The 57,671-nt window shown below is 67.4% G+C and carries 45 protein-coding genes (2 of these 45 running past the window's edge); 25 read left to right on the top strand and 20 right to left on the bottom strand.

Translation table 11 applies throughout. The features are described 5' to 3' along the window. Both P9849_RS01490 and P9849_RS01485 read right to left on the bottom strand, forming a co-directional pair. Positions 1-93 carry the beginning of a GNAT family N-acetyltransferase gene (locus P9849_RS01490; RefSeq protein WP_107004038.1) on the bottom strand. Its footprint begins 216 nt before the window's first position, so 93 of the gene's 309 nt are visible here — the first part of the coding sequence; its start codon is at positions 91-93; the stop codon falls past the left edge of the window. A 131-nt stretch (positions 94-224) separates the two neighbouring features. After that, complete coding sequence (locus tag P9849_RS01485) at positions 225-1,592, bottom strand: FAD-binding oxidoreductase (RefSeq protein ID WP_278267979.1); 1,368 nt, start codon at positions 1,590-1,592, stop codon at positions 225-227. Between the two features lie 277 nt (positions 1,593-1,869). Between P9849_RS01485 and P9849_RS01480 the strand changes: the two genes are divergently transcribed. Together P9849_RS01480 and P9849_RS01475 are read left to right on the top strand one after the other, a co-directional pair. Then, positions 1,870-3,273 (top strand): choice-of-anchor A family protein, encoded by a 1,404-nt coding sequence (locus P9849_RS01480; RefSeq protein WP_278267978.1) that lies wholly within the window; start codon positions 1,870-1,872, stop codon positions 3,271-3,273. An 87-nt stretch (positions 3,274-3,360) separates the two neighbouring features. Next, positions 3,361-3,516 (top strand): hypothetical protein, encoded by a 156-nt coding sequence (locus tag P9849_RS01475; RefSeq protein WP_278267977.1) that lies wholly within the window; start codon positions 3,361-3,363, stop codon positions 3,514-3,516. Between the two features lie 98 nt (positions 3,517-3,614). On the opposite strand, the gene P9849_RS01470 is transcribed toward P9849_RS01475, so the two are convergent. Beyond that, positions 3,615-4,928, bottom strand: a complete 1,314-nt coding sequence (locus tag P9849_RS01470; protein ID WP_278267976.1) for an MFS transporter — start codon at positions 4,926-4,928, stop codon at positions 3,615-3,617. 28 nt (positions 4,929-4,956) lie between these two features. Continuing rightward, complete coding sequence (locus tag P9849_RS01465) at positions 4,957-6,261, bottom strand: M20 family metallopeptidase (RefSeq protein WP_278267975.1); 1,305 nt, start codon at positions 6,259-6,261, stop codon at positions 4,957-4,959. Positions 6,262-6,358: 97 nt separating this feature from the next. Here P9849_RS01465 and P9849_RS01460 point away from each other — a divergent pair, with 97 nt between their 5' ends. The 5 genes from P9849_RS01460 to P9849_RS01440 all read left to right on the top strand — a co-directional run bounded on the left by P9849_RS01460 (position 6,359) and on the right by P9849_RS01440 (position 13,444). Beyond that, positions 6,359-7,459, top strand: coding sequence for an Lrp/AsnC family transcriptional regulator (locus P9849_RS01460; RefSeq protein ID WP_278267974.1), 1,101 nt, complete (start codon positions 6,359-6,361; stop codon positions 7,457-7,459). Between the two features lie 270 nt (positions 7,460-7,729). Further along, entirely contained in the window at positions 7,730-9,268 is a 1,539-nt protein-coding gene (locus P9849_RS01455; protein WP_278267973.1) for an alkaline phosphatase family protein, read from the top strand. Positions 9,269-9,477: 209 nt separating this feature from the next. Then, a complete protein-coding gene (locus P9849_RS01450; RefSeq protein ID WP_278267972.1) occupies positions 9,478-10,083 on the top strand; it encodes a hypothetical protein in 606 nt (201 codons plus the stop codon). A 107-nt stretch (positions 10,084-10,190) separates the two neighbouring features. Beyond that, entirely contained in the window at positions 10,191-12,785 is a 2,595-nt protein-coding gene (locus tag P9849_RS01445; RefSeq protein WP_278267971.1) for a glycoside hydrolase family 3 C-terminal domain-containing protein, read from the top strand. Next, positions 12,782-13,444, top strand: a complete 663-nt coding sequence (locus tag P9849_RS01440) for a TetR/AcrR family transcriptional regulator (RefSeq protein ID WP_278267970.1) — start codon at positions 12,782-12,784, stop codon at positions 13,442-13,444. The genes P9849_RS01445 and P9849_RS01440 overlap by 4 nt, the downstream gene beginning before the upstream one ends. Before the next feature lie 124 nt (positions 13,445-13,568). Here the strand turns inward: P9849_RS01440 and P9849_RS01435 are convergent, their stop codons facing one another. From P9849_RS01435 to P9849_RS01410, 6 genes are all read right to left on the bottom strand, one after another. Next, a complete protein-coding gene (locus P9849_RS01435; protein WP_278267969.1) occupies positions 13,569-14,981 on the bottom strand; it encodes an FAD-dependent oxidoreductase in 1,413 nt (470 codons plus the stop codon). Between the two features lie 106 nt (positions 14,982-15,087). Further along, positions 15,088-16,698, bottom strand: a complete 1,611-nt coding sequence (locus P9849_RS01430) for an ABC transporter ATP-binding protein (RefSeq protein WP_278267968.1) — start codon at positions 16,696-16,698, stop codon at positions 15,088-15,090. Further along, positions 16,695-17,552: an ABC transporter permease gene (locus P9849_RS01425; protein ID WP_278267967.1), complete on the bottom strand. Its 858-nt coding sequence runs from the start codon at positions 17,550-17,552 to the stop codon at positions 16,695-16,697. Before P9849_RS01425 ends, P9849_RS01430 begins: the two co-directional genes overlap by 4 nt. Further along, complete coding sequence (locus P9849_RS01420; RefSeq protein ID WP_278267966.1) at positions 17,549-18,625, bottom strand: ABC transporter permease; 1,077 nt, start codon at positions 18,623-18,625, stop codon at positions 17,549-17,551. The genes P9849_RS01425 and P9849_RS01420 overlap by 4 nt, the downstream gene beginning before the upstream one ends. Positions 18,626-18,627: 2 nt before the next feature. Beyond that, positions 18,628-20,370 (bottom strand): ABC transporter substrate-binding protein, encoded by a 1,743-nt coding sequence (locus P9849_RS01415; protein ID WP_278267965.1) that lies wholly within the window; start codon positions 20,368-20,370, stop codon positions 18,628-18,630. Then, a complete protein-coding gene (locus tag P9849_RS01410) occupies positions 20,367-22,043 on the bottom strand; it encodes an amidohydrolase (protein ID WP_278267964.1) in 1,677 nt (558 codons plus the stop codon). Before P9849_RS01410 ends, P9849_RS01415 begins: the two co-directional genes overlap by 4 nt. Positions 22,044-22,220: 177 nt before the next feature. Here P9849_RS01410 and P9849_RS01405 point away from each other — a divergent pair, with 177 nt between their 5' ends. Next, positions 22,221-22,904 carry a TetR/AcrR family transcriptional regulator gene (locus P9849_RS01405; protein WP_278267963.1) on the top strand — a complete coding sequence of 228 codons (684 nt, stop codon included), beginning with the start codon at positions 22,221-22,223 and terminating at the stop codon, positions 22,902-22,904. Between the two features lie 70 nt (positions 22,905-22,974). Further along, complete coding sequence (locus P9849_RS01400; protein WP_278267962.1) at positions 22,975-24,453, top strand: gamma-aminobutyraldehyde dehydrogenase; 1,479 nt, start codon at positions 22,975-22,977, stop codon at positions 24,451-24,453. Positions 24,454-24,592: 139 nt separating this feature from the next. On the opposite strand, the gene P9849_RS01395 is transcribed toward P9849_RS01400, so the two are convergent. Genes P9849_RS01395 through P9849_RS01385 form a run of 3 tightly spaced genes read right to left on the bottom strand, consistent with a single transcriptional unit; the run spans position 24,593 to position 27,271 of the window. Continuing rightward, positions 24,593-25,300: a hypothetical protein gene (locus P9849_RS01395; protein ID WP_278267961.1), complete on the bottom strand. Its 708-nt coding sequence runs from the start codon at positions 25,298-25,300 to the stop codon at positions 24,593-24,595. Then, positions 25,297-25,821 carry a MarR family transcriptional regulator gene (locus tag P9849_RS01390; RefSeq protein WP_278267960.1) on the bottom strand — a complete coding sequence of 175 codons (525 nt, stop codon included), beginning with the start codon at positions 25,819-25,821 and terminating at the stop codon, positions 25,297-25,299. The genes P9849_RS01395 and P9849_RS01390 overlap by 4 nt, the downstream gene beginning before the upstream one ends. Positions 25,822-25,831: 10 nt before the next feature. Beyond that, a complete protein-coding gene (locus P9849_RS01385; protein WP_278267959.1) occupies positions 25,832-27,271 on the bottom strand; it encodes a deoxyribodipyrimidine photo-lyase in 1,440 nt (479 codons plus the stop codon). 80 nt (positions 27,272-27,351) lie between these two features. Here P9849_RS01385 and P9849_RS01380 point away from each other — a divergent pair, with 80 nt between their 5' ends. From P9849_RS01380 to panD, 3 genes are all read left to right on the top strand, one after another. Beyond that, the gene (locus P9849_RS01380) at positions 27,352-28,917 is read left to right on the top strand and encodes an SDR family oxidoreductase (RefSeq protein ID WP_278267958.1); all 1,566 of its coding nucleotides are present in this window, start codon (positions 27,352-27,354) and stop codon (positions 28,915-28,917) included. A 188-nt stretch (positions 28,918-29,105) separates the two neighbouring features. After that, entirely contained in the window at positions 29,106-29,861 is a 756-nt protein-coding gene (locus P9849_RS01375) for a TIM barrel protein (RefSeq protein WP_278267957.1), read from the top strand. A gap of 32 nt (positions 29,862-29,893) precedes the next feature. Then, entirely contained in the window at positions 29,894-30,304 is a 411-nt protein-coding gene (gene panD / locus P9849_RS01370) for an aspartate 1-decarboxylase (protein WP_278267956.1), read from the top strand. Positions 30,305-30,611: 307 nt separating this feature from the next. Here panD and P9849_RS01365 read toward each other — a convergent pair whose 3' ends face one another. Continuing rightward, positions 30,612-34,733, bottom strand: coding sequence for an SdrD B-like domain-containing protein (locus P9849_RS01365; protein WP_278267955.1), 4,122 nt, complete (start codon positions 34,731-34,733; stop codon positions 30,612-30,614). A 302-nt stretch (positions 34,734-35,035) separates the two neighbouring features. Here P9849_RS01365 and P9849_RS01360 point away from each other — a divergent pair, with 302 nt between their 5' ends. Further along, positions 35,036-35,695 carry a FadR/GntR family transcriptional regulator gene (locus P9849_RS01360; protein ID WP_278267954.1) on the top strand — a complete coding sequence of 220 codons (660 nt, stop codon included), beginning with the start codon at positions 35,036-35,038 and terminating at the stop codon, positions 35,693-35,695. A 72-nt stretch (positions 35,696-35,767) separates the two neighbouring features. Continuing rightward, positions 35,768-36,451, top strand: coding sequence for a GntR family transcriptional regulator (locus tag P9849_RS01355; protein ID WP_278267953.1), 684 nt, complete (start codon positions 35,768-35,770; stop codon positions 36,449-36,451). Between the two features lie 204 nt (positions 36,452-36,655). Here P9849_RS01355 and P9849_RS01350 read toward each other — a convergent pair whose 3' ends face one another. Then, entirely contained in the window at positions 36,656-40,630 is a 3,975-nt protein-coding gene (locus P9849_RS01350) for a hypothetical protein (protein ID WP_278267952.1), read from the bottom strand. Positions 40,631-40,991: 361 nt separating this feature from the next. Here P9849_RS01350 and P9849_RS01345 point away from each other — a divergent pair, with 361 nt between their 5' ends. The 6 genes from P9849_RS01345 to P9849_RS01320 all read left to right on the top strand — a co-directional run bounded on the left by P9849_RS01345 (position 40,992) and on the right by P9849_RS01320 (position 45,675). Continuing rightward, positions 40,992-41,198: a hypothetical protein gene (locus P9849_RS01345; RefSeq protein ID WP_278267951.1), complete on the top strand. Its 207-nt coding sequence runs from the start codon at positions 40,992-40,994 to the stop codon at positions 41,196-41,198. Positions 41,199-41,236: 38 nt separating this feature from the next. Beyond that, positions 41,237-41,689, top strand: coding sequence for a hypothetical protein (locus P9849_RS01340; RefSeq protein ID WP_278267950.1), 453 nt, complete (start codon positions 41,237-41,239; stop codon positions 41,687-41,689). A 201-nt stretch (positions 41,690-41,890) separates the two neighbouring features. Beyond that, positions 41,891-42,892: an ABC transporter substrate-binding protein gene (locus tag P9849_RS01335; RefSeq protein ID WP_278267949.1), complete on the top strand. Its 1,002-nt coding sequence runs from the start codon at positions 41,891-41,893 to the stop codon at positions 42,890-42,892. A gap of 46 nt (positions 42,893-42,938) precedes the next feature. Further along, a complete protein-coding gene (locus P9849_RS01330; protein WP_278267948.1) occupies positions 42,939-43,910 on the top strand; it encodes an iron chelate uptake ABC transporter family permease subunit in 972 nt (323 codons plus the stop codon). Continuing rightward, positions 43,907-44,920, top strand: coding sequence for an iron chelate uptake ABC transporter family permease subunit (locus P9849_RS01325; RefSeq protein ID WP_278267947.1), 1,014 nt, complete (start codon positions 43,907-43,909; stop codon positions 44,918-44,920). Before P9849_RS01330 ends, P9849_RS01325 begins: the two co-directional genes overlap by 4 nt. Then, positions 44,917-45,675 (top strand): ATP-binding cassette domain-containing protein, encoded by a 759-nt coding sequence (locus tag P9849_RS01320; protein ID WP_278267946.1) that lies wholly within the window; start codon positions 44,917-44,919, stop codon positions 45,673-45,675. The genes P9849_RS01325 and P9849_RS01320 overlap by 4 nt, the downstream gene beginning before the upstream one ends. A gap of 47 nt (positions 45,676-45,722) precedes the next feature. Here P9849_RS01320 and P9849_RS01315 read toward each other — a convergent pair whose 3' ends face one another. From P9849_RS01315 to P9849_RS01305, 3 genes are all read right to left on the bottom strand, one after another. Continuing rightward, positions 45,723-47,027 (bottom strand): MFS transporter, encoded by a 1,305-nt coding sequence (locus P9849_RS01315; RefSeq protein ID WP_278267945.1) that lies wholly within the window; start codon positions 47,025-47,027, stop codon positions 45,723-45,725. A 91-nt stretch (positions 47,028-47,118) separates the two neighbouring features. Then, positions 47,119-48,192: a heparan-alpha-glucosaminide N-acetyltransferase domain-containing protein gene (locus P9849_RS01310; protein WP_278267944.1), complete on the bottom strand. Its 1,074-nt coding sequence runs from the start codon at positions 48,190-48,192 to the stop codon at positions 47,119-47,121. Positions 48,193-48,569: 377 nt separating this feature from the next. Further along, a complete protein-coding gene (locus P9849_RS01305) occupies positions 48,570-48,827 on the bottom strand; it encodes a hypothetical protein (RefSeq protein ID WP_278267943.1) in 258 nt (85 codons plus the stop codon). A 672-nt stretch (positions 48,828-49,499) separates the two neighbouring features. On the opposite strand from P9849_RS01305, the gene P9849_RS01300 reads away from it, so the two are divergent. Then, a complete protein-coding gene (locus P9849_RS01300; RefSeq protein ID WP_278267942.1) occupies positions 49,500-50,249 on the top strand; it encodes a hypothetical protein in 750 nt (249 codons plus the stop codon). A 182-nt stretch (positions 50,250-50,431) separates the two neighbouring features. On the opposite strand, the gene P9849_RS01295 is transcribed toward P9849_RS01300, so the two are convergent. Continuing rightward, the gene (locus P9849_RS01295; protein WP_278267941.1) at positions 50,432-50,878 is read right to left on the bottom strand and encodes a VOC family protein; all 447 of its coding nucleotides are present in this window, start codon (positions 50,876-50,878) and stop codon (positions 50,432-50,434) included. Between the two features lie 364 nt (positions 50,879-51,242). Next, positions 51,243-52,799, bottom strand: coding sequence for a sigma-70 family RNA polymerase sigma factor (locus P9849_RS01290; RefSeq protein WP_278267940.1), 1,557 nt, complete (start codon positions 52,797-52,799; stop codon positions 51,243-51,245). A gap of 602 nt (positions 52,800-53,401) precedes the next feature. On the opposite strand from P9849_RS01290, the gene P9849_RS01285 reads away from it, so the two are divergent. The 4 genes from P9849_RS01285 to P9849_RS01270 all read left to right on the top strand — a co-directional run. Beyond that, entirely contained in the window at positions 53,402-54,694 is a 1,293-nt protein-coding gene (locus P9849_RS01285) for an Ig-like domain-containing protein (protein ID WP_278267939.1), read from the top strand. Positions 54,695-54,984: 290 nt separating this feature from the next. Next, positions 54,985-55,782 (top strand): glycosyltransferase, encoded by a 798-nt coding sequence (locus tag P9849_RS01280; RefSeq protein WP_278267938.1) that lies wholly within the window; start codon positions 54,985-54,987, stop codon positions 55,780-55,782. Positions 55,783-55,832: 50 nt separating this feature from the next. Further along, the gene (locus P9849_RS01275; protein WP_278267937.1) at positions 55,833-57,227 is read left to right on the top strand and encodes a glycosyltransferase family 4 protein; all 1,395 of its coding nucleotides are present in this window, start codon (positions 55,833-55,835) and stop codon (positions 57,225-57,227) included. A gap of 7 nt (positions 57,228-57,234) precedes the next feature. Further along, positions 57,235-57,671: the start of a glycosyltransferase family 39 protein gene (locus P9849_RS01270; protein WP_278267936.1), read on the top strand. It continues 2,626 nt past the right edge of the window; only the first 437 of its 3,063 coding nucleotides appear in the window; it begins with the start codon at positions 57,235-57,237; the stop codon falls past the right edge of the window.

The raw sequence follows: 57,671 nt of genomic DNA, 5'->3' as shown, positions 1-57,671 counted from the left end.
CGCGAGCTTGTCCCCGACGAACACCTCGTAGCGATGCAGCTCGGGGTTGTTGCGGGTGGTCACGTCGGCGTTGAAGGTGTCGTCCTGACTCATGGGTCCAGCCTCGCACCCCGTCGCCGGGGTGGCAAGGAATCACCCATCGACTGCTCCACAGGATGCCGGAATCGCGGGATTCCGGCGCGGAATGACCTCGTGTGGAGCAGTCGATCGGGAGGAGGAGTGGCTCAGATGGCCTTGCCGGGGTTGAGGACGCCGTGAGGGTCGAAGACGTCCTTGATGCCGCGCTGGAGTTCGCGGACCCGCTCGGACTGCTCCCAGCCGAGCCAGCGGAGCTTGAAACTGCCGATCCCGTGCTCGCCCGTGATGGTGCCGCCCATCGCGAGGGCCACACGCACGGAATCATCCAGGGCCCGGTCCAGATCGGCCACGGCGGCGTCCTCCTCGCCGGGCTGCGGTTCGGCCCAGAACGTCGGGTGCAGATTGCCGTCGCCGGCATGGGCCACGAGTTTCATCCCCACCCGGTACTCGGCGGCGATCCGCTCCAGCTCGGCCGCGTAGTCCACCAGGAGCGACCGCGGCACCGCGACGTCCTCACCGACGCGCAAACGGTCCTCGGCCCCGGACCCGCGGTTGTTGCGCCGGATCAGCACGAAGCGCTCGGCGTCCGAGTCGCCGTCGTCGGCCAGGGCGCCGCCCGCCTCCCGCAGGACCTCGCGCACGACGGCGGCCTCCGCGTCCGCACCGAAACCGTCGGTCTGCACGAGGAGCAGCGCGCTGCCGCGGCTGGCGAAGGTCGTGCCGTTGAGGGCGTCGGCGTCCTCGATCGAGGCACGGTCCATCAATTCCATGATGGCGGGCTGGACGCGGGCCCGGCCGACCGCCAGGACACCCGCCGCAGCGGACGGGAGATCCGGGAAGAAGGCGGCGATCGTCACGACCTTGACCGGCAGATGCCGCAGCCGGACGGTCGCGCCCACCACGATGCCGAGCGTCCCCTCGGAACCGACCAGGAGGGCGACCAGGTCATAGCCGGCCACCCCCTTGAAGGTGGCGTGCCCCAGGCGGACCAGCTCGCCGTCGGCCAGCACGACGTCGAGCGCCAGCACCGAGTCGCGCGTCACCCCGTACTTGGCGCAGCGCAGCCCGCCGGCGTTCGTGCCGATGTTCCCGCCGATCGTGGCGAACGTGAAGCTGGCCGGATCCGGCGCGTACATGAGGCCGTGCTCCGCGGCGGCGGCATTGAGGTCGGCGTTCACCACCCCCGGCTCGACGACGGCGACCTCGTCCTCGGCGCGGACGTCCAGGATGCGGTTCATCCGTTCCAGGCTGACGATCACGCTGTCCTTGACCGCATGCGCCCCGCCGGACAGACCAGACCCGGCACCACGCGGCACCACCCGCACCCCGGCCGCGGCGCAGGCACGGACCGTGGTCTGGACATCGTCGGCGGAGCCGGCGAAGACCACTGCGAGGGCGGGTGCCTCCGGACGATCCGGGGCCCGGTCCTGACTGTATTCCCGCACCAGGACGGGATCCGTGGCGACCTTGTCCGGTCCGAGCTGCTGAGTGAGGGTGGCGACGATCTCCTGCATGGACCTAAGCCTAGGCCGCGACGTGCCCTGAGAACCCGCCGGAGCACGCCCGGTGATCGGAGCCGTCGCCGGGGGCCGCCTGATTCGCAGCACGTCTGTGACTGGAATGAATTCCAGAGTGCCCTCTAGATTCAGCGAGGCGCTCGATCCGGGGCAAGGTTTCTCCAGCCATTCCCCGAAGTTCCCGAGCGTCAGGCCCATCACTTGGTCGTGCATTGCTCCAGTCACACGTCGTTGCTCAGGCCGTGACAAGGGCTGCCTGAAACAGAAGGAATCCATGAACCGGAAACACCTGAGCGCCGTGTGCGCCGCCGCGCTGCTTTCGTCCACCACCCTCGCCCTCGCAGCCGTGCCGAATGCGCTGGCCGCCGCCCAGTCGGCCTCGTGCGCTCCCCGTGACGGCATGCCGGGCATCGTCAACGAACCGGGCTTCACCGACAACAACGTCGCCCTGTTCGCCGGCGGCGACTACACCGTGACCGGCTCCGCCGCAGAAGCGGAAGGCCTGCTGGTCATCAAAGGCGACGCCCGCTTCCACAAGATTCCCGGCGGGATCTTCAATGTCGGCAGGGTGGGCGCGGGCTCCGGGATCGTCCCCACCCCGGGCGAGACCATGCTCGCCGTCGGCGGTGGCATGCTGATCGACTCAGGAACCACCGTGGACGTGGGGCATGGCCTGACCGACGGCCCGAAGTACGGCGGAGCGGTTCACGTGGGCGGGGTCCTCGACGAACAGGGAACGCTCACCACCAATGGCGGCGAGGTGGCGACCGAGATGGGTGCCGGCCAGGCGCTCTCACCGTTCGCCACCTTCGATCAGACCATGATCAAGGAATCCGCCGATCTCGCGGCCCTCACTCCTACGGGGAAGGCCGTGAACAACAACGGCACGATCACGTTCACCAGCACCGCCCCGAGCCACGGCAACGTCCAGGTCTTCACCCTCACCACCGCCGATCTCAAGGACGCCTCCGTCTTCGTCTTCGACAAATCGATCCCCGCCGACGCGTCGATCGCGGTCAACGTCACCGGCACGGATGCCGTCTCCATCGATCCCCTCGCCGTCGGATACAAGGGTGAACAGGCGGACCTGTACTCCTCGAAGTACTTCGGGGAGGCCTCCTCAAGGATCCTCTACAACTTCACCCAGGCCCCCTCGCTCACCCTCGGTGGTGGCGGCAACTTCCTGGGCTCCATCCTGGCGCCCGCGGCGTCCGCGGATCTGACAGCAAGCACCAACGGGCGTCTCTATGTCGGCCACGACATCACCACTCACGGCACGGGGAACGAAAGCCACAACTACCCCTGGACCGGGGCTCCCGTCTTCGACTGCACTCCGGAGACACCGGTCCCGCCGACAACGCCGCCCGCCACGCCCAGCACTCCTTCAGTCCCGCTTCAGCCGGCCACACCGGTGACCCCGGCCACCGCGACGACCGCGCCGGCCACCCCGCCGACGACGCCGCCCGCCACGCCGGGCACGCCGGTGACCCCTGCGTCCACTCCCGCCGCTCCACAGGCCACGAGCACCCACACCACGGTTCCCGTCGCCGGTCACACCAGCACCGGCGAGCTCGCGTCAACGGGCCTGAACCTGTCCGCTTTCGTGCCTGCGACCGGCGGGTTCCTCCTCGTCGCCGGTGTCGTGATCGCCTTCCATGCCCGCCGTCGGCGGCACTGACCTCACCCCCTCAACCCCGTGTGACAGCCTCCGGGGTACGGTGGTCCCAGCGCATCACCCCCGATGGGCCGGAGAGAAAGGATCCTCATGTTCGGAAGCAAGAAGCGCGAAGAAGAACACGCAGACGAAGTGGCGGAGGTCTCCCGGCGCGAAGCCGAACTGGCCGAGGACGCGACCGAGACGGACGATTCGTTCTCCGACACGGACGAAGCCCTCGAAGCCGAGGAAGAACCCAACCCCTGAGTCGCGGCGGGGCGGGTGCGCACGCACCCGCCCCGCTATCGGCCCCGGTCGCGCTCTCGGCAGAGCGTCGGCCACTCAGGACTGCCAGCCGCCCGGCGTCAGCTGCTCAGGTCCTTGCCTCTGGTCTCAGGAAGCCGCAGCACCACCAGGATCGAGATGATGCTCAGGACCACGGCGTAGAGGTTGAACATCCACGGCTGCTTCACCACATCGGTGAACAGGGTCTGGAGGTACGGCGCGGTGCCGCCGAACGCCGCCACCGCGAGGGCGTACGGGATCCCGACGCCGGCCGTGCGGACCTTCGCCGGGAACAGCTCCGCGTACACCGCGGGGGCGATCGCCGCCCCGGCGGCGATGAAGACGAGCATCACGGCCATCGAGACGAACAGCTGCCACACCGAGTCCCGGAGCAGCCAGGTCATGGGGAAATGCAGCGCCGCGCACCCCACACCGCCGATGATGAGGACCGGTTTGCGGCCGATCCTGTCGCTCAGACGGCCCCAGAACGGCAGGGCGATCAGGAAGACGACATTGGCGGCGAACCCGGCCCAGAGCGCCTGCCCCGGATCCAGTTTGAGGCTCGTGGCCGCATAGGTCGGCGCGACGATCGCCCACACGTAGTAAATGACCGTCAGTCCGAGCGTCATGCCGATCACCTGGGCCGCCTGCTTCCGGTGTGCCACGATGTCCCGCATCAGAGCTCCGAACCCCTGCTCCCGCGTCGCGCTCCCGGTCTTCAGCTCCTCGAACGCCTCTGTCTCAGGCATCCGCGCCCGCATCACCAGTCCGTACAGGCCCATGAGGGCGCCGAGGATGAACGGCAGCCGCCAGCCCCACGCCGCCATCTCGGCCTTCGGCAGCAGCGCCGCCAGGATCGCGCCGAGCAGCGCGCCGAGCATGTTCCCCAGGGTGCCGGAGAAGTAGATGAGCGTGGCCCAGAAGCCGCGCTTCTCCCGCGGGGCCATCTCGGCGAGATACGTCTGCGACGACGGCAGCTCGCCGCCGTGCGCCAGGCCCTGGATCAGGCGGGCCACCAGGAGCAGCAGGGACGCGAACGCGCCGACCGCGGCGAAGGTCGGGGCGATGCCGATCAGCAGGCTGCCGACCGCCGCCATCGCGACCGTCATGGTCATGGCGTTCTTGCGGCCGAAGCGGTCACCGACCCATCCGAAGACGAACCCTCCGAAGGGCCGCGCCACGAAGCCCACGGCGAAGATCGCGAGCGTCGAGAGGATGGCCGAGGTGGGATCCGCGGGGTTGAAGAGCTGCTTCGAGAAGTACGGGGCGAAGGTCGCGTAGATCGCCCAGTCGTACCATTCGGCGGCGTTTCCGATGCCGGTGCTGATGAGGGTGCGACGCGCGGAGGGTTTGGCGGCGTCGACGGCGGGGGCTGAGGGGGTGCTGGCGGTCATGACGGTCTCCTGAGGTTCCTGGGGCGGGTCAGCGGACGGCCGGCTGGGCTGAACCTGGCTGAGCGGCGGCCGGTTGCGACGCGGCGGTCTGGCCTGCTCCGAGGAGCGCGGTGCGGGACAGCGCGAGCTGGGCATAGACCGCCGCGCCGTCGGCGAGCACCGCGTCGTCGAAGGTCGCGTAGGGCGAGTGGTTGAAAGCGCTCGTCCGGGGATCGACGCCCTCCGGCACCGCGCTGAGCCCGACGAAGCTGCCGGGCACCTCCGCGAGCACGCGCGAGAAGTCCTCGGAGCCGCTGAGGGGCTGGGCCAGCCGGGAGTGCCGTCCGTCGAAGAGCTCCGCGATGGTGGATTCCGCGAACTCGGTCTCGGCGGTGTCCGTGACGGTGAGCGGGTACTCGGGGAGGTAGGTGACCTCCACGTCCAGACCATGGGCGTGGGCGATGCCCTGGAGGAGACGCGGGATCGCGGTCTGCATGCGCTCCCGGTTCGCCTCGGAGAAGGTGCGGATGGTGGCGTCGAACTCGGCGGTGTCCGGGATGACGTTGCGCTTGGTTCCAGCGGCCAGGCGGCCGACCGTGAGGACGGTCGGGTCGAACATGTCGAACTGGCGCGTGACCATGGTCTGCAGGGCCAGGATCATCTCGGCTGACACCGTCACCGGGTCCTTCGCGGCGTGCGGAGCCGAGCCGTGGCCACCTGCGCCGAGGACCCGGACGAACAGGCCGTCGGACGCGCTCATCATGACGCCGGGCCGGGTGACGAAACGGCCGTGCGGCTCAAGCGAGGAGAAGACGTGCATGCCGAAGGCGGCGTCCACGCGGCGGCCGGCGGCGTCCAGGACCCCTTCGCGCACCATGACCGACGCGCCGTCGTAGCCCTCCTCCCCCGGCTGGAACATGAAGACGACGTCGCCGGCGATCCGGTGCCGACTGTCGGCCAGGAGGGTCGCGGCGCCGAGCAGCATGGCGGTGTGGAGGTCGTGGCCACAGGCGTGCATGGCGCCGTCGATCCTGGAGGTGTACTCGACGCCCGTGCGTTCCTGGACCGGGAGGGCGTCCATGTCGGCGCGGAGCAGGACCGCGGGACGTGCCACTGTCCCGGCGGCCCCGTCGGAGGGACTCCCGGCGGGGAGGCCGGCCGTGCCGCGGAGGACCGCGGTGACCGAGGTGGTGTCCGTGCCGGTGGAGATCTCGAGCCCCAGGCCGTCCAGTGCGGTCAGGACCTTCTCCTGCGTCCGGGGCAGATCCAGCCCGATCTCGGGGGCCTGGTGGAAGGCGTGCCTCCACTGGATGAGCTGGTCCTGCAACGCCCGTGCGTCGTCCGTGATGGCCATGCACCGTCTCCTCATGTGTGATCCACGCCATAGTCTGGCGTATGAAGAGTGTGCGCTTCTCTTCCAGTCCAGAAGCTCAGGTGCAACAATTTTTCAGATGAGCGTGCCGCGTCAGCGTTTTCATCCACTCTCGGGTTTCCACCCCTTGGGGGTCCCCGCCGTCGAGCTGTCCGAGGAGGACCTGCGGCTGCTGCACGCCCTGCAGATCGCCCCGCGCGTCTCCTGGCTCGACGCCGCCGGCATCCTCGGTTCCCATCCCGCAACCCTGGCGCGTCGCTGGGAACGACTGCGGGCCTCGGGGCGGGCCTGGATCACGGCCCATCTCGCGGGCGACCCGTCCGTCATGATCCTCGCCTTCGCGGACATCGAGTGTGAGCCGGGGCTCCGCGAACAGGCGCAGACGGCCCTGGCCGCCATCCCCGAAGTGGCCACGATCGACGTGGCCACGGGGAACCCGGATCTCGCGCTCACCGTGCTGGCGCCGTCGCTCGCCGAATGCACGGAACGCATCCTGCCGCAGGTCGCGTCGGCGCCGGGGGTCCTCCACGTGCACAGCGAGCTGTGCACCCGGCTGCACTCCGGCGGACATTCGTGGCGGCTCGCCGCGCTCGACCGCGAGGAGATCGCCGCCTTCACGCGCCTCGGGGCGGTCGAACCGCACCACGGACCCGTCCCGGACGCCGCCCTGGACCTCCTGCCCTTCCTGGCGCTCAACGGGCGGGCCGGCGTCGCGGACATGGCCCGCGCCCTCGACCGGAGTCCGGCCACCGTGCACCGACAGCTCGCGAAGATCCTGGGCAGCGACCTCCTGACCTTCCGCTGCGAGGTCGCCCAGGGCCCCGCCGGTTACCCGGTCGCGTGCCGCTGGCTCGCCAAGGCGCCCGCCGGGCAGCACGCCCAGGTGGCCGCGGCGCTGAGCGGGCTGCGGAACGTCCGCCTCGCCGCGTCCACCACGGGCCGGACCAACTTCATCATCATGATGTGGCTCCGCACGGTGGCCGACGTCCTCACCGCCGAACTGACCCTGCAGGAACGGCTCCCCCAGATCGAACTCGTGCAGAGCACCGTCATGCTGCGCAGCGCCAAGCGCGTGGGCTTCATGCTCGGCCCGGACGGCGCCGCCACGGGCGAGGTTGTCCCCGGGCCCGGGATGCCGCAGGAGGTGCCCGGCATGGGACCCGGCATCATGGACGCATGAGCATCCTCATGTCCGGCGCACCGGCGTTTCCTTCCGGTGCCCTGCTTTCCTTTCGGTGCGGATATTGCCGCACCGAAAGGAAAGCAGCACACCGGAACAGCGGGCGACGACGGCGGGCGGCGAGCGCCGTCGTCGTCGAACGTTAGGCGGTTCGCCACCTGCCCTTCACCGAAGTCACCGGCGCATGACGCGCAGGAATCCTAGAGTCAGCCCGTCATTCGCACGGGGGTTCGGGGCATTCACGCTGTCATCGCGAACTTTGGAGCAAGCATGAAATTGCGGATCACCAGCCGCCTCGGGAAGACCATGGCCGGAGTTCTGGCCGTGGGCGCCCTGAGCGCCTCCCTGCTGGCGGGCGGCACCGCCGCCACCGCCGGAACCACCCTCCCCGCGCACGACTCCCAGCACCAGAACGACCAGGGCCAGAACAGCCAGGGTCAGAACGCCGCGTCGAAGATCGGCCACGTCTGGACCATCATCCTTGAGAACAAGTCGTACGAAGCCACGTTCACGGGCCTGAACCAGAACGACTACCTCTGGAAGACCCTCCCGTCCTACGGCGCGCTGCTCACCCAGTACTACGGCACGGGCCACTACAGCCTGGACAACTACATCAGCCTGGTCGGCGGGCAGTCCCCCGCCCCGGACAACCAGAACGACTGTCCCCAGTACACGGACGTCTCGCCGGGCACCCCCGCGGCCGATGGCCAGGTCCTGGCGTCCACGGGCTGCGTCTACCCGGCCTCCACCAAGACGCTCTTCAACCAGCTCGACGACAAGCACGTCAGCTGGAAGGCGTACATGCAGGACATGGGCAACGACGCCGGCCGCGAGGACGTCTACCGCTGCGGCATCCCGGGCGACCCGTCCGGCGCCGGCGTGAAGGACCCCTCCGGCGCGACCGCGACGGACCAGTACGTGGCCAAGCACAATCCCACGGCCTGGTTCCACTCCGTGATCGACAACCCGCAGGACTGCAAGAACGTGGTCCCTCTCTCCGGCTACCGCGCCACCCCGGGCCACCCGGCCCTCACGGGCCTGGAGGAGGACCTCAAGTCCGTCCGCACCACGCCGAAGTTCAACTGGATCACTCCGGGCAACTGCTCCGACGCGCATGACGCCACCTGCAAGGGTCCCGGCCAGAACATGAGCGGTGACCCGAACAGCCGCCAGGGCGGCCTCTACGCGTCGGACAACTTCCTCAAGAAGTACGTTCCGATGATCATGAACTCCCCCGCGTTCCAGCAGGACGGCCTGATCCAGATCATCTTCGATGAGGCCATGCCGCCGTACAAGATGTACGGCAACTCGATCGCGGACCTGAACTTCTCCGCCGATTCCCGTCTCGGCACCGACTCCGGCACCGGCGCCTCAGCACAGGCCGAGGCCAACACGGGCCAGTCCGTGGTCGCGTGCTGCAACGAGCTCCCCGGCCCGAACACCAGCCAGCCCGGTTTCCAGGCGTTCAACCAGGACACCACCCCGGGCGGCGGCATCACGGGCGCCGTGATGATCTCCCGCTTCATCAAGCCGGGTTCGGTCAGCAACCAGCCGTACAACCACTACAGCTGGCTCCGCAGCATGGAGGACCTCTTCGGCGTGCACGACGGCGGCACGGACGGCCGGGGCCACCTCGGCTACGCGGGGGCCGACGGCCTCCGCCCCTTCGGCGGCGATGTCTACAACAACCCGTCCGGCCGGGCCCTCCAGCCCACGCCGTCCGGCGCGATCACCTACCCGGCCGTGGCCGGCGTGAAGGATACGGGCGTCCCGGTCATCCCGGCCGGCAGCGTCTACGCCCGCCACTGACCCTCACGCCCACACGACGACGGCGGCCGGTTCGGGTTCCAGCCGCCGTCACCTCCCCTTCGTCGTGACCTCGCTGGGGAGGGTCTGACCTCGCTGCACCGCGTAGCGATCTCGGCCCCTCTCCAGCGAGGTCGTCGGATCAGACCGTCAGCAGACCAGTCCTCCAACAAGCCAGATCTCCGACAAACCAGACCCTCAGGAAGGCCATCGTGCGCTCCCGCTCCCTCCCCGCTCTCCTCCTCGCCGCCGCACTGGCGGTTCCCCTCGCCGCGTGCAGCGCACCGCCGTCGTCGGCCCCCTCAGAGGCGCCCACGGCCACCGCCGAAGACTCCGCCCAGGCGGTGGTGCGGTCGCTCGGTGCAGTCCCCGTCCCGTCGGCTCCGAGCGTGGAACCCACTGCGAGCGCGAACGCGAGTCACGGCGCCGTGCTCGCCATCGGCGCACCGGTCGCCGCCACCCTGCCGGACGGATCCTCGGTGATCCTGACGGCCCTCGGCCCCGACACCGCGCCGGTTCCCGTCCCCACCTCCCATCCGACGGCCGCCCCGGACATCCCGATCGAGGGCACCATCACCGTGCGGGTGAAGGCGACGTCGGGATCCGTGGCGATCGGCGCGGGAGACCTGGACTGCCGCGATCAGCGGGGCCGCACCGTGGCACTGGACCCGGTCGGACCGGCGACGGTGACGGTCGCCGCCGGTTCGCAGGCGGAGCTGGTCGTCCGTGGCATCTTCCACGACGGCGCCGCCCAGGTGACGCTGCGGCACGCGGGTCACGCACTGGCCCTGTGGACGTTCAACATCGAGAACGACTAACCTTGTGACCCGCATCACCTCATGAAATAGTAAAGGTCAACTATTTCTGCAAGGAGGCGGCCCGCGCCGACGCACCCGCCGGCCTGCCCGTCACGAAGGTGAGCGACATGACCGAGAGCCCCAGCACGGACAGCACGGGCACGGACGCCCCGCAGCAGGAGGCGATCGCCCAGGCGATCAGCCGGCTCAGCCTCGAGGAGAAGGTCCGGCTCCTGACCGGCGAGACCGCGTTCACCCTGCCCGGGAACGACGCGATCGGCCTCGCGCCCCTCGCCTTCTCCGACGGACCCACCGGCGTGCGCGGCCTGAAGTTCATGGGCGGCGACGCCGTCGCACTCTTCCCCAATGCCACCCTCATCGCGTCCTCCTGGGACGACGCGATCGCCGAGGAAGTGGGCGGGATGCTCTCCGAGGAGGCTCACCGCCAGAACATCCACGTCGTCCTCGGACCGACCATCAACCTGCACCGCACCCCCTTGGGCGGCCGGCTCTTCGAGGCCTATTCGGAGGACCCGTACCTGACCGGCCGGGCGGCGAGCGCCTATGTCCGCGGTCTGCAGGACGGCGCCCCCGACGCCGACGGCGCCGGACGGCGCGGCGGCGGCACGGGAGCGTGCCTCAAGCACCTCGTGGCCAACGAATCCGAGATCCTGCGCAATTTCATGAACTCCCAGGTCTCCGAGACGGCCCTGCGCGAGGTGTACCTCCTGCCGTTCGAGATGGCCGTGCAGGACGCTCACCCGTGGGCCATGATGGCCGCATACAACGACGTCAACGGCATCACCGCCACCGAGCAGGACCACGTCCAGAACGGGATCGTGAAGGGCGAGTGGGGCTGGGACGGCCTCATCATGAGCGACTGGTTCGCCACCAAGCGCACCGTGGAGTCGGCCAACGGCGGCCTGGACCTGGTCATGCCGGGTCCGTCCGGCCCGTGGGGCGAGCGGCTCGTGGCCGCCGTCCGGCGCGGTGACGTGGCCGAGAGCACCGTGGACGACCACGTCGCCCGTCTCCTCCTCCTGGCCCGTCGCACCGGCGCCTTCGCCGCGGACCGGGCGGACCGGGCGGACGGGGCCTCGCCCTTCGCCTCCGGCATGCCCGCCCCGGACTCCGCCGAGCGACGCGAGCAGCTGCGCCGCATCGCCACCCGCGGCATGACCCTGCTGAAGAACGCCGACGGCGCCCTCCCCCTGGCCGGCGACGGCCCGGTCGCGCTCGTAGGCCGCTCCGCCGTGGCCACCGTGTGCATGGGAGGCGGCTCGGCACAGGTCACACCGCCGTACCAGGTCACCATCGCCGAGGGTCTGAGCGCCCGGCTCGGGGACCGCCTGACCGTGGTGGACGGGGTGGCCATCCGCCGCCGCCCGGTCGCCGCCTCCGCAGAGTTCCTCAGCGACCCGGTCTCGGGCGAACCCGGCCTCCGGGTCACCCAGCTCGCCGCCGACGGCCGTGAGATCTCCAGCGCGCACTCCCCCGTGGCCTCCCTCAGCACCGGCTTCGACGACCCCAGCCAGGAGTCGCCCGCGGCCGTCCGTCTCGACGCCGTGCTCGGCAGCGGCGGGACCGTCCGCGTGGGCGGCATCGGCGCAGGTCACTGGCGGCTCGTCGTCACCGGGCCGGACGGCGCGGTGCTCGCCGACCTCGACAGGGACGTCACCACCGAGGGCTTCGACCCGGGCGAAGGAATCCTCCGCCCACCCGCCTTCTCCGAGGTCCTCGAGCTTCCCGAGGGCAGCCGGATCAGCGCCACCCAGACGTTCCGGCCGGTGGACTGGCGTTCCGTGCTGGCCGCGCAGCCGCACGTGCGCGTCGCCGAGGAGAGCCACCTGTTCGCGGCGTCAGGGGTGGGGCTGGCCACCCTCGTGGCCGAGCCGATCCCCGTCAGCGACGACGACGCCCTCGCCGCCGCCGAGGACGCCGCGCGCCGGGCGGGGACCGCCGTCGTCGTGGTCGGGCTGACGGAGGAGGACGAGACCGAGGCCGCTGACAAGCACACCCTCGCCCTGCCCGGCCGTCAGGACGAACTCGTGACCCGGGTGGCCGCGGCGGCCGAGCGGACCGTGGTGGTCGTCAACGCCGCCACCCCGGTCCTCATGCCGTGGCTCGACGCGGTGGACGCGGTGCTGATCGTGGGCCTGCCGGGCCAGGAGGGCGGCCATGCCGTGGCCGATGTCCTCACGGGCACGGCCGAGCCCACGGGCCGCCTCGTCACGAGTTTCCCTTCCGCGGACGGCGCGGCCCCGGCCTGGAGCACTCAGCCGGACGAGACACTGACCCTCGATTACAGCGACGGCACCGCCATCGGCTACCGCGGCTATCACGCCGGCGACGCGCCCGAGCCCCTGTTCTGGTTCGGCGCCGGCCTGGGCTACGGCGCGTGGGAATACGCGGACGCCGGCCTCCCGGACGACGACGGCGTGCCCGTGGTGTCCCTGACGCTGCGGAACGTCTCGGCACGGGGCAGCCGTGAAGTGGTGCAGCTCTACTACGTCCCCGCGGAGGCCGGGCAGCCCGTCCGCTTGGCGGGGTACGCGAACGTCGAGGTCCCGGCGGGAGGCGCGGTCCCCGTGACCGTCCGCGCCGATCCGCGGCTGTTCCGCCGCTGGGACGAGGCGGTCGGAGCCTGGCAAGAGCTCACGGGCGGTGAGTTCCTCCTGGCCCGCGGCCTCGGCGATGTGCGCGCGCGAGTGTCATGGGGATGAGCCCCACGGGCACGGCGGACACCGACGCTGTCGCGTCCGCCCGCCGCGCCAGTGGCCGGCCCAAAGGCGCCGACAGCGCCGCCCGGCGGGACGAGATCCTGACCACCGCGGCGCGGGTCTTCTCCGAGGAAGGGTACCGGGGCACGTCGATGAGCTCCCTGGCGCGGGCCTGCGGCCTGAGCCTGACGGGACTGCTGCACCACTTCCCCACCAAGGACGCGCTCCTGGCGGCGGTCATGGCGTGGCGCGACGCCCAGGACCTGGCTCTCCTGGGCGGGCCCGACCGGGAAGAGCCACGGGGCTGGGCCGCCGTGGACCGCCTGGTGGACCTGGTCCAGCACAACACCCGCCAGCCCGGCATGGTCCGGCTCTTCACCACCCTGGCCGGGGAGGCGACCGCCCACGATCACCCCGCCAGCTCCTGGCTCCTGGAACACCACCGGCTGGCGGAGGCGAAGATCCTCCGGTCCTTCCAGGAGGCGGCCGAGGACGGACGGCTCCTGCCCGGCGCCCCCGTGGAATCGCTGGCGCGGTGCCTCGTGGCGGCCATGGACGGGCTGCAGCTCCAGTGGCTGTCCGATCCGGACGACGACGGCTCCGCCATGGCCGACGACTTCGCCGCCCTGGTCCGGACCATCCGGGAGTGCTGGGGCCGCTAGGCCGCCAGACTCACCCCTGCGAAGCTGCGCCCTGATTCACGGTGTGCGGGTCAATATCCCCGCGCACAGTGAAACAGGGCGCCAAAAGCCGACGCACAGAACGGCTGAGGCCCGGACGGCGCGCTCAGGAGTCGAAGCCCAGCCCGACGGCGTCGAGGGCCTTGAGGATGAAGTTGCGCTTGCCCTTGTTGTGGTCGGCGCGGTCCATCGACCACCGGGTGAGATTGATCCCCACCGAGGCGAACGGCTCCGGAGGGAACGGCAGTGGCCGCTTGCGGACCATCTCCACGCGGGTCCGTTCCGTGTCCGCGCCGCTCAGCAGATCCAGCAGGACATCGGCGGCGAAGGCGGTGGCGCCCACGCCCAGGCCGGTGAACCCGGCGGCGTAGGCCACCCGGTCCTTCCGCGCCGTGCCGAAGAACGCGCAGAACTGGGTGCTGGAGTCGATGGGTCCGGCCCACTTGTGCGTGAACTTCAGGCCCTCCAGCTGGGGGAACGTGGTGAAGAAGTGCGAGGCGAGCCGCACCCACGTCTCCGGCTGGTACTCGTGCCCCTCGTCCACGCGGCGGCCCCAGAAATACAGCGCGTCGTAGCCGCCGAACAGGATCCGGTTGTCCTGGGTGATCCGGTAGTAGTGGAACTGGTTGGCCATGTCCCCGATGCCCTGCCGGTTCGTCCAGCCGATGGCCTCGAGCTGTTCCTGGCTCAGGGGCTCCGTCATGAGGGCGTAGTCGTAGACCGGCACCGTCATGAGCGCGTTGCGCTTGAGCAGCGACGGGAACACGTTGGTCCCCAGCACGACCTGCCCGGCGCGCACGGTGCCCCGGTTCGTCACGACGTCCACGCCGCCGTCGACGTCCACCAGCTCCCGCACGCGGGTGCCCTCATGGATCGTCACACCCAGCTCGGTGGCCACCCGGGCGAGCTCGGTGGCGAGCTTGTACGGGTGCACCATGGCCACGGAGTCCTTGAGCCAGACCGAGCCGAGGAACGTCGGCGAATTGACCTCGGCCTGCGTGGCCTCCCGGTCCAGGACGTGGCCGCCACTCTCCTCCGCGAGCCACTCCAGCTGATGAGGTTCGACGGCGACGTTCAGCTCGCCGGTCCGCTCCCATTCGCAGTCCATGCCGTAGCGCTCGATCGCCTCCTGCATGCGCTCGAGGTTCTCCAGACCTAGCCGTTCGAGGGTCTCGATCTCCTGCGGCCAGCGGCTCTTGCCGTTCTCGTAGCCGTGGGTCAGGCTGGCCTCGCAGAAGCCGCCGTTACGGCCGGAGGCCGCCCAGCCGATCCGCTCGCCCTCGAGCAGGATGACGCTGCGCTCCGGTTCCCGTTCCTTGGCCCGCAGCGCGGTCCACAGGCCCGTGTAGCCGCCGCCCACGATCACCAGGGCGGCGCTCGCGTCGCCTTCCAGCTGCGGGTATCGGGTCACGTCCGGACCCAGGTCGTCGATCCAGAACGGCCGGTGAACCGCCCCTTCCAGAGAACGCGCGACGACGGCGGGCTGGGGGACGTTCCGTTCGAAAACGGTGGTATGCACGGGAGTTTCTCCTGTTTGAGGGTGCGGTGGATGAAGCTGTGTGGTGAAGAACGCTTGAGCGCCGAGGCGGCAGAGGCGTCAGGGGTGGAAGCGGAGGGTGGCGGCCTCAGAGGGCCGCCGGCTCGGCATCCCAGAGGGGCCGGGGCCGGGAGCCGAGGAGGTTCCGGGTGTAGTCGTCCGCGGGAGCCGCCAGCACCTCGGCGGTGGGGCCCTGCTCCACGATCCGGCCCTGGTGCATCACGAGGACCTGGGAGCAGATCCGGGACACCACGGCGAGGTCGTGGGTGACGAAGAGGATGGTCAGGCCGAGCTGGTCCCGGAGTTCCTCGACCAACGAGAGCACCTGGGCCTGCACGGAGACGTCCAGGGCGCTCGTGGCTTCGTCGAGGACCAGGAGCCGGGGCTGCGCGGCGAGGGCCTTGGCGAGCGCGACCCGCTGGCGCTGGCCGCCGGAGAGCGCCCGTGGCTTGGAGCCGAACCGCTCCGGACCGATGCCCACCCGTTCCAGCAGCTCGCGGGCGCTGTCCGCGGCGGCCTTGCGGGACTGCTTGCGGTGCAGGCGGAACACGTCCGCCACGGCGTGACCGACTGGGATCCGCGGGTCCAGGGACAGGTACGGATCCTGGAAGACGATCTGCACATCCTTGGCCAGGAGCTTGCGTTCGGACGCCTTCAGGGGGCGGGCCGGGCGCTCCGTCCCGTCCAGGTGGAGCTCGCCGTCGCTCGGAGTCTCCAGCGCGACGACCAGACGGGCCAGCGTCGACTTGCCCGAGCCGGACTCGCCCACGACGCCGAGCGAACCGCCGCGCGGCAGGGTGAAGGCGGCGTCGTCGAGGGCCGTGATGACCTCGCCGTGGGCGAGCTCGTACCGCTTGCTCAGGCCGGAGACCTCCAGCAGCGGCGCCTCCGCCGACGGGGTGGGCGGCGCCGGGACGCGGTCCAGGTCGATCGTGGGGGTGGCTCCCACGAGCTCCCGGGTGTAGTCCTGTTGCGGGCTCACGAACACGTCCCGGGTCCGGCCGTGCTCCACCACCTTGCCGCGGCGGAGCACGTAGACGCGCTCGCACAGGCTCGCGGCGAGATTGAGGTCGTGGGTGATGAAGAGCATGCCCATGCCGCGGGCCTGCTGCTCGTCCCTCAGAAGCCGGACGATCCCGGCCTGCGTGGTGACGTCGAGCGCCGTGGTGGGCTCGTCGCACAGCAGCAGCTCCGGGGAGTCCAGGAGCGCGGCCGCGATCATGACGCGCTGCAGCATGCCGCCGGACAGCTGATGCGGGTACTGGTTCACCAGGTCCTTGGCGCGGCGCAGGCCGACCTGTTCCAGCTGGGTCACGGCCCGTTCGGTGGCCTCGGCGCGAGAGAGGCCGCGCCAGCGGACCAGGGTCTCCGTCAAGAAGTCACCCACGGTGCGCACCGGGTTGATGCCCGCGCGGGGGTCCTGGAAGATCATGGACGCCCGCTGGCGGCGCAGGTCCAGGAGCTGCTGGCGGCCCGCCGTGAGGGTGTCGAGGCCCCGGACGGACACCAGACCGGAGTGCTGGGCGCGCTCCGGGAGGAGTCCCAGGGCAGCTCGCGTGGTCAGCGACTTCCCCGAACCGGACTCGCCCACGAGCGCCACGGCCTCGCCGTCGTCGACGTGGAGGGAGACGCCGTCCAGCAGCGGGTCGCGTCCCGCGAAACCGAGGGTGAAATCCTGTACTTCCAGCAAGTGACTCATGAGAGCTTGCCTCCGATCCGATCCGAGATCTCCTCGCCGATGACATTCACGGCGACCACGACGACGACCACCACGAGCGCCGGCCAGAACGCCGGCAGGATGTAGCCGCCCAGCAGAGCCCCACGGGACTCCTCGATCATGGCGCCCCAGTCGCTCGTGGGCGGCTGGACGCCGAGGCCGATGAAGGACAGGGCCGCGAGGTCCGCCAGGACGTAGCCGAAGTTCAGCGCCGACTGGGCTCCCACGGTGGGGATCAGGTTCGGCAGCACCCGGCCCAGGACCACCCACGGCGTCCGGAAGCCGAGCACCCGGTACGCCTGGACGTAGGGGCGGGACCGTTCCGAAGCCACGAGGCCCTGCGTCAGACGCGCCACATAGGGGACGTAGGCGATGGTCATGGCGATGATGGGCGCCACGAGACCCTTGCCGAACAGGGCCACGGCGAGCATCGACACCAGCAGGGCCGGGAAGGCGAAAAGGATGTCGAACACGCGGCCCAGGATCTTGCCGGGCCAGCCGTCGGACCAGCCGGCGGCCAGGCCGAGCAGCAGGCCGAGGACCGTGGAGCCGAGCACCACGAGCGTGGGGCCGAGCAGCGAGGTCCGGCCGCCGAACATGAGACGGCTGAGCAGGTCACGGCCCAGGGCGTCGGTCCCGAGGAGGTGCTGGGCGCTGGGTCCGGCGAGCACGTTATCGAGGTCGACGTAGTCCGGGTCGTACGGCGCGAGCGTCGGGGCCAGGACGGACACCACGACCACCACGGCCGTGACGATCACGGCGATCCAGGCCGTGAGGGACAGGGCGGAGGTGTAGCGCCGGAACCCTGTCTGCGGGAGCGTCATTGAGAGGGTCATCGGGTCTCCGATCCGGCGGCGATACGAGGGTCGATGAGGGGCTGGACCAGGTCCACGACGGTGTTGACCACGACGAACGCCGTGACCACCACCATGACGATCGCCTGCACCACGCCGAAGTCCAGCCGGTCGATGGACTGGACCAGGAGCTGGCCGATCCCGGTGAGGCCGAAGGTCTGCTCGATGATGGCGCTGGAGACCAGGAGGCCCGCGATCAGGACGCCGCTCACCGTGAGGATCGGGCCGAGGGCGTTCCGCAGCACGTGGCGCAGGACCACCGTGGGGCGCGTCAGGCCGCGGCTCGTGGCCACCTCGACGTGTTCCCGGATGAGCTGCTCGTTCATGGAGGAACGCGTCACCCGGGCCACGAAGGCGATGTACGTGACGCCGAGGGCCAGAGCCGGCAGGGTGAGATGCCAGATCCGGTCCCAGAAGCCGTCACCGCTGCCGAAGGAGGGGAACCAGCCGAGATTGACCGAGAACACCGCCACCAGGCCGATGGCCGCCACGAAGGGCGGGACCGCACCGGCCGCGGTGAGGGAGATCAGGATGAACTTGTCGCCGAACCCCTTGTTGAGGCTGGCGATGATCCCGGCCAGCAGGCCCAGGATCGTGATGAAGACCGCGGCCAGCGCCACGAGCTGCAGCGTGGTGGGGAGACGGTTGAGGAGGACTTCAGAGACATCCTGCCGGTAGGTCAGGGACCTGCCCCAGTCCCCGTGCAGGATGCCGCCGAGCCAGTTCACGTACTGCTCCCACGGCGGCTTGTCGAGGCCGTACTGGCGGGTGATCTCCGCGAGCGCCTCCGGCTTGGGACTGCGGCCGCGCAGCAGGAAGCGGGCCGGGTCGCCGGGGACCAGGAAGCGGGAGAAGAACACCGCGAGCGAGGCCACGAACAAGGTCAGCAGCAGCGTGCCGATCTTCACGAGCACGAACCGCAGGCGGGAGCCGCCCTTGCGTTTGCGGGCCCTGCCGGCGGCGCCCGGCAGGCCGGGGCCGTCCGTGCCGCCGGACGCGCCGGAGCCGCCGGGCCCTGGGGAGTCGGACGAGGGTTTCACGTCAACAGCAGTCATGGTCAACGGCCTCCGATCTTGGCAGCCCACGGGAAGTACATGTAGTTGATGGACGGGTCAGCCCCGGTGATGCGCTTGCCCAGCCACATGGACGTGACCGTCTCGTACAGCGGGCCCCAGACCACCTCGTCGCTGGCGATCTTCGCCGCCTGCCCGGTGAACTTCGCGCGCTGGTCCGGGTCCTTGGTCCCGATCGCCTGGTTGACGAGCTTGTCGTACTGCTTGTTGACCCAGCCGCCGTAGTTGCTGAAGTCCCCCTCCCGCAGCACGCTGTACATCTCGAGCGGTTCGGTGCTGGAGAGATACCAGGAGGTCAGCACCAGGTCCGTGCCTTTGCGGGCCTCCGGATCGGAGAACAGGGTCGTGTATTTGTCGTTGGACATCGTCCGGATCTCGGGGTTGAGCCCGATCTCCTTCGCCGCGGACGCGATGGCCCGGGTCTCGATGTCGAAGGCCGCGCTCAGCGAGGCCGTGGAGAACACCACCTTCTTGCCGGTGGCACCGGCCTCCTTGACGAGCTTCTTCGCCTCGGCCAGATCGTACTTCAGCGGCTCCAGGTCACCGAAGGCCTTGTCCACCGTCGCCGGCTTCGCCGCATTCCACACATTGCGCGTGGTGAGGGCGTCGGTCGGCCGGGCGTAGCCCTGTTCGGCCGCCTTGATGAGGGAGGGCCGGTTGATGGCCATCATGAGGGCTTTGCGGACCCTCACGTCCTTGAAGGTCCCGGCCAGGTCCGTGAAGACGAGGCTCTGGACCGTGCTGTCCGCGCCGAAGTAGAGGTTCCCCGCGTCCGTGTTGGCCTTGAGGATGTCCATGGCGTTGGACGGGATCATGAAGGCCCCGTCGATCTCGCCGGTCTGGAGGGCGTTGATGCGCGAGTTGGCGTCCGTCAGCATCTTGAACGTCACCTGCTTCGACTTCGCCTTCAGGGACGGGTCCCAGTAGTCGTCGAAGCGCTTGAGGGTGATGCTCTCCCCCGCCTCCCAGCTGACGAAGGAGAAGGGACCGGTGCAGTTCACGCCCTTCGTGGAGTTGCCGTAGTCCTTGCCGTCCTTGGCAAGGGTCTTGGCGGACTCGACGACGCCGGGCGACCCGACCAGCGCCGCGTTCAGGGTGTAGTCCGGCTTGGCCATGGTGATGGTCACCTGGTCCGCCGCCGTCTTGTCGATGCTCGCCACGTTCTGGAACGCCGACGCCCAGAAGGACCCGACCTTCTCATCGAGGTGCCGGCGGAGGGACGCCACCACATCGTCGGCCGTCATGATGGTCCCGTCGTGGAACTTCACGCCCTGCCGGATGGTGTAGACCCAGTGCAGCGGGTCCGGGTTGTCCACCTTGGTGGCCAGGCCGGGTGACACGGTGAGGTCCTTGTTCCAGCGGAACAGGGACTCGCAGACGTTGGACAGGACGGTGTTGTCCGGGTAGTCGAACGCGTAGGCGTAGTCCAGGGAGAACGGCTCGGCGTACATGGCCCAGGAGAAGCCGTCGATCTCCTTGGTCGGCGCCGGGGATCCCTGGCTCAGGGTGAACTTCGCTTCGCCGGAACCGCCCGTGGCGCCGGGCCGGGCCGCACAGCCGCTCAGGACCAGGCCGCCGACCACCGCGAGGGTGATGGCCGCCTTGCCGCGGGCCGCCGTCGTCGGGCGTTCAGCGGACGACGACGGCGCGCCGAACCGCTCCCACAGCCGCCGGAGCGCGCTCACGCGGCGTCCCTGTGGCGCGGCGCCGCGCAGGGTCTTCCTCATGCTTCCTCCTCCTGGGCGGTCCTGCAGTAGACGCGGGTTCCGTCGATCCAGGTCTCCTCGACCCGGACGGTGTGGATCTGCTCCGCCGGGAGCTGGAAGACGTCGCGGTCCAGGACCACGAAGTCCGCCAGCCGTCCTTCCTCCAGCGTGCCCGTCAGGTGGTCGAGATGGTTGATCCACGCCGTGCCCTGCGTGTACGCGTTCAGGATCTGCTGAAGGCTCAGCTTCTGGTGGTCGGGGCCGAGGGGCTTGCCGGTCTCGCCGGGCGAGGTCCGGTTGACGGCCACGTGCATGGCGGCGAGAGGGTCCGCGGTGGAGACGGGCCAGTCGCTGCCGGCCGCGAGCCGCGTCCCGTGGGCGGCGAGTTCGCCGAAGGGGTAGTGGCGCTCCTCGGCGTCGGGCTCCAGGAACGGCAGCGTGAGCTCGTCCATCTGCTCCTCGTGGCAGGCCCAGAGCGCCTGCATGTTCGCGGCGGCTCCGAGCTCGGCGAAGCGCGGCGTGTCCTCGGCCCGGACCAGCTGCAGGTGGGCGAGGTGGTGGCGGCCGTCGGTGACGCCGTTCGCGGCGCGGGCCTGTTCCAGCGCGTCGAGGGCGTCGGTGACGGCACGGTCACCCAGCGCGTGGAAGTGGAGCTGCATGCCGGCGGCGTCCAGGGCGGTGACGAAGCCCTTCATCTCCTCCGGGTCGAAGAATTCGATGCCCCGGTTGTCCGTGTGGTGCCCGTGATGGTCGCGGTACGGCTCGTGCATGGCGGCGGTGAAGTTCTCGGCGACGCCGTCCACCATGATCTTCACCGTGCTCGCGGTGAGGCGTTCCGGGGCGACCGCCTGGGCCACCTCTTCGCGCCGGGCCAGGATGGGTTCCAGCTGGGCGTCCCCGGCGGTGCGGTCCCACCACTGGCAGATGCGGACGCGGACCTTGAGGTCCCCGGCCTGCGCGGCCCGCAGGTAGACCCGGAGGAGGTCCACGCTGCCGTCCTCGGGGATGGCCACCCAGGCGTCCTGCCAGGCGGTGATGCCCTGGGAGAGCAGGAGTTCCTGGGCCTTGAGGAGCCCGGCGTAGGCGAGTTCCTCCGAGGTGCCGGGGCGGGCGGAGGCGAAGAGGTCCATGGCGCCCTCGTGCACCGTCCCGGCGGGGGTGCCGTCCGCTTCCCGCTCGAAGCGTCCGCTCTCCGGGTCCGGGGTGGTGGCGTCGATGCCCGCGAGCTCCAGGGCTTTGGTGTTGACCCAGGCGCCGTGGTGGTCGCGGTTCTGGAGGAAGACGGGGCGGTCCGGGACCACGGCGTCGAGGAGCTGGCGGGTGGGAGTGCCGCCCGGGAAGTGCTCCATGGACCAGCCGGCGCCGAGGATCCACGGCTCGTCCGGGTGCTCCTCGGCGTAGCGGCGGACGGTGTCCACGGCGTCGTCGGCGCTCTCGACCTCCGTGAGGTCACATTGCAGCAGTTCCACCCCGGCGAAGACCGGGTGCATGTGGGAGTCCTGGAAGCCGGGCACGATCAGCCTGCCCGCGACGTCGAGCCGCTCGGTGGCGCCGTCGGCCAGCGGCGCCAGCTCTTCGGCGGTGCCCACCGCCAGGATCTTTCCGTCGCCGATCGCCAGGTCCGCACGGCGGGGGACGTCGTCCCTGCCGGTGTAGACCCATCCGTTCTCCAGGATGGTCTGCGCAACTGCCATGAGCTCCTCGAATCTGTGTGCGGGGCTGGATTGGACCTGACACTATGATGCGGGTCACAGTTAAGTCAACAGCGTTGACATCGTTAATGACATCGAGGCTGACTCCCTTGACGTGCCGACCTCGGCATCGTGTACCGTGGGGTTCCAGAAACCGAGGCATGGAAGCGGGGTGGATAGATGGCGCAGGCCGCGCAGCCCAGTGATCGCCGCGCACGGCTTGACCCGGAAACCATCATCGATGCAGTCCTGAAAATCGCCGGACAGGAACCTGGCGAGCGCTTGACGTTCCGCCGCCTGGGCGAGGAACTCGGAGTGGACGCCACCGCGGTGTACCGGCATTTCCGCAATCGGGACGCCATCATTCGCGCGGCTCTGGACCGGCTCTTCGCCCTCTCCGTGGAACGCACGCTGGCCGCGGGCCGGCAGCACGGCTGGAGGGCCCGGCTCGAGGCTTATCTGGACGAACTGCTCAGGGTCTTCATGCAGTACCCCTCCCTGGGCAGCGAATCCTTCGCCACGGACACCTACGGTCCCGGCGAGCTGAAAGCCATCGAGTTCGTGCTGCAGTGCCTCACGGACGCGAAGCTCCCCGAGGAGCGCGTGGTGCACTACTACGCGGCCCTCGAAAGCTACACGCTGGCCCTCGGCGCCGGGATCGCCCTGGAGATCCAGCGGCTTCCCGATTCCCAGGGGCACGACCCGTGGCTCAACCCGCGGGTGTTCTCCCACCTGTCCGGGCACCCGCTGCTCGAAAAGCATCACCGGGCCCTGCAAGGGCTCGACTCCCTCAGCACGTTCCAGGCCGGCCTCGCCGCCATCCTGGACAGCGCTGAGCGCGAAAGCGACCTCTCTGCCACCTGAGTGCTCAGCCGTGGCGGGTTCGGAGGCGATCCACCACGGCTGAGCACTCACTGTCAGAGAAGGGCGCACCATGCACCAGTTCATCAACGGCAAGGCCGTCACCGGCGCCTCCGGAGCCACCCAGGACGTGATCAACCCGGCCACGGGTGAGGTCACCGCCACCGTCACCCTCGCGGGTCTGCGTGACCTGGAGGCCGCCGTCGCCGCCGCCCGCGCCGCGTTCCCGGCGTGGTCCCGCACCACCCCCGGCGAGCGCTCCGCGATCCTGCAGCGCTTCGCCCGCATCCTGGAGGCCCGGGCCGAGGAGTTCGCCCAGGCGGAGAGCTCCCAGACGGGCAAGCCGCTGCGCCTGTGCCGCGAGTTCGACATCCCGGGCACCATCGACAACGTCGACTTCTTCGCCGGCGCCGCTCGGAACCTCGAGGGCAAGGCCATGGCGGAGTACTCGGCCGACCACACCTCGGCCATCCGCCGCGAGGCCATCGGCGTCATCGGGTCCATCGCTCCGTGGAACTACCCGCTCCAGATGGCCGCGTGGAAGATCCTCCCCGCCATCGCCGCGGGCAACACCATCATCCTCAAGCCGGCGGAGATCACGCCCCTGACGTCGGTGATGTTCGCCGAGGCGCTGACCGAGGCGGGCCTGCCGGACGGCGTCGTGAACGTCCTGGTCGGCAGCGGCAGCACCATCGGCGCCGCGCTCATGCGTCATCCTCAGGTGGACATGGTCTCCTTCACCGGGTCCACGGCCGTGGGCCGCACGGTCCTCGAGGCCGCCGCGGTGAACGCCAAGCGCGTGCACCTGGAGCTGGGCGGCAAGGCGCCCTTCGTCGTGTTCGACGACGCCGACATCGACGCCGCGGTGCACGGCGCCGTCGCGGGCTCCCTGATCAACTCGGGCCAGGACTGCACGGCGGCCACCCGCGCGCTGGTGCACCGCAGCGTCTACCAGGAGTTCGTGGACAAGCTCGCCGCGCGGTTCGACGGCATCGTCCTGGGCGCCCCGGACAACGACGGCGCGGACATCGGTTCGCTGTCCTCCTTCCGCCACCGGGACCACGTGGCCGGCATGGTCGAGCGGGCGCGCGGCTACGCCCGGGTGGTGGCCGGCGGATACGTCCCCACCGAGGACGGGCTGGGCGATGGCGCGTTCTACCGCCCCACCCTGATCGTGGATGCCGCCCCGGATTCCGAGATCGTCAAGAACGAGGTGTTCGGCCCCGTGCTGGTGGTGCTGCCCTTCGATGACGACGACGAGGCCATCGCCCTCGCCAACGACACCGTCTACGGCCTGGCCGCCTCCGCCTGGACCTCGAACATCCAGCGCGCCCTCCGCGCGACCCGCGAGATCAAGGCCGGATGCGTGTGGGTCAACGACCACATCCCGATCATCTCCGAGATGCCCCACGGCGGCTTCAAGCAGTCCGGCTTCGGCAAGGACATGTCCGCCTACTCCTTCGAGGAGTACACCCAGGTCAAGCACGTGATGTTCGAACTGGGCGGCGTCGTGGAGAAGGACTGGCACCGCACCATCTTCGCGCTGCGCTGACGGAGACGGGACGCCGACGGACCCGGGGCGCTGACGGACCCGGGGCGCTGACAGACGGGACCCTCGGAGCCCGCGCCCCGGGAAGTGCAGAAGGCCGTCTCTCGCCGTGGGATGCACGGTGAAGGACGGCCTTCTGCGACTAGCCCTCCCCCACCCCGGCCAGGGCCTCACGGATCCCGTCCGCGACGAAACGCTGCCGCGAATGGGCTGCGGCCGTGCGCTCGGCGAGGTCCAGCAGTTCCCTCGCCACCGAGGGCGAGATGCTTCCCGGATATTGCAGCACCGCCAGCTCCAGCTGGCTCAGGGCGGCGCTGCGGCGGGGAACCACCGCCTGGAAGACCTCCCACGCCCGCGGATCGCCGCAAAAGGCCAGCAAGCACGCCGCCTCGACCTTCACCGCCGGAGCGGATTCCTCCGCGTACTCCCCGGCCCAGGACCCCACCCAGTTCCGCCAGGTGTGAACCTCGTCCGGGGAGCTGACCGGCGCCCACATCGGATGGGTGACGTAGCGCTCCGCCGCGTGACGCACCGTGTTCAGCAGCAGCGCCACGGTCTTGCCGCCGTCGTCGTCCGCCGTGGCCGCCTGGAGTGCGGCGCGGAGCGCGGCGCGCGTGCCGTCCGCGAGGAAGTGCTCCCGGACCGGCAAGGCCAGCCAGCTCAGTTCCGCTCTGGCCAGGGCGTTCAGCGCCTTGACCGCCGCGAGCCGCTGCGCGGCGTCCTCGGAGCGGAGCCCGTCGGTGAACCCGGCGAGATCGCGCCCGAGTTCCGCGGAGCGCCGGGCGTACCGGTCGGAGGCGAGGATCCCGGCCACCTGCGGGTCGAGCGGAAGGCGCGCGCCGTCGGTCACCCCTCGGCCGCCTGGACTTCCTCGCGAGCGGCCGCGATGGCGTCGGTGAGCTTCATGATCATCTCTTCGAACAGGGCGATCTGCTCCTCCGAGTATTCGCCGAGCACGGGCATCATGTGCTCGACCATGGGGTCGAACATCTCGCGGCCCGTCGCGCGGGCGCTCGGGGTGGAGCTGAGCACCAGCTGGCGCCGGTCCACCGGGCTCGGATGCCGTTGCAGATGCCCCGACGCCTCGAGGCGGTCGAGCACGGACGTCATGGCTGCCGAGCTGAGGATCAGAAGCCTGCGGAGGTCGCGGGGCGTGACGGTCGCGCCGGTCCGATCGGCCTCCACGACGGCGTTGATCGCATGGATGTCGTTACGGGCCAGGCCGTGGTGGCGCCGGACCACTTCGGAGTAACGCTCCGCCTCCGTGGTGAACTTCTGCAGGAGGAAGAGCACCTCGAATCCGGGCGTGGCGGCGAGGCGTTCACGCTCTGGTGTCGATTCCGCGCCGAAGGCGCCGTCTTCCGGATGCATGCGATACATCTTAGGATCTCCCCGCCGTCTGAGCCTGGTGCACCCCGGATTCGGACATGATCTTGAGACGATCCAGGGCGTCCTTCCGGGATTCCGCGAGGTCCACGCACGGTTCGGGGTACTCCGGCGTGTTCAGCTCCGGGATCCACTCGGCGAGGTACCGGCCGTCCGGGTCGTGGGTCTTCGCCTGGGTCTGCGGATTGAAGATCCGGAAGAACGGGGCGGCATCCGCACCGCTCCCGGCAGCCCATTGCCAGTTGAACGGATTGGCGGCCGCATCCGCGTCCACCAGGGTGTCCCAGAACCACTCCTCCCCGAGCCGCCAGTGGATGCCGAGGTTCTTCACCAGGAAGCTCGCGCTGACCATCCGCACCCGGTTGTGCATCCATCCGGTGTTCCACAGCTGGCGTTGGCCCGCGTCCACGAGAGGGATGCCCGTGGTCCCCCGCTGCCAGGCGTGCAGCAGAGCGGTCATGTCCCCGCCCCCGGATCCGCCGTCGGCCCCCTCCTCGCCCGGGAGCCACCAGGGATGCCGGTCGAACTCGGGGCGGAGGTTCACCGTCGCCAGCCGTGGATGGTGATAGAGCTGATGCCACGCGAACTCCCGCCACCCCAGTTCAGAGGCGAACGTCGCGGAGCTCTCGGGCGCCTCCCGGCGCAAGGGCGCCAGGCCGGCCCACACCTGGAAGGGGCTCACGTGCCCCCAGCGCAGATAAGGGGAAAGCCGGCTGGAGCCGTCGACGCCGGGCCGCTCCCGGGCCTCGCGATAGTCGGCCAGGCGCTCATCCAGGAAGTCCGCGAGCACCTCCTGCCCGGCCTGCTCGCTGGGTGTCCAGGCCTCGGACAGCGGCCCCGACCAGTCCGGGTGACTGGGCAGAAGCTCCAGGTCCTCCAATTCCAGTCCGTCCGGCACGGCAAGGCTCCCGGCGCCCTGCGGTTCCGGGGTGGCCAGCGGCGGCCGGAAATCGTGGGCGCTCAGCGTCTTCCAGAAGGGAGTGAACACGCGGTATGGATTGCCCTGTTGCGTGGTGATGCGCCAGGGTTCATGCAGCAGCGTGGCCTGGAAGCTCTTCCCCGTGCGGCCAGCCGCCGCCAGGAGGGCCTTGACCGCCTGGTCGGCCCGCCGCTCGGGAGCGCCGTAACGACGGTTCCAGAAGACAGCGCCGGCGCCCGCGCGCGATGCGACATCCGGCACCACCGAAGCGGCCGGCCCACGGCGGATCACCAGCGGCACGTTGAGCTCGGCGAGCCGCTCCCGCAGGTCGGCGAGGGCGTGATGGAGCCACCAGCGCGCGGCGCCCCCGAGAGGCCGCACGCCGGGCGACTGCTCGTCCAGCACGTACAGCGCGATCGCCGGCCCGGCGTCGAGGGCGGCGCGCAGGGCGGGGTGGTCCGCCGTGCGCAGGTCGTCACGGAACCAGACGATGGAGACTTCCGGCCTCCCGGTCATGGCATCACCTCTTGAATCGCTCGATCATCTACAAATATGATCGTCTAGTAAACGAAGTGTGTCCAGACAGGAGGAGTCCGATGCCCACTGAAGACCACGGGAACAGCGCGCGCCGGACGATCGCCGTCGCGGGCGCCACCGGTTACCTGGGCGGACGGCTCGTCCCCCGGCTCGTCGAGGCGGGGCATCGGGTCCGCGTGCTGGCCCGCACTCCGGAGAAGCTCCGGGACGTTCCCTGGCGGCACGACGTCGAGGTCGTGCCGGGAAGCCTCGAGGACGCTGACGCGATGGACGCCCTCTGCCAGGGCGCCGACGTCCTCTACTACTTGGTGCACTCGATGGGCGGCGGATCCCATGAGCGCTTCGCGGAACGGGAGCGCGTGGGCGCGCAGACCGTCGCGCAGGGCGCCCAGCGCGCCGGCGTCGGGCGCATCGTCTACCTCAGCGGCCTCAACCCCGGGACCAATCTGAGCCGTCATCTGCAGTCCCGGCGCGACGTCGGGCGCATCCTCCTCGCGTCCGGCGTCCCGACCGCTGTGCTCCAGGCCGGCCTGGTGATCGGCTCCGGATCGGCGAGTTTCGAGATGATCCGGCACCTGACGGACGTCCTGCCGGTCATGCCCGCGCCACGATGGGTCCTGAACCGGGTCCAGCCGATCGCCGTCCGGGACGCCCTCTACTACCTCGAGGAGGCCGCCGATCTGCCGCCCGAGGTGAACACGACGTTCGACATCGGCGGACCGAGCGTCCTCACCTACGCGGACATGATGAAGGACTACGCCCGGGCCGCCGGGCTGCGGCCGCCCGTCATCCTGCCCCTGCCGGTGCTCACCCCCTGGCTGGCCGCGCAGTGGGTGAATCTCGTGACGCCCATCCCGCGGTCCCTCGCGGTGCCGCTGGTCGAATCGCTGCAGAACGACTGCGTCGTGCGCGAGCACTCCATCGACCAGCACATCGCTCCACCGCCCGGCGGGCTGACCGATTACCGGCGGGCCGTCGAACTGGCGCTCGTCAAGATCGAACGCGGCGAAGTGGAGACCACCTGGGCCGGATCGAGCGCGGTGCAGACGCCCTCCGACCCGCTGCCGAGCGACCCCGACTGGACCGGCGGCACCGTGTTCACGGACACGCGGGTCCAGAAGACTGACGCCTCACCCGAGGAATTGTGGGACGTCATCCAGGGCATCGGCGGCGAGAACGGCTGGTATTCGTTCCCGCTCGCCTGGTCGGTGCGCGGCTGGATCGACAAACTGGCCGGCGGCGTCGGCCTGCGTCGTGGCCGCCGCGATCCACGACTGCTCCATCTCGGCGACGTGCTGGACTGGTGGCGCGTGGAGGCCCTCGACCCCGGCCACCTGCTCCGGCTCCGCGCCGAGATGAAGGTGCCCGGGAGGGCGTGGCTGGAGCTGTCCATCGAGCAGTCCGACGGTGTCACCGAGTACCACCAGCGTGCGATCTTCCTGCCGCACGGTCTGCCCGGCCGGCTGTACTGGCTGGCGGTCCTGCCGTTCCACGGCGTGATCTTCAAGGGGATGGCGGTGCGCATTACCGAGGCCGCGGCGGCACATCGGGCGAGTGGCGGCGGGGACTCGGACGGGCAGACCTCCGACCCCCGCGTCGCGGCCGGCCCGGAGGCCCGCAGGTAATGCGCAGGTAGCCCGCGCGGGGCGGTAGCCCGACACGGCCGCCTAGGAGTCGCGTCGGATGCCGCAGCGTAGGTACGGCGGGCGTTCCGCCCGCGTCGGGCGGCGGTTGCCCGCGCCGGGGAGGCCCGCCCGTGTGCATCTGCGGTCATCTGGGCCCGGACCTCCGAGGGTCCGCCTAGGCTGGCCTCATGCCCGACCTCACCCTGGGACTCTGCTCCGTGACCTTCCGGAACCTCGACGTCCCCGGCGTCCTCGCCGCCGCGACGGGCGCCGGTCTCGCCGGGGTCGAGTGGGGGTCCGATGTGCACTGCCCGGACCCGGCCACCGCGCGCGAGGTCCGGCGCCTCACCGACGCCGCGGGCCTGCGCGCCCTCTCGCTGGGCTCCTACTTCCGGGCCGAGTCGCACGACGACGACTTCCGCCCCGTCCTCGACACGGCCCTGGCGCTGGGCGCACCCCGGGTCCGCGTCTGGGCGGGCACCCTCGGCACCGATGCGTCGGACTCGGCGCACCGGACGCGGGTGACCCAGGAACTCCAGGTTGCCGCCGACGCCGCAGCGGAGGCCGGCGTCGAGCTCGCCCTGGAGTATCACCGCAGCACCCTCACGGACACCCTGGAGAGCACGCTGGGGTTGCTGGAGGACGTGGACCGGGCGAACGTCGGTGTCTCCTGGCAGCCGAATGTGGATCAGCCCACCGAGGACGCGCTGCGCCATCTCGAAGCGCTGCTGCCCCGACTGGCCGGGGTGCACTGTTTCTCCTGGTGGCCCTTCGACGCCCGGCTGCCGCTCGAGGCCCGGGAGGACCTGTGGCTCGGCGCCGCCGAGGTGCTGCGCCGAGCGGACAGGCCGGTGGACGTCATGTTCGAATTCGTGCCGGAGGATTCGCCCGCGGCCCTGGCGCGCGACGCCGCCTGGCTGAGGCGGGCGATCGGGCAGGACTGACGCCGGGCCGAGCGGCGTAGACTTGAGTCGCTATGCTGCGCACCATGTTCAAGTCCAAGATCCACCGTGCCACGGTGACCCACGCCGATCTCCACTACGTGGGGTCGGTGACGGTGGACCTCGACCTCCTGGAAGCCTCGGACATCCTGCCGGGCGAACTCGTCTCGATCGTGGACGTCACGAACGGCTCCCGCCTGGAGACCTACACCATCGCGGGTGAACGTGGTTCCGGCGTGATCGGCATCAACGGCGCGGCAGCTCATCTCGTCCACGTAGGCGACACGGTCATCCTCATGAGCTACGGACAGATGACCACCGAAGAGGCGAAGTCCTTCGTCCCGAGCGTGGTCCACGTCGATGGCGCCAACCGCATCATCCAGCTGGGATCGGATCCCGCCGAGGCGGTCACGGCCGGCTCGGTCCGCCCGCCCCACGCGCTGTAGGCGTCCGATGGCCTGGCCCTCGGGCCACGCGTTTTGCACGAGCACTGAACCCCTCCCCCACTTGCCCGCGGCCGGCTCTCCGCGCGCTTGTACCTGGACTCGCGTGCCCTCACCCGCACTTCGACGTGCCGGCCCTTCCCCGTACTTGTCCTTCCTGGCACCTCGCCGTCGCGATTCCCCGGACTGACCCTGCTCTGTGCGTCCTCCATCCCGACGCCACCCAGGCTTCGGAGCTTCCTGACGACGCCGAAGGCCCCGCCGCTCCAGGGTGAGGAGCGGCGGGGCCTTCGGTGACCGCAGCGACGGATCAGTGCTGGCGGCGACGGCGGAAGATCAGCAGCGCGGCGCCACCGAGGAGCAGAAGTGCTCCTGCGGCAACGGTGCCCATGCCGAAGTTCGCGCCGGTGTAGGCGAGATCTCCGCCCGCATCCGGGTTCCCAGGGTCAGCCGGGTTGCCGGGCGCCGGGTGACCAGGCGCGGCCGGGTGACTCGGCGTCGGGGACGCGGGGGTGCTCGGAGCCGGAGCCGGGGCCACGTAGGTGATGGTCACCTTCGCGCCGGTCTCGTTGCCGTTCTTGTCCTTCACGGTGTAGCTGACCGGGGTGGGGTTACCCGTGAAGCCCTTCTCCGGGGCGAAGGTGATGTCGCCGGTCTTGGGATCGACCGTCCACGTGCCCTCGCCCGAAACGACCAGCTCGGAGACCGGCTTGCCGTTCTTGTCCGTGATCTTCACCGTGGACGGATCCAGGTCACCCTGGTCGTTCTTCAGCGTCGGCACGGTGACGGTGGTTCCCTGCTTGTTGTTCAGGGACTCATCATCGCTGGCCTTCGGCAGCACCACCAGACCGGCGTCGACGTCGCGACGGTTCGGGTTCTCCGGCGTCAGCGACACGGTGTCGGAGACGCCGTTCGGGTCGATGTTGGAGTCGGTGCCGCGATCGGAACCGGCACCGGCAGTGGCGGCCTTGGTCCCGGCCGGCAGATCGACCTTGACCTTGTAATCACCCATCGGCAGGTCCGTGAACAGGTAGTTCCCGTCCTTGTCGGTGGTGGTCGTGATCGGGTTGCCGTTGGCATCCTTGACGGGGTTGCCGTCCTTGTCCAGCAGCTCCACCTTCACACCGGAAACACCCGGCTCATTCGGATCCTGAACACCGTTGCCATTGTCATCGCGCCAGACCTTGTCACCCAGCGAACCGAGGGGGACCAGGCCCGCGTCGACGTCGCGACGGTTCCGGTTGTCCGGCGTCAGCGACACGGTGTCGGAGACACCGTTCGGGTCGATGTTCGAGTCCTTGGACCGGTCATCGCCCGCACCGGCGGTGGTGGCCTTGGTCCCGGCCGGAAGATCGACCTTGACCTTGTAATCACCCATCGGCAGGTCCGTGAACAGGTAGTTCCCGTCCTTGTCGGTGGTGGTCGTGATCGGGTTGCCGTTGGCGTCCTTGACGGGGTTGCCGTCCTTGTCCAGCAGCTCCACCTTCACACCGGAAACACCCGGCTCATTCGGATCCTGGATGCCATCACCGTTGTCATCACGCCAGACCTTGTCACCCAGCGAACCCACCGGGACGATGCCAGCATCGACGGTCATGTTGTCCGGAGCGTCAGCAGTCAGGCTGACCGCACTGGTCACGCCGGTGGCCGGGTCAGGATTGGAGTCCTTCGTCTGGTCGGTGCCTGCACCCTCCGAGGTGAACTTACTGTCCTGCGGAAGGTCGAACTTCACTTTGTAATCGCCCAGCGGGAGATCGCTGAACTTATAGTTGCCGTTCGCATCGGTCGTGGTGGTGATCGGGTTGCCGTTGGCATCCTTGACGGGGTTGCCGTCCTTGTCCAGCAGCTCCACCTTCACATCGGAAATGCCGGGCTCGTCATCGCCCTGCACACCGTCACCGTTGTCATCTCGCCAGACCTTGTCGCCCAGGGAACCCAGGGGCACGATCCCGGCGTCGACGTCGCGACGGTTCCGGTTGTCCGGGGTCAGCGAGACCGTGTCGGAGACACCGTTGGGGTCGATGTTCGAGTCGGTTCCGCGGTCGGAACCGGCGCCGGCCGTGGTGGCCTTGGTCCCGGCCGGGAGGTCGACCTTGACCTTGTAATCACCCATCGGCAGGTCCTTGAACAGGTAGTTGCCGTTGGCATCGGTCGTGGTGGTGATGGGGTTGCCGTTGGCGTCCTTGACGGGGTTGCCGTCCTTGTCCAGCAGCTCGACCTTCACGCCGGAGACACCAGGCTCGTTAGAGTCCTGGATGCCATCACCGTTGTCATCGCGCCAGACCTTGTCGCCCAGCGAACCGAGCGGCACGATGCCTGCGTCGACGGTCATGTTGTCCGGAGCGTCGGCGGTCAGGCTGACCGCGCTGGTCACACCGGTGGCCGGATCGGCATTGGAATCCTTCGCCTGGTCGGTTCCGGAGCCCTCCGAGGTGAACTTGCTGTCCTGCGGAAGGTCGAACTTCACCTTGTAGTCGCCCAGCGGAAGGCCGGTGAACTTGTAGTTGCCGTTCGCGTCCGTGGTCGTGGTGACAGGGTTGCCATTGCCGTCCTTGACGGGGTTGCCGTCCTTGTCCAGCAGCTCGACCTTCACATCAGAGATGCCCGGCTCATTCGGATCCTGGATGCCGTCACCGTTGTCATCACGCCACACCTTGTCGCCCAGCGAACCGAGCTTCACGATGCCGGCGTCGACCGTCATGTTGTCCGGGTTCTCCGGGGTCAGCGTCACGGTGTCGGAGACACCGTTCGGGTCGATGTTCGAGTCCTTGGACCGGTCATCACCCGAGTTCGCGCTCGTGGCCTTCGACCCTTCCGGCAGATCGACCTTGACCTTGTAACTGCCCAGCGGGAGATCGCTGAACTTGTAGTTGCCGTTCGCATCCGTGGTGGTGGTGATCGGGTTGCCGTTGGCATCCTTGACAGGGTTGCCGTCCTGATCCAGCAGCTCCACCTTCACACCCGACACACCGGGCTCGTTCGGATCCTGGATGCCGTCACCGTTGTCGTCGCGCCAGACCTTGTCACCCAGGGAGCCCGTCGGGATGATGCCTGCATCCAGGGTGAGGTTCTCCGGCGCCTCGCTGTTCAGCGTGACCGGACCGGTGACTCCGGTGGCCGGGTCGGCGTCGGAGTCCACGGCGTCGTCAGTGCCCTGATTCGCCTTGGTGAGCGATGTGCCGGCCGGAAGACCGGTGAACTTGACCTTGTAGGTGCCGAACGGCAGATCGGTGAACTTGTAGTTGCCGTTCGAGTCCGTGGTGGTCGTGATCGGGTTGCCGTTCGCGTCGTTGACGGGGTTGCCGTCCGCGTCCAGCAACTGAACCTTGACGCCCTCCACACCGGGCTCGCTGCCGCTCTGGAGGCCGTCACCGTTGGTGTCGCGCCAGACCTTGTCGCCCAGGGAGCCGTTCTGCGGCAGGCGCAGCGAGATTCGCTGAAGATCCGAGTTCGTTGCATCGGTTTCGTCCCGCGGGAGGCGAACACGCTCAGTCTCGACGGTGTTCGCACCATTCACGCCATCGGCGTACTGCGTGCCGTCATTGGCGAAGAACTCCGAGCCCGTGCCGTACTGCGCAGAGGGGAACTCTGAGAAGGGAGTGGACTTGGCATCAATCTGGAAAGTCACTTCCGAGAAGGTTCCCTGCAGGGTGATGGAGCCACAGCCCGCATTGTCCACCGTCGGGCCCTGATGGCTGGTCCCGGGGGTGTACACGGTATTGCTGTCACAGCGCGGGTCGGCGTTGGCGTTCTTCACCAGGAGCCGCTTGCCGCCCTGGCCCACCTGAAGGTTACGGGACCCGGACGAGAGCTGGGCGAAGGAGACACCATCCGTGGCGATGAGCCACTGCGTGTTATTGAAAGAACCGCGGGCGTAGTCGTAACCGCCGGGGTTGTCCTTGTGCTGATAGAGCATCGACGCGCCGCCAATACCGGTGAGGTCCAAGACCGGGTCGGTCACGGGCTTGGAGAACTTCAGCGTCAGAGTGCCGGTGTTCTCGCACAGGGTGCTGACGTTCTGGTGGCCCGCGGTGCCGAGACCGCCGCCACACGTCGAACTGTTGGAAAGGACGCCGAGCGCGGGCACGGAGGCCGGGTCCGGCGAGCCGGTCAGCATGGAACTCGTGGCGCCATACGATCCCTGGTTCCCGCCCGCCGTGAGGAAGTTCGTGCCCTTCAGCTGCGAGCTGTTCTGCTGGAACAGGGCGTCAACGCTCACCGCGCCGGTGCTGAGCGGGAACGAGCTCGTGGCATGCGTGGAGGCATCGAGGCCGGACGGGGTGTATTGGCTGTTCTGGGATCCGGAATCCTGGATCTGCCAAGTGTTGTTGAAGACGTAGCCATTCTGTTGCGCCGCGTTGGCAGGGGCGGCACCGAGGACTTGAAGCCCTGCCAGTCCCGTCAGCCCTGCCAGAGCAAGCGTCACGCTCATGGTTGCGGAAGCTGTCTTCCGCGCCAAGCCTAGAGACATGGGTGCTCCTGATCATTTCGAAAGGGGGCCTTCCCTGCCCCCGGAAGGACTGAGAAGAGAAGAAACCATCCAAACGTAGGATTGATAAATGTAGGACAGTTACCCCGACATGTTATCGCGAATGTCCGCGTCGTGCTACCGGAATGCGGCGAACCGGAGGTGAGTGGAAACCCAGGTCATCCCCGGCTTCCGCGCACTACGTCCGACTGCCCCTGCAGTTGACAGCAGGCGCTCCATAGTGTCTGTGACCTACGCTTGGTACCGTGACCTCTCTTCGCCCCGCCACTCGAAACGTCCCTCTCTCGGTTCAGATCGGGGCTCAGCTGCGGGAGAACATCGAAGACGGCACCTGGCCCATCGGCACCAAGGTCCCGGGCGAATTCGAGCTCATGAAGACCTTCGAAACCAGCCGCAACACGGTGCGGGAGTCCCTGCGGGCTTTGGTTCACCTCGGCCTCCTGGAGTCCCGCCCGGGCGACGGAACCTACGTTCGCTCCACCAGCGAGCTCGGCGCCGTGCTCGCCCGCCGCGTCAAGGATGACACCGCGGATGAGATCCTCGAGGTCCGCGCCGGCCTGGAGGTTCAGGCGTCCCGCCTGGCCGCCACGCGCATCACGAAGGACCAGCTCGACCAGGTGGCAGGCCACCTGAGGGACCGCGAAGCGGCGGACACCGCTGAGGACCGCCTCGCGGCGGACATCCGTTTCCACCGGGCCATCGTGGAAGCCTCCGGCAACCCCCTCATGGCGGAGCTCCATGACGGGCTGGAACCCGCCGTCCTCCTGAACGCCGGCAACTACCCCAAGATCGAGGATCCCGCGGCGCTCGAGCAGGAGCATCGGGACCTCCTGGAGGCACTCAAGCGCGGCAACGCACATGCGGCCGTCACCGCTGCCCAGGCGATCGTGGACGGATTCAAGTAGGAGCCGGGCGACCACTCCCAGACGCCGCTCGGGGGAGGTTTCGGAGTTCCGCAATTGTCGTACACTTGCCAAGTGAATGTCGATCACACCACTCCTCCGGCAGTCGCCTCCTCCCACAGCTTCGCGCAGCGCCTGGAACACTGGATCACCTCCGGCGCGTGGCCAGCAGGGTCCACACTGCCGAGCGTCCACGAACTCGGCCGGATCTTCGCCGATCAGGACATGGCCGGCATCCAGGAGGTCCTCGACGGCCTCCTCGCCCAGGGTGTTCTTCTGCTCGACACCGAGACAGGTCGCCTCACAGCGCGAGCTCCGGCCTCAGCACGCGGTTCCGACAGCGGACCCAGCGACCTCGACCGCTCCCACGACAGCGCGGAGGATCGAGTACGCGCCCTGAGCGAGGCCCGCAATGCCCTCCTGTGCCAATGCGTTCGGCACCTCTCCGCGCGGGCCACTCCCGAAGACCTGGAGCACCTGGACTTCGCACTCGGTCGAGCTGTCACGGGCTTCTCGACGGAAAGCCTGGCGGCCTTCGACCGCGAGGTCGTCCTGAGGGCAGGAAACGGCCTGATGCTGCGGATCTACGACCGCCTGATGAATCTCGGAAACGCCGAAAAGAGCCCCCAGCCCTGCCCTTCACTGGATGATCAGATCCTGGCGAGAACCGAGCTTCTCACCGCGATTTGCGCCCAGGAGAGCGACGCCGCGACCCGGTTCGCCGAAAGCCTTCTGAAGACCTGCGACACTCGCGGCTGACGGCCGGCCGGCTATCACCCCACGCACACCGCGGCGCGCCACCGGCCATCACGGCCGCCACGGACAGGGCATGTGAGGACACGGCATAGGAGGAAAGGATGAGGCCCGACGGCGCTGTCGCCGTCGGGCCTCATCGTCACCATCCGCGAAGGGGCCGGCCGCCCGCGTCAGCGGCCGGCCGAGCCTTTTCCTATCGCCCTATTCTTATCGCCGGCCTTCCCGGCGTCGCACTGCCGCGGAGATCACCACACCCGCGAGCACCAGGGCCGCAGCCCCTAGTGCCAGGGCGGGGCCGCTTGCCGCGCCGGTTTCGGCCAGCGACGGCGGACCAGGCGCCGGGGCCGGCGGAGTTCCCTCGAGCGCCACCGACGACGGCTGGGAACCGACCGGGGCGCCACCCGGCGTGGTGGCAGACGCGGTCGCCGTGTTGCTGAGCTTCCCCGCGGCGAGATCGGCAGCCGTCACGACGTAGGTCGCAGTGCACCTCAGCGATGCCCCGGGGACGAGGCCCTGGCCGGCCGCCGGGCAGGAGACCGGCGACATCCTGCCGCTTCCCGAGAAGGCCCCCTCGTGGACGGCGAGGTCCTTGAGGGTGACATTGCCGGTGTTCGTGAGGGTGAACGTGTAGATGATGCGCTCCCCCACGTGGCTGAGGACCGTGCGGTCCGCCGACTTCACCAGGCGGAGAGCCGGAGCAGGTTTCTGCGGCACCGACGCCTCGGAGGGATCAGAGGTCACCGGGCCACCCGAGGACGGCGTCCCCGTGGCGGTGGCGGTGTTGTCCACCGAGCCACGGTCCACATCGGCCTGCGTCACCCGGTACGTCGCCGTGCACGTGGCACTGCTTCCCGGGGCCAGCGGCTCCTTCGGGCACGTCGCCGCGGACAGCGTGCCGGAGCCCGTGAAGGTTCCTTCCGTGACCTTGAGATCGTGCAGGGTCACATTGCCGGTGTTGGTGAGCTTGAAGGAGTAGGTGATGGTCTCACCGGCCTTCAGTTCGGTCTTGTCCGCGGACTTGACCATCCTCAGCCCCGGCTTCGGATCGCCCGGCAGCGTGACCTCGGACGGAGAGGACGCGACCGGCTTGCCGGAGGGGTCGCCACCGCCCGCCGTCGCGGTGTTGTGCACCGAGCCGCGGTCCACATCCGCCTGGGTGACGGTGTAGCTCGCAGTGCAGCGCACCGTGGCGCCTGGGGCCAGGCTCTTCGCGCCGTCCGTGCAGGTGATCGCAGAAAGCTTCCCCGAGCCGGTGAACTCGCCTTCCGTGATCTTCACGTCGTGGAGCGTGACGTCGCCGGTGTTGGTGGCGTCGAAGAAATACGTCACCGTCTGGCCCGCCACGAGTTCCGCTGTGCTGGCGCTCTTGTGCAGTGAGATCCCAGGGTGCTGATCCACGGGAACGGTCGCCGACGACGGCGCGGACTTCACGGGAGAACCCATGGGCGGCGTGCCCTCCGCGGTAGCCGTGTTCTGCACGGAGCCGCGATCCACGTCGGCCTGGGTGACCTGGTACGTGGCAGTGCAGGTCACCGAGGCGCCGGGAGTCAGCGATGTGGCCGCCTCCGGACAATCGACGGCGGACATCGTGCCGCTTCCCGTGAAGGCGCCTTCCGCGATCGTCACGTCACGCAGGGTGACGTTCCCGGTGTTGGTCACCGCGAACGAATAGCTGATGGTGTCACCCACTGCCCCGACGCGGGACGGCGAGGCGGTCTTCTGCAGGCTGAGCGCCGGCTTCGGATCGGACGGCACTGTGGCCTGCGACGGGTCTGACGTCACCGGTTCGGCGCCGTTCGGCGGCGTTCCGGTGGCCGTGGCGCTGTTCTCAACGGAGCCTCGGTCGACGTCGGCCTGAGTGACCTGATAGGTGGCGGTGCACGTCTCCGAGTCACCGGGGGCGAGGGACGACTGCGGGCAGGTGATCGCCGAGAGCTTCCCGGAACCGGTGAAGGACCCTTCGTCGACCTTCACCTCGTTCAAGGACACATTGCCCGTGTTCTTCACGACGAAGGAGTACGTGATCGTCTGACCAGCCACGAGTTCGGTCTTGTCCGCGGTCTTCGTCAGCGAGACACCCGGCTTCTGCTGCGCCGGAATGCGCACCTTCGACGGGTCCGAGGTGGCCGGATCACCGGTGGGCGGCTGGCCGGAGGCGGTCGCCGTGTTGTCCACCGAGCCACGGTCCACATCGGCCTGGGTGATCTGGTAGGTGGCCGTGCACGTCACCTGCTGACCGGGCGCGAGCGAGGACGCCGCATCCGGGCAGGAGACCTGTGGCTTCGCGCCCGAACCCGTGAAATCGCCTTCGTTGATATGGATGTCCTTCAGGGTCACATTGCCCGTGTTCTTCACCGCAAAGGAGTACGTGACGGTCTGACCGGCCACAAGCTCCGTCTTGTCCGCGGACTTGGTCATCGAGATACCGGGCTTGGGATCCTCAGGGATCTTCACGGTGGAAGGATCACTCGTCACAGGCTCCTTGCCCGGCGGTGTTCCGTGGGCGGTGGCAGTGTTCTCCACCGAACCCCGGTCCACGTCCTCCTGGGTGACCTGGTAGGTGGCGGTGCACGTGACCTGGTCGCCCGGCTTGAGCGCCGACGCCGCGGCCGGGCAGCTGACCACGGGCTTCTGGCCGGCGCCGCTGAACGCGGTCTCATCCACGCCGACGTCGTTCAGCGGCACATTGCCCGTGTTGGTGATGACGAAGGAGTACGTCAGGGTCTCCCCTGCGACGAGCTCGCTCTTGTCCACGGACTTCACCAGCGTGAGGGCCGGGGACGCCTTGGTCACCGGCGTCCGGGTCTCGCTCGTGGCCGACGTCACCGTCGCGGTGCTGCTGGGCGGATTGCCGCTCGCCGTCGCGACATTGTGCACCTCGCCGGCGTTCTCGTCGTCCGCCGTGATCGTGTACTGGGCAGTGCACGTGGCGGAGGCCCCCGGCGCCAGATTTCCGGACGGACAGGTCACCGGCCCGACCTTGGGGTCATCGACAGCGATGTTCGTGAGGGTGGTCTTGCCGGTGTTGGTCACATCGAATGTGTACGCGATGGTGTCCCCGGCGTCGGTGATCCCGTCGCTGTTGGCGTCCACGGGCGCGCCGGCCTTCTTGGTCAGCGAGATGCCTGTGCTGAGCGCGGTGTTGGTCAGGGTGCACTCGACATCGTCACCGATCGCGACGAAGATGTCCTGCGACGTCCCGGCGTCCCCTTGCGGGAGCGAGGGGTCCACCTGATCGAAATTGGTGCACCTCCACGACGCCGAATAGTTGTTCAGATCACCCGTCACCGCGCTCTCGCGGAAGTGGAACGGCATGCCCGGCACGGGGGTCACCACGGAGTTCTTCCCGGTCGTGGCGCTGGTGCCGGTCGGGCCCGTGGAGCCATGGGCGACGTCGGCGGCATCACTGCTGATGTCCACCTGGAAGTCGTCGCCCGGGAAGCGGGAGGCCACGGTCTTGTTCATCTTGACCGAGGAGATCAGGACCCCGAAGGCCACGCCCTCACGGCCGCCCCCCACCATGGTCTGGGAGAAGGTGACGGGCCGCTGCGAGGCGAGGATCGCGGTGCCGGTCTTGATGTCCGTTCCGGCGCCGGTGCACTTGACCTGCGTGCTCCCGACGCCGGTGAAGCCGCCTGCGCAGGCGTTGCCGAGTCCGTTGCCCGTCCGAGTGGCCGTCAGGGACGTGATCGGGTTCGTGGAGTTCCAGGTGATCGATTCGTTCACATCGGTGGATTCGGCGTCCGCGCCGACGATGGACCACTGCATCACTTCCATCCCCTGAGGCGTCACGACCCGCATGTTGCTCAGGGTCAGGGTCGTCTTCGGGCCTGTCATCCCGGCATCCGTCTGATACAGGGCCGGCTTCCCGGCCGTCCCCGAGTAGAAGCCCCGATTGCCGAGGTAGGCGCCGCCCCACGTGGGGAAGGCCGCCGGGCCGACGGCCGCGCCGCTCCGGGTGACCGTGGCGTACAGCGTGTTCCCGCCGTCGATGGTGAACGCGAAATCCTGGCCCTTGGCCGCCTGCGCCGGGTCGAGCCCGGAGAAGTCGAGCCAGCACAAGGTGTCGGCGTACTTTCCCGTTCCCGACGCTGAGAAGTGGCACGAGGTATTGGTCGCGGCGGCGGCCGCCGGCGCACTCAGCGTGACCGCGGCGAGAGTGGCCGCCAGTCCCAGGATCACGGCGGTGATCGCCGCCGTGATCCTCCGAAGTCGGTGGGCGCCGGCACCCAGAAACAGTCCCGGCGCTGGTTTCCCACCACCTGGCATCAATCGGCGTCGGCTCCCCCTGGAGCGCGACCACGTACGAGTGAACATTTCCCCTCCTTGACGGCGAACCGCCGTTCAGATGCGAACGAGAATCTTGCTGCAGTCCCTTCATGGTTTCCCCAAACGCACGTCGCGTCAAATGTCCGACATTATGTGGATGAAGATGACAGAAGTTCACCCACAAGCCATCCTCGGGGTGTCGCCCGAGGTGGGACGCATGATATAGCTTTCATATGCAGATGTCGGACACTTCTGAAGTGCCGAAGGAATGCACTTGAACACCGACGACGGCGGGCTTGCCGGCATGACGAGAGGGAACACCATGGGCGGGGACATCATGAACGACGTCACAAGCTGGCTTTTCGCGATCGGACTGATGCTGGGGGCGGTCTCGCTCATCGTCTTCATCGGCATCGGGGTCACCCCGCTGTTCCGGAAGGACGCCGCACCGTCGCCCGCCCGGCCCCAGCGGCGCCGCTGAGGACCACCGAGACCGCCGCACCGCACCCAGGGGGAACAGTGACCAACGACGCTCCACTTCTCTGCGGCCCCTGGTCGCTCGACGACACCCCTCCCGCCTCGGCCGCCGCGTCGATCGCGACCATCCGGGAGAGGCTCATCGAGGCCTACCTCCCCGGCCTCCCACCACTTCAGCACCACCGCATCCTCAGGAGCATCGCCCTCCCCGAGGCGGTGCTGGTGCGCCTCGGCAGCCAGGCTCATCGGACCGACGCCGTCGATGAACTGAACACGGCGTCCTGCCGCGAATACCTCCAGAAGGTCATCCCCGACGAAGGCGCCTCGCTGCGCCTGGGACGAACGGACGTCACCGGCGACCTCGCCCGCATCTGGTGCGAGACCGCGCACGACGACGGCGCCCACACCACGCACGTGCAATCCGTCCATCTGGCCAAGGTCAGGCAGCACTGGAAGATCACGGCGATCGTCACCCGAGCGTCGCACACCACCTGAAACGCCCACGGCATCGGGCAGCGGCACCTCATCGAGCTCGAACGGCACCAAGTGCACGTCATCGCCAGGTTCATGGAACCGTCACATCCTCATGACGCCGGTCACTTAAGTTGAGGTAAGGCTTACCTTCCTATAGCGTGTGTTTTCGGTAAATAACGACACGTTTTTATTTGCTATTTCACCCGCATCTCTGGAGGAAGCATGACCTCGCGTTTCAAGACCCTGGCCGCCGGCACCGCCGTCGCCGCAGCACTCTTCGGCATCACCGCCTGCGGGCAATCCGGTGACACCAAGGCCGCCGAGAACGCGAGCTCCACCATCACCATCCAGACGAACACCGGTTCCATGGAGGTCAAGACCAAGCCGGCCCGCGTGGCCGCCCTCGACAACACGTCCATGGCCACCATCAAGGCCCTCGGCGTCGAGCCCGTCGCGATCCCCAAACCGCTCCTGCCCAAGGACGGCTACCAGGACTGGATCAACAACACGAACATCAAGGACGCGGGCAGCCACCGCGAGCCGAAGATGGAGGACATCAGCGAGGCACAGCCCGATCTGATCATCGGCGGCTACCGCTTCGCGAGCCAGACGGAGAAGCTGAGCAAGATCGCACCCGTGGTGGACATCGCCCCGAGCGATGAGAAGGGTTCCAGCTACCTCGAAGGCCTGAAGAAGCAGACCCTCACACTCGGCGACATCTTCGACAAGAAGGACGAGGCGAAGAAGATCGTCGCCGACCTCGACGCCGCCATCGCCGACGCCAAGAAGGCCACCAACGGCCAGACCGTCTTCCTCGCCAACTCCTCCGGCGGCAAGATCGACAACGGCGCAGGCCGCATCGGCCGCATCCTCGAAGGCGTGAACCTCAAGGACGTCTTCGCCCAGGACGACGCGAAGCTGAAGTCCGACTCCGTGCACAACAACTCCGGCCTCTCCCCCGAAACCGTCGCGGCCGCCAAGCCCGAGTGGATGATCGTGATGGACCGCGATGCGGCCGTCACCGAGGAGGGCAAGGAGTTCAAGCCGGCCAAGGCCGTCGTCGAAGGCCTCGGCAAGGTGTGGAAGGACGTGCCGTTCTACGCCAAGGACCAGATCGTCTACATGCCCTCCGACTTCTACCTGACTGAAGGCATCCAGGCGTACACCGACGTCTTCAAGACCATCGCCAAGGACTTCACCGCCAAGTCCAGCACTGCCAAGTAGCCCTCACCCCGGGCAACACCGCATCGTGATCTCGCGCCTCTTCAGGATGGCGACGGCAGCCGCCGTCGCCATCCTGCTGCTCGTCTCCCTCCTGGTGGGCGGCTACGACATCTCCCTCGACAAGCTCTTCAGCGACCCCGCGGCCCAGGAGATGTTCTGGCTCTCCCGGGTGCCGCGCACGCTCGCGCTCGTGTTCGCCGCGGCCGCCATGAGCATCTCGGGGGTGATCATGCAGCTCATCACTCAGAACAAGTTCGTGGAGCCCAGCACCGCCGGCACCAGCCAATGGGCCGGGCTGGGCATGCTGGTCATCCTGCTGGTGGCGCCTGAGGCGACCCCCATGGTGAAGATGGTGGTGGCCACCGGCTTCGCATTCCTGGGGACGTGGCTGTTCCTCGCCGTGCTGGACCGGGTCCGCGTGCGCTCCTCCGTGGTGGTCCCGCTGGTGGGCATCATGCTCGGCGCCGTGGTCGGCGCCGCCACCACGTTCCTCGCCGGGACCTTCAACCTCATGCAGGCCCTCACGGCCTGGCGTTCCGGGGGTTTCAGTGGAATCGTGCAGGGCTTCTACGAACCGCTCTGGATCGTGGCCGGGATCGCGGTGGCCGCGTTCCTCGTGGCGGACCGTTTCACGGTCGCGGGCCTCGGCCAGGACATGGCGACCGGGCTCGGGCTGAACTACCGCCGGGTCGTGTTCCTCGGGGTCATCATGGTGGCCCTGGCGACGGGTGTGACCAGCGTGGTGGTGGGGTTCATTCCGTTCCTCGGCCTGATCGTGCCGAACATGGTGTCCATGATTCTGGGCGATGATCTGCGGCGGAACCTGCCGTGGGTCGTGGCCACGGGTGTCGCGCTGCTGCTCGCCTGCGACCTGGTGGGCCGCGTGGTGGTGGCGCCCATGGAGATCCCCGCGTCGGTGATCCTCGGAGCCCTGGGCGCGGTCGCCTTCATCATCATCCTGCTGCGGACCCAACGGGCGTCCGCGGCGGGCCCGTCGCTGTCGAGGGAGCGCGCATGACCACGACCGTCTCCCCCGTCACCACGGCGCCGACCGCCGAGAAGCGCGTCCGGCGAGCGCCGCTGAGTCCCCGCGCGCGCATCCTGCTCACGACGGCGGCGGTGCTGCTCGCCGTCGTCGGCTTCCTGTTCCTGTTCATCCGGGGCGCGTTCTGGTTCGCGCTGGACGCGCGGCTCTCGATGCTCGCGGCCATGGTGATCGCCGCGTTCACTCAGGGTGTGGGCACGGTGGTGTTCCACACGGTGACCGGCAACCGGATCCTGACGCCGTCCATCATGGGCCTGGACTCGATGTACACGCTGTCTCAGACGCTCATGGTGTTCGTGTTCGGCGGGGCCGCGGTCGCGCAGCAGGAGGGGATCGGGAAGGTCCTGGCACAGACCGCTCTCATGGTGGTGTTCGCGACGATCCTGTACCGCTGGCTGTTCTCCGGCCGCAACGGCAGCCTCTACATCCTGCTCCTGGTCGGGGTGGTGTTCGGGCTGGCGTTCGATTCGATCGCCGTGTTCGTGCAGCGCATGCTGAACCCCACCGATTACGACCTCCTGTCCGCCAGACTGTTCGGCCGGATGGGCGACGTCAATGTCTCCCATCTGCCCGTGGCGTTCGCCGTCTGCGCGGCGGTCGGGGTGATCCTGTGGCAGCGGCGGTACCGGCTCGATGTGCTGCTGCTGGGCCGCGACAGCGCCCAGAGTCTCGGCGTCGACCACAAGCGCGAACTGACGCTCATGCTGGTGCTCGTGGCGGTCATGGTGGCGTTCTCCACCGCCCTGGTCGGCCCCATGACGTTCTTCGGCTTCGTGGTCGCCACGCTCGCCTATCAGGTGACCGGCAGTCACCAGCATCGGTACGTGATGCCCATGGCCTTCCTGCTGGGCCTGCTCACCCTGGTGGTGGGGCAGTTCATCATGCAGCACGTCTTCTACGCGGCAGGCTTCCTGACCGTCATCATCGAATTCCTGGGCGGCATCCTGTTCCTGGTGCTGCTCCTGCGGAAGGGCAGAGTGTGATCTCTTTTTCGGATGTGACCAAGAACTACGGCGACACCCGGGTCCTCGGGCCGGTCACCGCCACCATCCCGGAAGGCGGTATCACCAGCCTGATCGGGCCGAACGGCGCCGGGAAGTCCACGCTTCTGACCATCATGGGCCGGCTCATCGAGGCCGATGCGGGCTCCGTGTCCATCGGCGGGCTGGACGTGCGCCGGGCGAAGAGCGCCGAACTGGCCCGGAAGGTCGCGATCCTGCGTCAGGAGAATCACCTCTCAGCCCGGCTGACCGTGCGGGACCTCGTGGCGCTCGGGCGGTTCCCGCACTCCCGGGGACGGCTGACCGCGGAGTGCGTGACCGCCGTCGAGTCCGCGCTGGAGTTCCTGAACCTGACCGCCTTGCAGGACCGTTTCCTGGATCAGCTCTCCGGCGGGCAGCGGCAGCGGGCGTTCGTGGCGATGGTGCTGGCCCAGGACACGGACTACATCCTGCTGGACGAGCCGCTCAACAATCTCGACATGAAGCACTCGGTCCTCATGATGAAGCAGCTCCGCCGCGCCGCCGACGAGCTGGGCAAGACCGTGGTGCTCGTCATCCACGACGTGAACTTCGCGGCGGCCTACTCGGACCGGATCGTCGCGCTCAGGGACGGGCTGCTGGTGCACGAAGGGACCGTCGAGGAGACCATGACCGCCGAGGTCCTGACCAGCGTTTTCGACACCCCGGTCACGGTCCACACGATCGGCTGCTACCCGACGGCGGTCTACACGCACTGAGGGCCGGGGCCGGCTTGAGGAGGCGCGCCGGCGCCGACGGTCTGGCGTCAGCGGGCGGGCGCGTTCTCCGGGGCCGAGTCCGTGGGCACCCGCACCGCGAGCAGCACCAGAGCGAGGACGATGAACCCGGCCTGGACGAGCAGTGCGAGCGACGGGTGCTGCGTGGGCTTGAGCCCCAGCGCGAGCCAGCTTCCCGCCACTGCGCCGAGAGCCGTGGCGGCGAAGGACCAGCTCATGATCCGCGCGAACCGGGTGCCGCGGTAATCCTGCTGGCGAAGCGTGGTGGTCAGGACCGCCCGGGTGCGCGACAGGATTCCGAGCACCAGCGCGTACGCCAGGCCGGTCCACCACAAGGCGGCCGCATCGACCACGCTCAGCAGACCCGCGACGACGAGCAGGAACGCCACGGTCGCCACCAGCACGAGCCAGACGAGGCGCCTGATGTCGCCGCGCGAGCTGAGGGCCCGCCCCACCCACGGCCCGATGGTCGCGCCGATGCCGAACATCGCGATCACCGAGGCCAGGGCGACGGACGGATCGACCGGCGCCTTCTGCGCGATGGCGAGGTAGACGAAGACACCTCCGATGGTCCCGCCGACCTGCAGGAGGAAACTGAACAGCGGCGACGCCGCCCCGGTGGCCCACAGATCCCTCAGGAAGGCGCGAACGGTCATCCGCTCTCCCAGCACACCGAAGTCCTCGAGATCCTGATCGATCGCCGGCGCCGTCACCACGGTGCGGGAACTCACCAGACGCAGCAGCGTGCCCAGCGCCGACAGGACGAGGTTCCCTGCGATCAGCACGGTGATCGACACACCCGCGAGGAGGTTGCCCAACGGCATCGCGATGACGATCCCGACGAACGCGAGCGCGGAATAGACCGAGGCGTTGAAGGTCAGAGCCTGCTTCACATCGACCTGAGCGAGCTGCTGCCCGTAGAACTCCTCGACCACATCGGTCACGGCCGGGAAGACGGCGGCGAGCAGCAGGTACACGATGAGCACCGGCAGCGTTCCGCCCGGAACGGTCAGCAGCGCCACCAGCGCGACACCGCTGAGCAGGGCTTCCGCGAGGTCAGAGGCCACCAGGACGCGGGCCGGGCTGAAGCGGGCGGTCAGCCGGGCGATGAGTGGCGACGCGAAGGACACCAGTTCACCGAAGGTGGTCAGGACCGAGACCCACAGGAGCGGCAACACCCCGAGAGCCACGAGGCCATCGGACCCGCCTTCGACGAGGCGCGTTCCGAGAATCGAGACGATCAGGCCGGCGGTCATCCACCGGCGCGCGCTCAGGAGACGTGCGGTGGACACGGCCGGGGTGCTGGATGCCTGGACGGAAGGAGCGGAGGTCACAGGGTCAAGCTACGGTCCGCAGCGCGCTCGGCAAAGTCACATCGGCCACCGGGCCCGGCCGCAAAGCACGGTCTGACGTCAGCGGACGGGCTCAGCGGACGGGCTCAGCGGGCGCGGTCCCCGGGGCGCCCGTGCTGCTCACGGTCGGGCGGAGCGGCTTGGGGCGCAGCGTCACGCGGCCCATCAGCCACTCCACCGGCCCGGTGCCGACCCAGCGGTCCCAGCACCAGGACAGCACCAACGGCAGGACGACCACCATCGCCCAGCCTAGCGGGTCGAAGTGCGACGGCAGCACCCGTTCGTGCGTCGCAACCCACCAGGCGATCAGGCCGACGTGCAGCAGATACAGGCTCAGGGCGTGCCGGCCCCAGACCTTGAGGGGGGCGAAGACGCGGTCGCTCACCGTCCGCAGCGCGCCGGACGACGTCGCCAGCAGCACGACGGCGACGGTCACCGCGAAGACCAGGCCGGCGTCGTGCAGGGTGTCGACGTAGCTGCCGGAGATGCGAAGCTCGCGCCCCGTGAGCTTCTCGGCGAGAGGCCGCGCCGCGTACGCGAGAGGCGCGGCGGCGGCCATAGCCCACAGCAGCGGACCACGGCGCAGACCATGGCGGATGAGCAGGCCACCGAGCAGGAAGAACGGCAGGAGGTTCGTCAGCCGGTACGAACCCCCGAGCGCCACCATGTCCGCGAAGAAGCGGGTCACCGGATCCGCGGTGTAGATCCAGGTCTGGGTACGGGCGAAGGCGTTGAGCGGGTCGCTCGCCAGCACCACGACGAGCGCCACCGCGGCCACCCACGCGGTCCGGAGACGGAGCAACGGCACACCGATGATCAGGAGCAGCCCGAGATAGGCGAGCACCACCATGACCCAGGTGCCCCAGGTCGCCATCCAGAGACCGAGCGCGATCAGGATCAGCCCGCGGAGCACCTGCTGAAGGTACGTGCGCCCCGCACGGGACGCGGTGTTCCACGTGAGCTGCGCGGACATCCCCATGACGAGGGCGAACAGCGGCGAGGCGAGATCATTGATATTGCCGACCGCGAATTCCACCGCTTTGGGCGCGGTGGGATGGAATCTCGCCGCATGGGCGATGAGCATGGCGATGATCGCGATTCCGCGCAGGACATCGGGCACGGGCAGGCGCTGAGACGGTGATGTCATGTGTTCCCCCTGACATGGTCCCCTTCATCCTAAGGGCGCTGTCGAGAGGACGGGCAGCCCTCGCCACTCCGCAAAATCCCAACAAAATGAGACGTCGGCGGCCTTGTTGTCGGCGATCAGTTACTTCCGCACGGCCTTCTGTTCCTCGGTCATCGGGCCGGAGTTCGCGCCGTCGGAGCGGTGACGTGCTTTGAGGGCCTTGCCCCCAATCCTTGATTCCCAGATCCACTCGGGCGTCCTCATCGACGTGCCACAGCCGCATATGCACAGAGTCGGCGACATCTCCCCCGGGATGGATTCCCTCAGCGTCCTCCAGGGCGCTCAGGTACAACACGTCGCTGGCGCCGGGGGGTAGCTCCCGATGCTGTCGCCCACGGTCAGCCACGTTCCACGTAAGGCGCGCCGGCCTCGGCCCTCTTCTCGCTCAGTGCTCGTTCGTTGCGGAGCTGGGCGAGCCGTTGCTGGCACTGCTCAGGTCGGCGTTCGATGATTTCCTCGAGCTGAGAGAGGCCGTACTCGTCGTCGTCGTCGAATTCGATCAGAGCGAGTGCCTGATATAGGGCGCGGCCAACGTCCAGCGCGACGCTGCCCTTTCGCGTTGTTCCTGGCCGCGAGAGCCCTGGCAACGACTCCAAAGCTCCTCATCCTCGATGAGCCCACGAGCGCACTTGACGTCACCGTTCAGGACAAGATCATCGCACTTTTGGAAAGGACTAAACGAGACAAGGGTCTACGCCTCATCCTCATCACGCTCAACATCGGCTTGGCCAGTCGTCTGACCGAACACACCGTCGTTCTGTACAACGGCCGAGTGGTCGAGTCAGGTGCCACCGAGGAGGTTCTCCAAAACCCTGCCCACCCCTACACGGCACGCCTGTTGTCGTCGGTTCCGTCACTCTGGGGCAGAGTCCCAGCTGAGAACTCGACCTCCTCGCTCGCGCCAGCGACTGCCGGATGTCCCTGCCGTAACCGCTGCCCACTCGCGGACGACGCTTGTCTGCAACTTCCTACACTGCACGGTGACCCTCTCGTGGCGTGCCATCACCTGTTAACGCCCGAAGAATCAGATCAGGCTCACACCAGCCTTCCCGGTCAAGCTGCGGTTCAGACCTGGCTCTGCCCTCGCATCACCATGACGGCCGGGCATATTCATGTCCCCCTGACCAGAAATGAATGGGACTGTCCGAACCCGCGATGGGCTTGCGACCCCTGTTCACCGTGTTGCTGGCCTGCGCTGACGGGCCTAGAACACCGGATTTCCTTCCCATTTTCACGACATGAAATAGCGTCAAGGGCTACTAATAGACATGAAGATCCACACAGCACCTGAAATGCCGGTGACGAGCGGGGCCTGGCTGTTGCTGGCCCGTTGGCGGGATCAAAGTCTTTGTGACGGGTGGAGGTTCGTTCGCGACTGGTTTGTGCCCGAGGCTGAAGACGTGGTCAACGCCTTGATGAACAAAGCCCCGATTGGCAGTGCAGCTCGGAGGCTTGGCGCGGCCAGGGCTTCCCGTGGTGTAGGGATCGCCGAAACCATGACCGACCTTCGCTCATTGTTCATCGCCTCCGGACTCGAGGTGGACCACACCGCGCTGCAGGAGACCGTTGTCGGGTGGATCGAGGCAGGAGAAACGGATCAACAACCCTCCTCATGCACCGACATCAGCACTGGCCTTGCCACCCTAGCCCACTTCGAACGCGTTCTTGACGATGCGCGACGGACGTCTACGTCGTCCTCTGGACTTGTAGTCGGAAGGATTCAATTTCCCCACATGGATCGTCGACTCGAAGCCGACTGGACGCTGTTCGCTGAAATAGGGCACATCTGCGCGCGGGAGTTCAGCAGAGACCCCGGCCTGCAACTGTTCCGTCATGACAGTCTGCACTTTCTCACCACTGCCACGGCTGCAGGTCGAGCTAGCGCGGTCCGCTGCCGAAGCCGACTTGAATCGATTAGGGACGGCGCGCTAGGCCGCGGTGACCTGCAATACCGCCCATTACCTGGAAGCGATGAAGAAACCATGGCCTTGGTTTCCCAGCTAAGAAGACACATCTGAGTACATTTCCAAACCAGGCCGGCGCCGTGCTCTCCAGCCATGCAAGTGCGTCTGAAGGCCTATGTTTAGGAGCAGTCGAGCATATAAATCGTGAGCAGCCAACCTGGCTCCACGAGTGGCACAAACCTTTGAGGGCCCCACGCGTTGTCTCGATAGGAATTTTCTCACTAGGCGCCGAGCACTCAGGGGTTGGCAGGAGTCTGGTCCGCGCCGTGGCCGGTCATTTGAATTCCGAGAAGCCATACGATGCCGAACCGGTCGATGCAGGTCCCAAAGGTCCCGGTGTCCGGCGAGGTGGCCAATGGAACAACCACCCGGCCCGATTTGGAAAGCTTCCTCCAATAGGTGCGGAGTTCTCGGTTGCATTCGCAACTTAGGGAGATCGAGTGGTTAGTTCCAGGAACATATTCCATAGCGCTAGGCGTGTCCGACGCCATCAAGACCAGTCCAGAATCGGTAACCAGCACTGAATGAATTGTCTTTGACTGTTCCAACAACCCGTCATTGCCTGAATGGAAAATTTCAAAGGATTTCAGTGTTAAGTTCCCTCCGAAGACTGACTGGTAGAAGCGCATCGCTTCCGCGGCGTTATCGCGAAAACTCAAGTATGGACTCAAGATTGTTCTCACCCTTCATCTCCTTCGCATGAGCATTGGCAACGTTCGCGGCGCAGCTTTCATTCGTAGCTTATTTTCGGTTCTTCGTCTTGATTCATCCGGGGGACGCGCGCTTTCGAATTTCCCTTCGTCTTCTTGCAGATAAGATCTGGTGTTGTCCTGATTATCTTCTGGTCGCCGCCCGAATGGTTGCCGTGAAATCTGTCGGCCCCGCGCTGAACCGGTGTATCGATGTTTCAAGCGTCCACTTCGTCAATCTGGAAGGGGGTTGGCGATGGTGTTGCATGATCGGTCAGCTAGGTCGCCATCTGCAGACTGGGTGGGAATCCGTTGGGCTTCTCGCCATTTCGCGGGTGGTCGTGATGGACGGCTCTGCTCAGAATCCATGCGCAAAGAGGTTTTCTCTCAAGGCGAGGCCCTGGAGCGTATAGAGCAATGCGTTGTTGTGGCCCCAGGGGTTACGAGTGACAACAAAACGGAACGTGGTCGTCCCGCCTTTCAAGGTATCGGTTCTGCAGGTGACTCCACCCGGATTTGTTCTGCTGTTGTTGCAGGACCATCCGGCGGGGGCGTTGACTGTTCTGAGATCGATGGATGCATGCTTTGAGAACGAGAATTCGGCGACTGATTGGCCAAGATCCTGGCCTCGGGGGACGGAGAACTTGACGGCCACCCTCTGGGCCCTGGGGTCGCCGTGGATAGCTGAGCTGAACGCACGCCCCCGGACCTTGGCGGAGACGGGTTTCGGTATGGGGTTTTGTGCCGGCAGAGCCGTGGGGTTGGGCGCCTTCGTCGGCGCTGGAACAGCCGTGGGGTTGGGCGCCTTCGTCGGCGCTGGAACAGCCGTGGGGTTGGGCGCCTTCGTCGGCGCTGGAACAGCCGACTGCGTTGGAGTGAGTTGGGTCGCAGGAGGCTCGGAGGGTGCCATCGTCGGTGCGGGCCGCGCGGGCATCTCATGCGCTTCAGGTTGCTGGGTGGCAGCGATGAAGGGGTCGATCTGGCTCTGTTGGGCCAAGACGGGGGCGTCGCTTGCTCCGCCAATGACCACCGCTGCCGCAATCCCAGAAGCCATCAGCACAAACCATGGTTTGGCAAGCGTCGACGTGGTTGAACCTTTCAGCAGGAGTCCGGTAGTCGCGGATTTTGTGGACGCCTGAGTCCAGGCTGCCAAGGGGATCCCGGTGAGCAGTGGTAGTAGTACCGCCCGGGTTGTTCCGCGGACGTCCCTGAGCTCGACGAGGGCCGCCGTGCAGGCGGGGCAGCCATCCAGGTGGTTGCGCAGGCTAGCTTCAATTTTGCCAGTGAGTCCGCCGCGGACGTATGCACCCAGCTGGGAGGCAAACTCCGTGCAGTCGCCGCGCTCCGCGTCATTCAAGTGGGCCTGCAGGTATGCGCGGCGCAACCCTTCACGTGCTCTGAATGCGAGTGCTGACACGGCGTTGGGACTAAGTCCCAGAATCGGGGCAAGAGCTGCTGGCTTCATCCGCTCCACATCGAGGTACCAAAGTACCGCCTGCCAGCGTTCCGGCAACGCACGGTAGGCCCGCGTGATCGTCTCTGTTTCAAATTCGTGCATCACTGGGTCGTCGGACCCAACATCCTGTTCAAAGGTCTTCTCGATGTCGGTCGGCGCGGTCCGTAGCGCCTTCCTATTGGCGTGGTGGGCCAACCTTGTGACCGCGGAAAGCAAATAGGCGCGGAAGAATTCCTTCGGGCCCTGCCCTGCAACGAGGCCCTGAAGTGCAGACTGGAACGCATCCGCAACGACATCCTCGGCGTCAGCTGAGTTGTCCACGTTCTTCCAGGCCACCGACATGGCGATGGATACGTGGCGCTCGTACAGCTGCCCGTAGGCTTCCACGTCCCCGGCACGGACCATCGCGATCAGTTCACTGTCACTTGTTGCTGATCTCTGTGCGGAACGGCGCGCCATGATTCTCCCCTGCTACGTTTAGATTCCAGTCCATGTACTAAGTGGCCTCTGGACGCCAAATATTACGCGCGGACCCCACCGTAATCATCAGACCTGCCACGCCTCGGCACAGCGGTCATCGGTCCCCGCCTGTGACCAGGGAAGATGGCAGATGCTTGTGCTGCAGACCTCGTCTTCTCCAAGGCCCGGCCGGTCGCTGCCGTGAACGATGCATCCGTCATCGGAAGCGATCCTTGACCGATCTTGGGATCGGGCGGCGGTTTCACGTGGACGGTCAGGTAATGCGCCGTCCTGGGAGTAGATAGACGAGGCGTCTGGATGGGCCGTTAGCCGGGCCATGGTCTTACTGAGCGTGGAGCGCCGTCCATCCGACGTATTTTCCCTCGTGAGGTACAGGGCACGAGGCGATTTAGGGAGCTCTGGGGCGCGTGGTGGGTGAAGATCTACACTCCAGAGCCGGCGAACTGTCGCTTCGACCTACTGATAGTGGCTCTTGCACGTCTCCTCTGAAAACGCGGACATTCCTCTAGTCGCCGTCATAAACCGGCAGTTGGCTGCACTGAACCTTCATGTACCCAACCATGGGGATCGAAAGGACTCGTATGAGCAACCACCTCCATCCCAGGAACCCAACCAAGATCACGGCTCCGCCACGGGCATTACTGGGGGCGCTGCTGGCGGCTGCACTGTCCATTCTTGGACTCTCTTGGTCTGCCCAGGCAGCTCAAGCCGCAGTCATTCCGAACGCGATAACCTCCATCAGTACCGACTCCACCGTTGGAGGGCAGGGGTCTCAGGTGGACTTCACCTGCCAGTGGGCTGTCCCCGATGGGTCCCAGCCGGGCGACACCTTCACCCTCCAGCTTCCCTCACAACTGCGCTGGTTCGGTCAGGCAGACTTCACACTCAAGAATCCTGCAGGACAGACAGTAGCCACGGCTCACGCGTCTGACTCCGGACTCGTAATCTTCACCCTCAGCGACTTTGTTGCCTCGCACCCTCAGAATGTCCAAGGTACGTGTAATTTCAGCACCCTCTACACTCAGGTTCCCCCGTCAGGTGGGTCAACACAGCTTGACTTCCAGGTGGGCTCCACGGCCATCCGCGTCCCCGTCTCAGTCGACGACCCGTGCCAACAGGACTGTGCTCCCAAACCGCCGGTCTCGCCGGAAAAAGACATGTGGTGGATAGATTCCGCCCAGACAGAGTTGAGCTCGACGTTCCATCTGCCGGCCACCACCTTGGCATCCAGCGATGTCACCATCACAGACACACCCGGACCGGGCACCAAGATCGACTGCAGCCGGATCGTTGCTCGCGTAGGAACGACCCTGGATCAGGACGGCAACATCGCCACTCCTGGCGATGACGAAACCTACCCCGCGGCCATAACGTGCACGCCTTCGCTGCTAGCCGCCACCTGGACTGGCCTGCCCAAAGGCGAACTGATTCAGCTCTTTGTCGTCACCCAGGTCACCGACCCTACGCTGGACTCCTACACAAACTCAGGCCATGTCACCATCGCCGGAACCGACACACCGGTAATTGTTGAGGTTCGCCGAACCACCGCCAGCGGAACCGCAAACGGGTCTGCTCTGCCATCACCAACTCCGACAAACACGGCTCCGACCAGCACGGCCAGCCCAACCCCCACTGACAAACCATCCACCGGATCTATGACTCCCCCACCAGCCACCAGCAGTGCCACCACGAGCACCGCTCCGGCAGCAGTTCGGCCTTCCGAAACCCCATCGACACCGCGGCCGACAGATACTCTGGCCAACACGGGCGCCGGTGGAACGGCAGTCCTACCGATCGCGCTGATCCTGCTTGGAGCCGGCACACTGCTCGCATTGCTTGCAACGCGGAAATCAGTAAAGCGGCGTGTCCACTGAATTGGCTCAGTGTCGATGCCGGGACATAACATTCTCCGACCCCTGCCACTCTCGTCGGAGGGCGACGCTCCCGGCAGGATCCCGCGAGCCAGCATATCGTTTCTAATTGGGCATGACAGCCACACTGGTCAAAGACGCACCATCAAGCGATCGGTTCGGTGTGACGCTGGGGACGTGGCAACGGAGTTAAGCAACCTAATTTAGATGCGCGCGTCATAACCTCCGCGCATCCTCCACTACATATAGGCGAGCATGATTTTCGTGCCGTTGCAGAGTATTTGGAGGTTCATATGGTTCTGTCACAATCGGACTGTGTCATCACCGGCGCGAGGGAGGCCCTTCAAACACGTCCTCAGCCGATTTCCTTGCGTCGTTCGTACGTAGATCTCGAAATTGTCATACCGGTCTATAACGAGGCCACCAGGATTCCCGAAACTCTGAGGAAGACGATCGAGTTCCTGAAACTTCAACCGTGGTCCTCGCGTGTTGTAGTGGTGGACAACGGCAGTGTTGACGAAACACCAACGATAGTTCGACGAATCTGCCGCGAGAAAGCCGGCGTGGTCCAAACTGCCATGGTCGGGTGCTCCCGCAGGGGGAAGGGAGCGGCCGTGCGTAGGGGGCTCCTGAGCGGGACGTCCAGGTTCACAGGGTTCTTTGACGCAGATCTCGCCACGCCGCTGGAAACCCTCACCAAAGCTATGTCGCACCTCTCGGATGGCGCCTCAGCGGTCATCGCGTCTCGCCACACCCGTGGTTCCACCTTCGTCCGGCCCCAAACCCTTGGGCGCAGGGCGGGCGGTGCGTTTTTCCGGGTGTTGACAAGGTCCAAGGTCAAAGGCATCCAGGACACTCAGTGCGGATTCAAGTTCTTCGAACGGGATGCACTGACTGCCGCCATGGTGCAGTGCCGAAGCACGGGATTTGCCTTCGACGTTGAGCTCCTCCTTCGGCTTCAGGATAGCGGGGTCAGCATTATCGAGTTACCGGTGGCATGGACAGACGGACCAGAGTCCACGTTCCGCCCCCTCCAAGACGGAGTCGCCAGCTTCGCCTCCGTGCTCCAACTTCAGAAAGCCGCGATTTGATGGATTCTCGAAATGACCTCAACTCCCCAACCCGACTTGCGGGACAACACGTGCTGGTTCTCAACTGGCGGGATATCAAGCACTCCCAGGCTGGCGGCGCCGAGCAGTATATGCACGAAATTTCCCGCATCTGGGTGCGCAATGGAGTTCGCGTCACGTGGTATACGGGGCGTGATACCGACCAAGCGGCTGAAGATGTCATTGATGGCATCCGGATTGTGCGCGGCGGCGGCCCGTTATCGCTCTATGGACATACAGCATTCAGGCTTCTACGGACGAGTGATGAATTTGATGCCGTGGTGGATTGTCAAAACGGAATTCCGTTCTTTTCTCCCTTATTCCTACAGAAGGCGGTCCCGATCGTCCAATTGGTCCACCACGTTCATCAGGAGCAGTTCCGCACCAGGTTCTCGCCATGGTTGGCGGCTGTAGGCCGATTCCTGGAAAGCTCCGGAGCCAAGGTGGTGTACGGGACGCGCTCTCTAGTGGCCGTGTCGCCCTCCACTCGGCTGGAACTTCGCAAGCTTGGGTTTAACGGACCCATCCACGTGGTGCCGAACGGCGGTAGTGAGATTCCCCGGAGTGTGGCCGCCCGCGCCTCCGAGCCTACGATCGCGGTCGTCAGCAGATTGGTGCCTCACAAAAGACTGGACTTGCTGCTGGGCCGGTTCGCTGTGGCGGCTCGAAGTGTTCCAATGCTGCGAATGGACATTGTTGGTGACGGGCCGGAACGGGCTCGCTTACGGCAGCTCGCGATGGACCTCGGCCTAGACGACACCGTAACTTTCCATGGCTACCAGCCTAACGAGGTCCGTGACGCGTTGTTGAGTCGTGCCTGGCTGACCGCCTCCACGTCTGCAGCCGAAGGCTGGGGCTGTTCGGTCATCGAAGCGGCAGCTTGGGGTGTGCCGTGCGTGGCTCTACGTGTTCCGGGTATTCGAGACTCGGTGGTTGATGGCAGTACCGGCTGGTTGGTTGATTCCGTTAAAGAGTTCGGCGCCGCCTTAGTTGATGCGTTCACGACCATTTCTGACCCGAACACTGCCAGAGACATCTCGTCCGAGTGCCGCGAGTGGGCCCGCTGTTTTACGTGGGAACGCACCACGGAACTGCTCACTGGGGTGCTTGTGGAGGAAAGGAAGCTGCGGCACGAGGGAGGGGATCCCCGTGCCCACCACTCGGATCTGTCGACGATGGTGCGGTTCAAGTTGCCGGCAGAGGCCGATCTGGGTGCCATCCTGCGTCCTACGGACGAAGTTGCCCTAACTGATGATGGACTCGTGTCAGTTCTCATGAAAGGCCGAGACGAATTCGAAGCCCGCTCAGCCATGAAGGGTATCTCGATAGCCGGCGCGGAGGTCCGCCACACCAGTCCTCATACCCTTCTTGCTGGACCAAGACACACCTTTGCCTCGGCAGATTTCGTCGACGGTCAGTTGCGGTAGTTCTTCTGTGGAGGTATTCGAAGAGCTTGCCCCCGATATGCGGGATAAACCTGAGGCCGAGCGCAGGGAAAAGTCACCGGACCAAGACCTGAGAGTGGGTCACAGCAGCAGTTTCCTCGCAGTGTCCGCGGGCGTCGTGGGCATGGTGAGTTACGCCTGCTCCCTGCTGATGGCCAACATGTTGGAGACACCGGATTACACGATGTTCGCTGCTGCTGCAATGTTGATCGGTATCGTCGGCGTTGTGGCGGCGGCTTTGGTCCCTCTTCCGCTGTCCCACGTTGTGGCAGTTCATCCCGAAGGTTCCAAAGGCCGTCGGGATGGCATAGCCTTCTCGGTCTTTGTGTCATGCATTGCCGGCATTGCGGCAGCAGCCCTGACTGGCGGGCTGACCCTGTTGCTTGCCACCCCCACCTTGGCTGTGGCAGTGGCGCTGGGCTCCTT

Source organism: Arthrobacter sp. Y-9 (genome assembly GCF_029690065.1).
Lineage (GTDB): Bacteria > Actinomycetota > Actinomycetes > Actinomycetales > Micrococcaceae > Arthrobacter_E.
Note: the sequence above shows the minus strand (reverse complement) of the source record. Positions and strands in the feature narration are given on the sequence as shown.

Coding starts and splice junctions, on each gene's coding strand:
- P9849_RS01485 (WP_278267979.1), bottom strand. CDS start 1,592: ATGCAGGAGATCGTCGCCACCCTCACTCAGCAGCTCGGACCGGACAAG.
- P9849_RS01480 (WP_278267978.1), top strand. CDS start 1,870: ATGAACCGGAAACACCTGAGCGCCGTGTGCGCCGCCGCGCTGCTTTCG.
- P9849_RS01475 (WP_278267977.1), top strand. CDS start 3,361: ATGTTCGGAAGCAAGAAGCGCGAAGAAGAACACGCAGACGAAGTGGCG.
- P9849_RS01470 (WP_278267976.1), bottom strand. CDS start 4,928: ATGACCGCCAGCACCCCCTCAGCCCCCGCCGTCGACGCCGCCAAACCC.
- P9849_RS01465 (WP_278267975.1), bottom strand. CDS start 6,261: ATGGCCATCACGGACGACGCACGGGCGTTGCAGGACCAGCTCATCCAG.
- P9849_RS01460 (WP_278267974.1), top strand. CDS start 6,359: ATGAGCGTGCCGCGTCAGCGTTTTCATCCACTCTCGGGTTTCCACCCC.
- P9849_RS01455 (WP_278267973.1), top strand. CDS start 7,730: ATGAAATTGCGGATCACCAGCCGCCTCGGGAAGACCATGGCCGGAGTT.
- P9849_RS01445 (WP_278267971.1), top strand. CDS start 10,191: ATGACCGAGAGCCCCAGCACGGACAGCACGGGCACGGACGCCCCGCAG.
- P9849_RS01440 (WP_278267970.1), top strand. CDS start 12,782: ATGAGCCCCACGGGCACGGCGGACACCGACGCTGTCGCGTCCGCCCGC.
- P9849_RS01430 (WP_278267968.1), bottom strand. CDS start 16,698: ATGAGTCACTTGCTGGAAGTACAGGATTTCACCCTCGGTTTCGCGGGA.
- P9849_RS01425 (WP_278267967.1), bottom strand. CDS start 17,552: ATGACCCTCTCAATGACGCTCCCGCAGACAGGGTTCCGGCGCTACACC.
- P9849_RS01420 (WP_278267966.1), bottom strand. CDS start 18,625: ATGACTGCTGTTGACGTGAAACCCTCGTCCGACTCCCCAGGGCCCGGC.
- P9849_RS01415 (WP_278267965.1), bottom strand. CDS start 20,370: ATGAGGAAGACCCTGCGCGGCGCCGCGCCACAGGGACGCCGCGTGAGC.
- P9849_RS01410 (WP_278267964.1), bottom strand. CDS start 22,043: ATGGCAGTTGCGCAGACCATCCTGGAGAACGGATGGGTCTACACCGGC.
- P9849_RS01405 (WP_278267963.1), top strand. CDS start 22,221: ATGGCGCAGGCCGCGCAGCCCAGTGATCGCCGCGCACGGCTTGACCCG.
- P9849_RS01400 (WP_278267962.1), top strand. CDS start 22,975: ATGCACCAGTTCATCAACGGCAAGGCCGTCACCGGCGCCTCCGGAGCC.
- P9849_RS01390 (WP_278267960.1), bottom strand. CDS start 25,821: ATGCATCCGGAAGACGGCGCCTTCGGCGCGGAATCGACACCAGAGCGT.
- P9849_RS01385 (WP_278267959.1), bottom strand. CDS start 27,271: ATGACCGGGAGGCCGGAAGTCTCCATCGTCTGGTTCCGTGACGACCTG.
- P9849_RS01380 (WP_278267958.1), top strand. CDS start 27,352: ATGCCCACTGAAGACCACGGGAACAGCGCGCGCCGGACGATCGCCGTC.
- P9849_RS01375 (WP_278267957.1), top strand. CDS start 29,106: ATGCCCGACCTCACCCTGGGACTCTGCTCCGTGACCTTCCGGAACCTC.
- panD (WP_278267956.1), top strand. CDS start 29,894: ATGCTGCGCACCATGTTCAAGTCCAAGATCCACCGTGCCACGGTGACC.
- P9849_RS01365 (WP_278267955.1), bottom strand. CDS start 34,733: ATGAGCGTGACGCTTGCTCTGGCAGGGCTGACGGGACTGGCAGGGCTT.
- P9849_RS01335 (WP_278267949.1), top strand. CDS start 41,891: ATGACCTCGCGTTTCAAGACCCTGGCCGCCGGCACCGCCGTCGCCGCA.
- P9849_RS01330 (WP_278267948.1), top strand. CDS start 42,939: ATGGCGACGGCAGCCGCCGTCGCCATCCTGCTGCTCGTCTCCCTCCTG.
- P9849_RS01325 (WP_278267947.1), top strand. CDS start 43,907: ATGACCACGACCGTCTCCCCCGTCACCACGGCGCCGACCGCCGAGAAG.
- P9849_RS01310 (WP_278267944.1), bottom strand. CDS start 48,192: ATGACATCACCGTCTCAGCGCCTGCCCGTGCCCGATGTCCTGCGCGGA.
- P9849_RS01300 (WP_278267942.1), top strand. CDS start 49,500: ATGAAGATCCACACAGCACCTGAAATGCCGGTGACGAGCGGGGCCTGG.
- P9849_RS01290 (WP_278267940.1), bottom strand. CDS start 52,799: ATGGCGCGCCGTTCCGCACAGAGATCAGCAACAAGTGACAGTGAACTG.
- P9849_RS01285 (WP_278267939.1), top strand. CDS start 53,402: ATGAGCAACCACCTCCATCCCAGGAACCCAACCAAGATCACGGCTCCG.
- P9849_RS01280 (WP_278267938.1), top strand. CDS start 54,985: ATGGTTCTGTCACAATCGGACTGTGTCATCACCGGCGCGAGGGAGGCC.